A 57,671-nucleotide genomic window follows, 5' to 3' on the forward strand; every position below is an offset into this window, starting at 1 on the left:
CTAAGCGCTCCGCACCGGTTTCACCTGCAGGCATATCAAGCTGTACGTAGGTCGTTACGTCGCTGCCATCAAGAGACATTCCGGACACTCTGAACACCACCTCTTCATCTTTAGGCGCTGTTTCAACGTACTCCATGATCGCCGCACCCTGCCGCTCTTCATGGGGAGGGTAAACCATGTCCCAAAAGAACCCCGGCCGGAACAAAGCAAAGGTAATCAACAGTAACGCCAGAGTTTCCCACCAGCGAGTACGAGTGAACCAGTAGCCCTGAGTGGCCGCAGAGAACACCAGCATCGCCGTGACTGCGCTGGCGATGGTGACCAGCAGGTCAATCCATCCCGTAAGCCCAATCAACAGCAACTGTGTGTTGAAGATGAACATGAACGGCAAAATGGCCGTGCGGATATCGTAGGTAAAGCCCTGAATACCCGTTCGTATGGGATCTGCTCCGGAGATGGCCGCCGCCGCATAGGCGGCCAACCCCACGGGCGGCGTATCATCCGCCAGTATCCCGAAGTAAAACACGAACAGATGCACGGCAATCAGCGGAACCAACAGACCGTTTGCAGCCCCCAGTGTCACAATGACCGGCGCCATCAACGTAGATACAACAATGTAGTTTGCTGTGGTCGGCAGCCCCATGCCCAACACCAGACTGATCACTGCCGTGAAGATGAGCATCAACAACAGGTTGCCGCCGGACAAGAACTCTACGAATTGGGTCATTACCAACCCGATACCCGTTAGCGTAACCGTACCCACCACGATACCTGCTGTAGCCGTTGCTACACCGATGCCGACCATGTTCCGGCCGCCGGTGGCCAAGGAGTGGAAAAGGTCAGAAATACCGCCTACACACTCGCCCATCAGGCCTCCGTGCTTGCGGAAGAACGCTTTCAACGGGCGTTGCGTTATGACAATAAAAATCATAAACAAAGTTGCCCAAAAAGCGGATAGCTGCGGTGAAAAACGCTCAACCGTCAGACACCAAACCAGAACGACAACCGGTAGCAGATAATACAAGCCGGTCTTGACCGTTGGCCCCACCTCTGGAAGCTCACCCATTTCCTTCTCAGGGTCATCCACTTCCAGCTCAGGAAATTTGGTGGCGTATCCCACTAGGGCGATGTAAGAAAGCAGCAGCGCACTGCCGAGCACCCATATCGCCGCGGAGCCCAAATATTCCTTTGTCCAACCGATGCCATAGTAAACAATGGCTGTCAGTGCAAACAGCCCGATGATGATCACTACCCAGTTCAACATGCGCTGCGCCAGGGTTGGGCGATTCAATCGCTCAATGCCCTGCATGTTCAACTTGCAGGCCTCAAGATGAACGATGTAGACCAGCGCCACATAAGAAATAAGCGCTGGCAGAATAGCGTGCTTGATCACTTCCAGATAGGAAATGCCAACGTACTCGACCATCAGGAAGGCCGCAGCCCCCATAATAGGCGGCGTAAGCTGACCATTGGTTGACGCTGCAACCTCAACAGCACCGGCTTTAGTGGCCGGAAATCCAACACGCTTCATCAACGGGATAGTAAACGTGCCAGTCGTCACCACGTTAGCAATCGATGAACCGGAAATAACACCACTCAAACCACTGGACACCACGGCTGCTTTAGCCGGCCCGCCTTTCATATGGCCGAGCATGGCGTAGGCCACCTTGATGAAATAGTTACCTGCGCCGGCCCGTTCGAGTAGCGCCCCAAACAGTACAAACAGGAAAACGAAACTGGTGGAAACCCCCAAGGCGACACCGAACACACCTTCGGTACCCAGCCATTGGTGGGAAGCAAGTTTATTGAGGCTCACACCTTTGTGAGAGATCACGTCCGGCATATAGGGGCCGGCCAGTGAGTAACCGATAAAGACCGCCGCCACAACGGTTAACGGTAGCCCCAACGCTCGGCGGGTGGCTTCAAGCAAAAGCAACAAACCGCCCATCGCGACCCATAAGTCCTGGGTAATGGGAGCACCAGGGCGCTGAGCCAACTGATCGTAAAAGACATATAGGTAAGATGCCGCCGCCGCTGCAGCCGCCGCCAAAATCCAGTCGTAAATGGGCACTTTTGTCGAGTGCACACCTTTGAACATGGGAAACGCAGAAAAAGCCAAAAACACGGCAAACGCCAAGTGGATAGAGCGCGCTTCTGTAGAATTAAAAATACCAAAATTCAAAATGAACGGCAGAGGTGATGCAATCCAGAGCTGAAACAGAGACCAGCAAACTGGAATTATAAAGAGGATTGCAGCCGCAGGCCCGACAAGCGCTCGGCCCCCGGTTTCCGTCTGTAATACCTGTTCGACCTTGGCAGCATCCACACCCGCGCCGGTACCGGAGTCATTCTTTGTCATGGAATGTACCTGTGATGTGTAGATAACTTGATGGGAAAGTCAGGGCGAGCAAAGCTCGCCCTGACACTTGCATAACCGATCAGTCGATCAGACCGGCTTCACGATAGTACTTCGCCGCACCCGGGTGCAGAGGCGCACTCAGGGCATCAGCAACCATCTCTTCTTTCTTCAGGTTGCCGAACGCAGGGTGAAGACGCTTGAAGCTATCGAAGTTCTCGAACACCGCCTTCACGACCGCGTAAACAACGTCGTCAGGAACATCCGCAGAGGATACGAAGGTTGCAGCCACACCAAAGGTGGTTACGTCCTGATCGGTGCCACGGTACATACCGCCAGGGATGGTCGCTTGACGGTAATACGGGTAGTCTGCGATCAACTTCTGGCTGGCCTTGTTGTCAACGTTTACGACAACGCTGTCACAAGAGGTGGTCGCTTCTTTGATAGCACCGGATGGGTGACCAACCGTGTAGAAGAAAGCATCGATGTTGCCATCACAGAGAGCCTGAGACTGCTCTGCTGCCTTGATCTCAGCGGCCAAGGAGAACTTATCCATATCCCAACCCATGGCATCCATCAGCACTTCAGCTGTTGCACGCTGACCTGAACCCGGGTTGCCTACTGAGACCCGCTTACCTTTCAGGTCTTCAAAGTTTTTGATACCGGAGCCCTTGCTGGCGATCACGGTAAACGGCTCAGGGTGCAGAGAGAAGACCGCGCGCAACTTCTCGTTCTTGCCGGCATCCTCGAACTGACTTGTTCCGTTGTATGCATGGTATTGCCAGTCAGACTGGGCAACCGCCAGATCCAGCTCACCAGCGCGGATAGCGTTCAGGTTGTATACCGAACCACCGGTACTCTCGACCGAACAACGTATGCCGTGCTCCTTACGGTCCATATTAACCAGACGGCAGATAGCGCCGCCTGCCGGATAATAAACACCTGTTACACCACCGGTACCGATCGTCACAAAACGCTGGTCCTGGGCTGAAACAGAAGTGGATGCCGCTCCAAAGCTAATGGCCGCTGCGACGGCCATTGCGGACGCTTTAAGTTTCAGTGTCATGTGTGCTCTTCCCTTTCTAGGTCATTATTGTCACTCGCCCATTCAATCCCATGGGCAAATCTTTCGCTCAAATTAAAACATAGAACACTTATGTCGATAAAGAAAGAAACGAGTGTGTCGCTAAACAGCTGAACGGAAAACAAAAAAGCCCGCAAATGCGGGCTTTTTCATAGTTTCTGGTTGTTATCTGGACTTGGCAGCAGCTCTTGCCTTGGCCAGCATTTTATCAGGCCGCAACAGGAACCTCGCCAACGCTGGCAACAGCCAAATTGCACCTACCATGTTCCACAGGAACATGAAGAACAACAGGAAGCCCATATCGGCCTGGAACTTGATCGGTGAGAATATCCAGGTCACCACACCAAGCCCCAGCGTTACGCCCGTAAAGATAACCGCCTTACCCGTTGAGCGAAGAGTTTCATAGTACGCCTCTTGCAGGGTTTTCCCTTCCAGCAGGAAGTGCTCCAGCTTGCTGTAGATATAGATACCGTAATCCACACCGATACCAACACCCAGCGCAATCACCGGCAAGGTCGCCACTTTAATACCGATACCGGACATTGCCATGATGGCTTCGCACAAAATCGAGGTTAGCCCCAACGGAATCACGATACACGCTACCGCACGCAACGAGCGGAAGGTCAGGAAGCAAAGCAAGCTCACCACGCTGTAGACCAGCAACAACATGATGTCTTTGGCACCCGAAATAACTTCGTTCGTGGCAGCCTCAATACCTGCGTTACCCGCAGCCAGCAAGAACGTATGTTCTTCGTTGCTGTTGGCCTGAGCGAAGGCTTCAGTCCTTTCGATAACGGTCTGCAAGGTTTCTGCTTTGTGATCTTCCAGGAACACCAATACCGGAGTCAGGTCGCAACTTGTGTTAATTAGACCTGAAGGGGCATCACGAATAGACGCATTGATAATGGTCTGGTTACGAGAAATCTCGAACCATTTCCAGTTACCTTCGTTAAGTGCCTTGGTCACCAACTTAGACACGTCCGCTAGGGACACAGAACCCTGAACGCCCGGCGTGTTCTGCAGCTCCCACTGCAGGCTATCCATCGCCCGAAGCACATTGTACTGAGTACATTGCTCTTCTGGCGTCTTCACCATGACCACCAAAACATCCGCACTGGTGGAGTAGTTGTCGATGATAAAGGCGTTATCTTTGTTGTAACGGGAGTCGGCTCGCAGCTCTGGCGCACCTTGATCAAGGTCACCTACTTTCAAATCCTGCTTGTAGTACATGCCCAGACCAAGACCGATCACAGCAATCAGCAAAGAGATAGGCGCAACACCCGGGTGAGAGAAATAAGACATGATGCGCCACTTGCGATCCTCTTTCTCACCATGATTCTGAACGTGACGCACCCCACCCTTCGAAATGCCGATGTAAGACATGATAAGGACGTGCAGCACGAGGTTAGTCACGATAACAAAGGCAACACCCAAGCCTGCAGCCACAGCCAAGTCACGAATGACATCGATTTCGATGAACACCAATGTCAGGAAGCCCATCGCATCGGAAATCAAAGCCAGCATGCCCGGAATATAAAGCGCGCGGAAAGCCAAGCGGGCAGATGTAACGGCATCAAAACCTTTGGCCGACTCAACAGCCATCGCGTTAACAATTTGAACGCCGTGACTGATACCGATGGCAAACACCAGGAAGGGAACCAATACTGAGTACGGGTCCAAGCCATACCCAAGCAACTTCAACGCACCCAACTGCCAAAATACGGCAATGATCGAAGTGAACACTGGCACCAGCGTTCCAGCGATGCAGCGCGAGTACCAAAACAGTAGCAGCGTGGTCAGCAGAATCGTAATACCCGCAAACCAGGCAATGGAGCCAATGCCTTCGATCAGGTCACCCACTTTCTTGGCAAAGCCAACAATGTGAATGCTGATTTCAGGGTTCTGTCCCTCGTACTTGCTGCGAATTTTCTCTTCTAGCTGACGAGAGAACTCAGCGTAATCCAGTGCTTCGCCAGTTTCAGGATTTTTCTCATACAACGGAGCATATACCACCGTTGAGCGGAAGTTGTCCGAAATCAGGCGACCCACTTCGTTCGAACGCAGAACGTTTTGACGCAACTTCTCAAGGCTATCCCGCGACCCGTCGTAGTTGTCCGGGATCACCGTGCCACCCTGGAAGCCTTGCTCGGTCACTTCTACCCAGCGAACGTTTGAGGTCCAAAGTGACTTCAGCCCCGAACGATCCACACCGTTGAGATAAAACATCTCATCCGTGATCTGTTTCAGGGTTTCCATATACTCGGGGTTAAAAATATCACCGTCTTCAACCGCCACAGCGATACGGACAAAGTTACCCAGATTTTCCAGGTCATTCCGGTGGTCGAGCATGTTTACGATGTACGGATGCTCTAGCGGAATCATCCGCTCAAAACTGGCATCCGGCTGAATCTTGGCGGCGTTGTAGCCAAGGAACAGCGTGAGCACGAAGAATCCGATTAGGATCAGTGCCCGGTTATTAAACAACAAACGCTCAAGAAACGGTTCCGCTTTTGGCGTTGTCAGGTAATGTTCACCCCTGTCATGCATCGGGTCAGACATTAATAAGCCCTCTATCCTTTAATCCGTTGATGCCACACCAGGGCGTTATTTAAGGTTCTTGCCGCGAGAATCGGTGAATTTCACACCACCCTCACCGACCAGCAAAAGATTGGTCCCGGACAGCGGAACGGCACCCATCACACTTCCACGATCATTCCGGAAGTATGCACGGAAGCTTTCTCCACCATTGGCACTCATCAAAACAGCACCACCGTTACCCACCAGAGTAATGCGACCATCTTCTGTCACTACCGCATTATTCAAGGTTGTATTGCCTTCGTTCGGAACGATGGTCCAGCTGCGGCCCAAATCGCTTGAAAAAATTGTGGTTCCGCGCAGTCCGAACGCCAGTATTTCATTAACACTGCCGGTTCCGGTCACGCCAAACAGAGAACCGGGGTATGGGCTTTCGCGCATCTCCCATGTATCACCGTTATCGACCGAGACATGAATCTGCCCTGCCTCACCTACCAACACCAACGCACCACCGGCGATCTGATCAATCCCGTTGTAGTGAAAGTTTTGCGCATTATCGATGAACGGTGACCAGTCCTGCCATGATTCGCCACCATCCTGAGTGCGCAAAATCATGCCGTAAGCGCCAACGGCAAAACCGTGTTTGTCATTCTCGAACCAAACATCGAGCAATGGGTTAACAGGCCCGACATCCATATCGGCTTCTGCGTTTTCGAGCGCGAAAACCAAATCATCCAACGCCCACTCAAGATCGCCTTTCTGATCTTCGGGGGCCTGCTCGATGACCTCTTCCATTTCCGCAATCTGCTCTTTCTTGCTTTCGATGGTCAAAGCCGCAGCCTTGAGCCCATCAAACTGCAAGGTCCAATTCTCACCCGCATCTGACGAATGCAGCAAAACACCGCTATGCCCAACGGCCCAGCCATGATTTTCGGTGCCAAAATCCAGAGCCGTCAGTGTTACCGAAACCGGCACGTCGGCCTGAGTCCAGCTTTCACCTTCGTTGTCGGAATAAATAATGTGGCCACGCTCACCAACCGCAACAATACGATCACCAGCGCGGGTCACATCATTCAGCAACGACTCGGGGGCCAATTTTGTATCCCGTGCAGGAATATCAATGATATCTGGGAGCGCAGACGCCGAGGGAGTTGCCAATGCCATGGAGAAACCCAGACAGGCAGAACCCAGTGTCGCGCACTTGAACCTATTAGCCATTCAGATTGCCTTTACGTTGATTGAATCATGAAACGGTTGCCGCAGATGCCGCAAGCAAACCGGCAGCACTGTGCTGCCGGTGTTGTTAAAACTTCCTAAAACAACGACAGGCTCATGCCTGGCGCGATCGCTTTATCGCACACTGCGTCTACGCAGGGACGACGGCGAGAAATAGCGTTTGTTCGGTATATCGTCAGTAAATACGCGGGTATTCGGCTCTTCCGTATCCAAGCCAAGAACGTGATATCGACGAGCCTGAAGATCATGATAGGCGTCGAGCACCGTCCATACACCGGGCAACTCGTAATAGTTCTTCAGAATCCCCATAGTGACACGCCACAATTCGCCGCGGCCGTCGTATTGATCAAGCAGAGCCGTATTCCAGCTATCCGCATCGACGTAGAAGCGGCGTTTTCCGTAAATGTGACGCTCACCGTCTTTCAAGGTGGCCTCAACAACGTGCACACGATGCAGCTCCCAACGTGTAAGATCCGGGTTCAGGTGGGTCATACCCAGAATCTCCGAGTAAGGCGTACCCTTTTCACCAATCCGGTAGTTGTTGTACGGAATGTAAATCTCTTTCAAACCCTCGTAGTTCCAGTTATACCGATCCATTGCACCGTTAAAAATGTCGGTGTCATCGGCGGTACGCAGGTTATCGGCCGCAGCAATCGGTGAGTCGTACCCGAGGTTAGGGGCTCGGCGAACACGACGCTGTCCTGCGTTATAGCCCCAACCATTACGCGGGCTTACAATCTGGTTGAGAGTTTCATGAACGAGAATCGCACCACCCGCCAAACGAGGGGGAGACTGCGTGAACGACAGATAGTAGAAAATCACGTTATCGAGATCTTTCTCACTACCTTCAGGATTGTAGAAATTAACGAAAGCTTCTTGCTGCGACGTAACCAGACTGTAGTCACCATTGGTTTGCACAGCCACTTCGCTGCTACGGCGGGTCACATTAATACCGCGCCAGCGCACCAGGTGATTCCAGATTACCTGCCAGGCTTTTTCTTCATTCGATCCGTGCAAAATCGGGAAGGGGTAACCGCCGTAAGCGCCCTTCAGACCTTCCGCTTCGCCCACGATCCGGGCATTGGTAGCATTCTTCTTGATGTTCTTTTCAACCCAGTCTGGCACGGCGTGAGTACGGCGAGACTGGTAAACCGGAATTCTGAAAGTGGTCGGGTAGGTCTTGAACATGGCTTTAACGCCATCGGACAAATGTTCGCTGTATTGCTCCATATTGGAAGCATTAATCTCGAACAGGACTTTGTCGTCCGGGAATGGATCAATGTGATGCTGCCCACTGCCTTCATAACCGGCAGGTGGCTCTGTCAGCCCTCCGGTCCAAGCTGGAATCGTTCCAGCTTCGTTACCAGCCTTTATGGATCCGAACGGTGTGAGGTCATTACCAAGACGTGCAGCCTGGCTTGAAGAGACGGCGGCAAAAACCGGCGATGCAGCAAATGACAAAGCCAACAGCCCGCCGAGCCATATATTCTTCTTATATTTCATTGTGTAACCTTAAAGTCGTCTGAAAGCCTCTAGCGGGCCATCTTGTTATTGTCTGATACTACTCAAACTTTCTTTCAGGTTAGTCGATTGAGCAACAAAGTCTATCGACCAAAAGTGCGATTTTGTATCTACAGCTGTCCGCCACCGTTGGCTCCATCCTCTACACGGAGCCAACGGCATCTTGGTTCCATTACCTCTGCATCAATCAGCTAAACTTTTCAGAACGACCTCATAAACGTCGCGAGAAAGCTCATTTTTATTGCGCACAAGCTCTAACGCAGCCTTCATCTGCCGCCCATACTGAGGCGCAAACTTCTTCCACCGAGTTAGTGGTGAGATCAAACGCGCAGCAATCTGTGGATTGCTATCATCCAACCGGCACACCTGATCCGCCAGGAACTGATAACCGCTACCATCCGCCTTGTGGAACGCCGCCAGATTCTGACCGGCAAACGCCCCGACCACGGAACGAACCTTGTTCGGGTTCTTCCAATCGAACGCGGTGTGCTGAAGAAGCGCCTGAATCTGAGGCAACTGCCCAGCCTGATGGCTAGCGGCCTGCACCGAGAACCACATTTCAACGACCTGAGGATCATCGCTGAACTGGTCATAGAACTCAGCCAGTGCCTGCTCGCGTTCGTCGACGAAATCCGAATTCACCAAGGCGCGTAACGCACCCAAGCGATCCGTCATATTGTCCGCCGCACGAGATTGTTCAAGCGCGAAGGCCAAGCCCTGAGCATCTTTTATATGCAGAAGCCACGCCAGAGCGGTGTTTCGCAGACTACGAAGAGCAATGGCATCCGGTGTCAGTTGATAATCGGCTTGGGTCTTGCTTCGCTGATAACACGCAACCAATTCTTCCCGAAGCGACTCCGCCAGATGGGTCAGCACTCGCTGTCGCGCCTCATGGATAGCAGGCACATCAGCTTGGTCGGCCAGTTCCACCAAATAGGCTTCTGACGGTAACAGAAGCATTTTCGCCACCAGCGCCTGATCCAACGAGGCATCGTTCAACAGACTGCGGTAAGCCTCAACCAATCGCGGTTCAATCTCGGCATCATCTGCCGCCCCGACCAAAGACTGAATTACATCAACAGCCAGACGCTGGCCGGCATCCCAACGGTTAAATCCATCGGGGTCGTGGCTCATCAAGAACAGCAACTGCTCACGACTCCACGGGTACTGCACACGAACCGGCGCTGAAAAGTTTCGAAGCAGAGATGGCACCGGGCGCTCCGGCACGCCGTGGAATTCAAAACTGTGCTCGGTTTCGGTCAGCTCAAGCACACGCTCCACAGGCCCACCTTGCTCCTCAGCACTCAAATTCAACGGCACGGGCTCACCCGCTTTATCGAGCAACCCGAGGGAAAACGGTATGTGCTGAGGCTTTTTGCCAGATTGACCCGGCGTATCAGGAACACTCTGGCGGATATTCAGGCGATAAATACCACGCTGTTCATCATAATCATCAGAAACCGTGACAACTGGCGTACCAGCCTGCTCGTACCACAAACGGAACTGACCCAAATCACGCCCGGACGCATCTTCCATGGCGCGTACAAAGTCATCAGTGGTGACCGCCTGGCCGTCGTGCCGCTCGAAATACAGGTCGCTGCCTTTACGGAACAATTCATCACCCAACAGGTTGTGAATCATCCGCACCACTTCGGCACCCTTCTCATAAATGGTCAGGGTGTAGAAGTTGGAAATTTCCATATAGGAGGCGGGCCGCACCGGATGCGCCATAGGGCCGGCGTCTTCAGCAAACTGGGCTGTACGCAGCAGCGTTGCATCCTCAATGCGCTTAACCGTTGGTGAACCCATGTCCGCAGAGAACTGCGCATCCCGGAACACCGTAAAGCCTTCTTTCAGGCTCAACTGGAACCAGTCTCGACAGGTGACCCGGTTACCGGACCAGTTGTGGAAGTATTCGTGAGCCACGATCGCTTCAATCCGCTGGAACGACGCATCGGTTGCCGTTTCCTGACTGGCCAACACGCAAGACGAATTGAAGATATTCAGTCCCTTGTTCTCCATGGCGCCCATGTTGAAGTCGTCAACCGCCACGATCATGAAAATATCCAGATCGTATTCCCGCCCGTACACCTCTTCATCCCAACGCATGGAGCGCTTCAGAGCATCCATGGCGAAATCGCACTTAGCCGCGTTCCGGGGTTCCACATACATGCGCAAATCGATGGTCCGACCAGAACAGGTCGTAAAGGTGTCTTTCTTTTCAACCAAATCACCGGCAACCAGAGCAAACAAGTAAGCCGGTTTCGGGAATGGATCTTCCCAGGTCACAAAATGGCGACCGCCTTCAAGCTCACCTTGCTCGATCGGGTTGCCGTTAGAAAGCAGAATCGGGTAAGCCGCCTTGTCAGCCTCGACTCGGGTACGGAACACCGCCATCACGTCCGGGCGGTCCGGGTAATAAGTAATACAACGGAAACCCTCGGCTTCGCATTGGGTGCAGAACATCCCGGATGACTTGTACAAACCTTCCAGACGCGTATTGTTCTGAGGCTCTATCCAGGTCACCACATTCAATTCGAACTGAGCCGGCACGGTATGGACAACCAGCTTGTCGCCCTGCTCCTCGTAGGCATCGCCCGCCAGCTGGGAGCCATCCAACGACACAGACTCCAGCTTCAAGCTGTCGCCATTCAGCTCCAGAGGCGCTTCCGCCTGAGCGCTCTCGGGATTCCGGCGCACGGCCATCGTGCTGTGCACCCGGGCGCCGTCTTCAAACAATTCGAAGCGCAAATCCACATGATCAACCAAATACGCGGGAACTTGGTATTCGTTCAGGTAAATGGTTTGCGGCTGGTTGGTTCGCATTCATACTCTCCAAACAAAATACGTGGCAGGCTCAGTCGAGAACCCGGAACCGGACTTCATAACCGGTAAATTTTCGAATATTAATCACCCCAGTATCGAGCATCAGGTACTGGCCTTTAATGCCTTCCAGCAGCCCTTCTACTTCCGGCGTTTTATCCAGATTATGAGTTTTCACTTTCGCCGGCCAAACCTGAACGGGATACCCCAGCCCAAGTGAGGCCTCGTCCACAACTCGCAGGCTATCCTCACCGTGTTGGCGCTTTAACTCAGCGAGATCGTCTTCTACCAGAGCCAGTATTCGCTCGCGCTCTTGGACGAGGTCCAGCTCCGGCACGTCACCCTTCAACATCGCTCGCCAGTTAGTGCGGTCGGCAACATGACTCTTGCAGGCAACTTCCGCCAACCCTGCCAGATACCGGCTTGAAACTCGCAGCATGGGAATGGCATCGACCGCACCCTGATCAATCCAGCGCGTGGGCACTTGGGTACCTCGGGTAATGCCGACTTTCAGCCCGCTGGAATTGGCCAGATAAACCACATGTTCAACCATGCAGTTGGCTTCGCCCCATTCTGGCTCACGGCAGGTGCCCAGATGAAAATGACACTTTTCTGGGCTCATGATGCAGCTGTCGCAGGCGGCCAGCTTACGGAAACAGGGGTAACAAAAGCCCTGATTAAAACTCTTCTTAGTGGTGCGATCACAGTTGATACAACGAATAACACCCTCAAAATCCAACCGCAGTTTTTTCCCGATCAGATCGTTCATGGGAATTCGGGTGTCACCCACCGCCAAGGTGTACGCCACTAGATTACCTGCCTCAGCAGGCATTTTTCGCAGACGCCCGATCACATCAATGGAGTCAGTCAAACCTTAACCTCAACAAATTGATCCGGGTCTACTTCGTTATTCTGCTCTTGGCGATCCTTCCGAAACTGCACTGAGGGGTCGCAAGCCGTACCGGCCTTTTCGCCCCGGTCCAAATACCCCACCCGCTCTTGTTCAGGAACGTTGTGCTTGTTCTCATAGTAAATGACCGCTTCGAGACAAATCGCGCGCTGCTCACGAGAAATGGCTCGACCGTCTGGCCACTTACCCAACTCAATGGCCTGTTTGAGGTTGCGGTATATGGTCGGATCCAGCCGCTCAATCAGTTCGTCGTAGGTCATGACCCACCTCTTGAAAATAGGTTCGTAAAAAAATCGGCAAATCCATTTGACAGACGCAAATGATAACGATTATTATTTTCAAACCAAGTGACACTGGTCGTATCATTTGGTCTCTCTCATCAGGAGCTATTAGCTCTTTTTAGCCTCACCTTTCGGTGGGGCTTTTTTTTTGGGGAGGCATCACCAGCGCCATCGCCAGCCCCCCGAGAAAACCGCCTAAATGCGCCTCGTTCGCCATCCGCCCCAACCCGACCCATTCGGGGATCGGCGTAAAACCGATGACCATCCAAACTAGAGCGAAGGTCACCAACGCTGGCGGAAACTGAAATCGCGGGCGCCTTTGCTGACTCAGCCAGCAATACCCCATAATCCCATAGACAACCCCGGATAAGCCGCCAAATAAGGGGCCGGACACCAGGTACTGAAGTACATTGGATGCAAGACTGGTGGTAACAAACAAAGCGATCAGGCGCGCTTTACCGTCTATCCATTCAATCTGGCTACCGAGAAACCAAAGCATCACGGCATTAAAAATTAGATGAGTCCAACTGAAATGCAGAAAGTCCGGCGTGATCAAACGCCAGACTTCGCCTGCTGCCATGGTTGCCAACAACGCGTCCAGTCGGCCTTGCAGTGTATCGAAAACGTGCCAAGGCACCATTCGGGGATCTACAGCGGTCATTTTTACCGCCAAAGCATTTTGGCCCATGCCCGTCAGCCAAACCATGATTAACGCAAACACAAGCACCGCAATAACTAACGGAGCATGTCTGGGCCCCGGCTGCCAGCGGCCATCAGGGGTCACAGGGGAAGAAATTTGGTTATCCAAACTCACCTCACTGAGGATTATCTCGCGACACTGTCTTCGCTGATGGGGTAATCCGTTTCATCCGGCCGACTGACGTCCACCCAAACGAACTTATCTTTAGACAGGACTTTTTCATCGTCCATGCGGTACGCCACCATCCTGCCATACTTCACGGCACTGTAATCAATACAGGCCACGTTGTGCTTCAGGGGCGCCGGTTCACTGTCCATCCAGTAATGGCCAACGAAAACCGGGGGCGCATCCTGGGGATAGGTGATCAGCTGAGCCCGTTCCTCCGGAGCCAACTTCATCCTTGCCACTTCCGGCGGCAACGGATCAGGCTGAAACACGACATCAGCGTATGTTTGAGGGCTATCGGCCCAGAACTTGGTTCGGAAGAACTCTCGGGTATAGCCGTCGCGCCCGGTAATTTTTACCCCTTCGGGTAAGCGAAGATCCGTCCCCCTCAGGAGGGTATCCATGACCTGACCGGCAAACGACTCAATCGCAGCAGAAGCATGAAGGAAATCTTCGTCAATGCACGCCCCGCCCTGACTCTCGCGGAACTGGTCAATCAAGGCTTGATCCCAGCAAGCGTGAACGGCACGAAAGCCCTCTTCCTCGATGAACAGAGGAATGGTGTAAAACCACTCCAGAAACTCATTCCACTCATGGGGATAGGCATCAAACTGCTCGAGGGTTTCCTTGATCAACCGATCATGGCGAGGGTTGTGCTCACGCAGAAACTGCTTGCCGCTGCCCGGGCGGGCACGGGTGCAATAACCCAAGGCATTGTATTCATGATTGCCCATAACAATACGGGCGGAGCCTCGCTCGACCATATCCCGAACCAAATGCAGCGATTCGCGAATTCTTGGGCCGCGGTCGATGATGTCACCGATAAAAATAGCCTGCCGGCGCGAGTGCTGGTAAACGCCGTTCAGCTTGCGATACCCCATTTGCTCCAGCAATTGTTCAAGGGTGTTCGCACACCCGTGCACATCACCAATTATGTCGTAACCGCGACTTGCAACTTCGTTTGCTCGCACCATGATCAACTCGCTGCTATCTCGCTTGCCCACCCAAGCTTGTCACGGCAGGTGGCGTAGAAATTGTGATCGGTCGGGTGAATAAGACGGATCTTGAATGGCTTTTTGGTGATTCGAATAATATCGCCAGGGGCACACGCAATGTTCATCTGGCCATCAAAACTGACTTGCGGATAGGTTTCATTCGTTTCACCGATCACCAGCTTGATCTCGCTTTTGCCATCGACCACGATCGGGCGACTGCTCAAGGTATGCGGAAACATGGGAACCAGCACGACTGCATCCAGTTTCGGGTGCATGATTGGGCCGCCAGCAGACAGCGAGTAGGCCGTGGACCCCGTTGGCGTTGCAACGATCAACCCGTCAGAACGCTGGCTATAGACAAAATGGCCATCAATATACAAATCAAAGCCGATCATCCGGGTCGATTTACCAGGATGGAGTACGACATCGTTCAACGCCGAACCGAAACCCAGTGGTTGACCGTTGCGTTCAACGTGGCCATCCAGTAGGAAGCGTGATTCTTCCATATAGTCGCCGGCCAAAACCTGCGCCAAGCGTTCCTCAAGATCCGCTGGGGAAATATCGGTGAGAAACCCTAGTCGACCGCGGTTAACGCCTAGAATAGGCACTTTAGATTTCGCCAACTCTCGTGCCGCACCTAACAAGCTACCATCACCGCCGACCACGATGACAAGGTCACAGATCTCCCCCAGCAGTTTTTTACTGGCCACCTGAAGACTGTGGCCTGGAATCATGGTCGCCGTGTCTTCTTCAATAATGACCTGATAGTTGTTGGCCGTCAGGTATTGCTTGAGCTGACGCAGCGATTCAACCACTTTTACGCTGCCCATGCGGCCGATGATGCCGATATTCCTGAATTGATCCATGAAGTATCCCGTGGTGCCTATATGAGACAGGCGCAGCAATCCGCCGCCCTGATCTTTAACTAAGTCAGAGACAGTTTAACGAAACTCGTGCAGATACTAAAAAAAGTTCGATATCAGGGTTTATGGGCGTCGCAGCGATCATCGACACCCGCCTTGAATTCCGACGGTTGCGTTATACGCACGATAGGCTCACCGCAGCTCTGCCCTGCCCCATTCTTGTGGGCACAAAGCGGGCTCTCATAGTGCTCCAACCATTCTTTATACGCCGGCTCATCCAAGCCACAACGTTCAGCGGCGTACGCCACCGGATTCTTGAAGTAAACGCCAATGTCGGCTGTTGGCAACGTGATATGGCCAACCCCGTGATGATAGGCCACCAAAAACACCGAATGATCATGCAATTTTTCCAGCAACGAATCTTCTAGGGGCTTTCGGTTCTTGAGCTCGTCATTCTCATGTTCCAGAGCATCGATGGCCTCATCGCGCAGCTGTAACTCTCGTTCCTTACGCTCCAACTGTTCACGCAACAACACCAATTCAGCGCTGGCCTTATCATCAGATTCTGATTCCGCCGCCGCCATACTTTGCTGCATTGAAAGATACTGTTCGTTGCGCTCCGACAACCGTCGCTTCAGCTGCTCGTTGGTATGCCGCATGCGCTCATGCTGCTGTTCAAGTTCAGAAAACTCTGACCGAAGGGTTTGCATTTCAAGACGATGCTCACGCTGAAGATCGCCTAAAACATCCCGGTGCACACTTTGAAGGGTTTTAATACGCAAACGATGTTCGCGAAGCAATTGGGCGATGCGGGCCCGTTCTTGAGACTCGTCGTCACCTTGATCTTCGGAGGGCATGTTCAGGACCGGAATCTCTTGCTCCAGTGTTTCAACTTTCTGAAACCGAAGCGAGTTGTCCTGTACCGACTTGCGAATGGCGTGGAAATGGCTGTTTCCCGGCGTCATATCCGGGTCCCAAAGGAAGTCTTTAATGGTGGTATCAGGAGTCTGGCTTCGGCACACCAAACGAATCGCACCACCACCCAAATCCGGGCCTTTTGAACCCTGTTCAGCCAATGCCTCAATCGGCACGTTCCAGGTCCTATCGGCCTGACCTTCCTCATCAAACCAAATTTTAAAGAAGACAAGCGCCGCAACCGTCAGGTCCGGATTCAGATTGACCAGTACCGCACGCACATCGGTCTCGGCGAGATCTGACAGGCCCACATAACCATCCAGAAACGCGCCGAATTCCGACAAACGCATTTGACGCGCAACCCGTACTCCATCCATGAAAAACACTGCCGAGTGGGCCTCGGCAGTTTGGCTGGCAATAACCATTCATCTTCTCCGTGCTTCGGGAACTCTATCACAAGGCGCTTTCAGACACGCCAAGACTCCAAATCGAGCCGCTCTTGATACAGTCTAGCTAGACCTATACCGAAACACAGAGAAAAACTGCAACGTTTTGTGATCAGATTTCAGCGGCCAACCGGCTACCTTGATCGATCGCACGCTTGGCATCCAGTTCCGCTGCCACATCCGCACCACCGATCAAATGTACCGGCAAGCCCGCAGCTTCCAGCCCAGCCTGCAGCTCGCGCAGAGGGTCTTGGCCTGCGCAGATGATCACGGTATCAACCGGCAACACTTTGTCTTCACCTTGCTCAGCGCCCTTCGGGGTCACTGTAATGTGCAGACCTTCGTCGTCGATCTTGCGGTAGCTCACACCCGGAATCATCTGAACATCCCGATTCTTCAGAGAGGTACGGTGAATCCAGCCTGTTGTTTTACCCAGATTTTTACCTACTTTGGAGACTTTCCGCTGCAACAGATAAACCTCTCGGGCCGGCGCTGGAACTTCAGCCTGCACGCCTTTAATTCCGCCGCGATGCTCAACGCTCAGATCCACGCCCCACTCTTTCATAAAGTGCTCGGTATTCAAGGACGGCGATTCGCCTTCGTGGACAATAAACTCGGATACGTCGAAGCCAATGCCACCGGCACCGATCACGGCTACTTTCTGTCCAACCGGCTTACGTTTCAGAATGGCATCCAGGTAGCCAATCACTTTCGGGTGGTCGATACCTTCGATTTGAGGTGTACGCGGTTTAACACCGGTCGCCAGAACCACCTCATCAAATCCCCCGGCTTTCAAATCAGCTTCTGAAACACGGGTATTCAGACGCACATCAACTCCATGCTTATCAAGCATGACACGGAAATAGCGCAGCGTTTCGTAGAATTCTTCCTTGCCCGGTATCCGCTTGGCCACGTTGAACTGGCCGCCAATTTCACTTGCGTCGTCAAATACCGTCACCTTATGGCCTCGCTCGGCTGCAACCGTGGCAAAAGCCAGCCCAGCAGGACCGGCACCGACCACTGCAATCGATTTCGGTTTCATAGTTTTAACATAGGCCAATTCTGTTTCATTACAGGCACGCGGGTTAACCAGACAGGTCGTCAGCTTGCCACTGAAAGTATGATCCAGGCAGGCTTGGTTACATCCGATGCAGGTATTGATCTCGTCCGCACGATCTTCTGCGGCCTTCAGCACCAAATCGGCATCTGCCAAGAAAGGACGAGCCATGGACACCATGTCTGCATCGCCTTCCGCCAGCACCTTTTCGGCCACATCCGGCATATTAATCCGGTTCGTGGTCACCAGAGGAATACTCACCTCACCCTTCAGGCGCGCGGTGACTTTCGTGAAGGCACCACGAGGCACTGACGTAGCAATCGTAGGAACACGGGCTTCGTGCCAGCCGATACCGGTATTGATGATGGTGGCTCCGGCTTTTTCGATTTCTTTCGCCAGATGAACCACTTCCTCCCAAGTGCTGCCGTCCTCGATCAGATCCAACATCGACAAACGGTAAATAATGATGAAATTCTCACCGACCCGCTCACGAACGCGACGCACAATCTCGATAGGAAGTCGAATGCGATTCTCATAACTGCCACCCCACTGGTCGGTACGGTGATTGGTATGAGAAACAATAAACTGGTTGATGAAGTAACCTTCGGAGCCCATGATTTCGACACCGTCATAGCCGGCACGCTGAGCCAACGCAGAACAGTTAACGTAGTCATCGATCTGCTTCTGGATACCCGCTTCATCAAGTTCTTTGGGCTTGAACGGGTTGATAGGCGCTTGAATCGCGGATGGCGCAACCAACTCTGGCGAGTAGGCATAACGTCCTGCATGCAGGATCTGCATGCAGATCTTCCCATCAGCCTCGTGCACGGCCTGCGTGATCACCTTGTGTTTATCCGACTCTTCTTCGGTAGTCATCTTCGCGGCGTGCTGAAACACCGAACCTTCACTGTTGGGCCCGATCCCGCCAGTCACGATGAGACCAGCACCGCCACGAGCACGCTCCGCATAAAATGCAGCCAAGCGCTCGAAGCCTTGCTTCACTTCTTCCAAACCGGTGTGCATAGAGCCCATCAGCGTGCGGTTACGCAGTGTCGTAAAGCCAAGGTCCAGAGGTTCCAGCAGGTGCGGATATTTGCTTGCGCCAGGCGTTGCGGTCATCGGTATTCTCCTCATCAGATTCAAGCAGGGCAAACTAAGCCCCCGTTGTTATAGCGCTAACATTACTCAGCCACACCCAAGACAACAATATCCAAAAACAACATTTGATTATCTTAAAACAACACCGATAATAACCTAATGACTAAAAACTCAACCTCACCCCAGAACGCTCTTGGCGACATCAGCTTGCTGTACGTCTCCGTACTGATGCGCGCCGTAGAAGCAGAAGGTGGCGACAGCAACGCACTTAAAAAGCAGTTTCGCCTCAACGATCCAGGGCTCGCGTCTCCAGAAGCGCGAATCAGCATCCCTAGATTCATGCGCCTTGGGCACGCTGCCATCACCTCTACGGGCAACCCCGCGCTAGGGCTTCGAATGGGAGCTTTGACACGCCCTGTCGATGCCGGCTTGGCCGGGCTTGCCGCCGAGACAGCAAGCACCGCCGGCCAAGCCCTGACAACACTTATACGCTATTCACTTTTAACCAGCCAAAACTCCAGGGGAGAGCCTTCGATCATCGGGCAGAAGCGACAGGCCCGGTTTTATTCCATTCAGCCTTACAACTCTTACAACTACTTTGTTGTGGACTCTGTGCTCGCCACCTGGACCCAAATGATCCGACACATAACCGGTCGTTATGACGTTCTCGAATCGGTTCGAATTGAATACCCGTCAATCGGACAGGAAGAAATGTTTGAAAGCTGGTTTCGCTGTCCGGTCGAATTCAGTGCCACCGAAAACTCCATTCAACTGAAAGACAGCGCTTGGCATCACGCGCCCACGCAAGCCCACGCCGCCATGCACAGCAAACTGACAAACTGGTGTGAAGAAGAACTGACAGAATTGCGCCAAGGCTGGCGAGTTGCCGATCGCGTTCGGCGTTTGATGACCCCCTTGCTACGAGGGGAAGCACCAACACTGGAGACATTAGCCACCAAGCTCGGCACAACCCCCTGGACGTTGCAGCGGCAGCTCAGCGCTGAAGGCACAGGATTTAGGCAATTACTGGATGAGACAAGGAAACAACTGGCCGAGGATTATCTTCAGGAAACAAACGCGTCTTTGGCTGAAATTGCGTGGTTGCTAGGCTTTGCTAACCCACCGGCGTTTCATAAGGCCTATCAGCGCTGGCACGGAATCAGCCCGGGCGAGAAACGAAAGCTAAAGAGCTTAGAAAAATAAAAAGGAAAATCACGAAGAAACAAAGAGAGGAAAAATGGCGGAGCGGACGGGACTCGAACCCGCGACCCCCGGCGTGACAGGCCGGTATTCTAACCAACTGAACTACCGCTCCGCGCGGGCTGTCTAATCAAGCTGTAGATTGCTTGCTGACAACGAGGGCGAATTATATAGACCCCCATTCTTATGTCAACGCTTTCTCAAAACTTTTTTCATTTTTTTCTAAATCGGCGATTAATCAGCCACTTCGGCAACATCTTTGCTCTGTGCCGTCTTGCGATACTCAATGGGCGTCATGTTTGACCAACGCTTAAATGCTCGATAAAAAGTGCTGGGCTCCGAAAACCCGGTCAAATACACAATCTCATCGATTGACTCATCGGTTGTGGCCAGCAGCTGCCGAGCCAAGCGGTAGCGGAAATCCGCCAGCACTTGGTTGAAGCTCGTCTCAGCCTCGGTCAATCGGGTTCGAAGGGTGCGTGGCTTGATATCCAATCGCTCAGCGACCGAATCCAAAGTGACTTCTCCGCTATCCAGCAACTCGGCAACAATGCGCTCCACAGAGCCAACGATATCTTTCTTTTCAAGCCTTGCCACCTGCTCACTGGCAAAGCGTTCGTGCAACGCCAACAACTCAGGCTCTGCGTGTGGTGACGAATAAGACAGCACCTCCAGAGGAAAATACAGACGATTTTCCTCAGCACCAAACACCACATCACAACCCAGAACTTCTTTTACATGCTCAACGCCACGGTCGCGCTCGTGCTCGAATTCGATACGGGAAGGAAAAAACTTGTCGCCGGTAATAGACTTGAAAAAAGTAATCACACCTTGCACGAAACATTCATTGAAATGCTTGAGCCTGCGCACTTCGTCCGAAGCCGCATCCAGCACCATACAGGCTTCATCGCCCTCAACCAGAAACGCGGTATTTGCCGCATCACTGAGCAAACGCTGATAGTTTTGAGCCCGGCGAAGGCCTTCACCGAAGGTAGGGCTACTTAAAAACAAATACTCCAGCACCTGCCCTTTATACGGAGGCAGCGCGGCACCCAGATGCAAACCGATGTCCGGGTCGCCCGATGCGTCCTCTACCGCCTGCCAGAAATAAAGCTGCGCACTATGGGGTGTTCGAAGCTGCTCGGTGTATACGTAACTTTCATCAACGCCCAAGCGACTAAAGACGGCATCGGTATCAACACCTTTCTTTTTCATCGCTTCGTAGATCAAACGCAACATCACACCAGCATCACGTAATTCCTGCATAGTATCCCTTGTATCCCGTATTCTTATTTAACAGCTACCGCTTTGACCCGCCGGACGACATCCGGAGATTACTTGGTCAATGTCCGTTGCAGTTGGGTTTGACAGACTTCTTGCAGCCGCGACTGAAGTCATACCTTTGTATCATATCAGGCCACAGTCGCACAGTTGTACTTGCACCCGAAAAAAACTTCAACAGTGCAACGAACGCCGATACCACTTCCCGGCTCCAAAGCCGGCAACGGAGACAGCCTTGATGCCAGCACCGATCATTTATCGCAACACCACCCCCAACCTGCTGCCCCTCTTCGGCAGAGCATTGCTCCCCAAGCAGCAAAAACCGAACGACACCACACGCATACCGGAGCTTCAAGCTGAGGTGGTGGGCATAGCCACTGAAACCGGCTCACTGTCTAGTTACCGCAAAGTATGCGGTTTCCAAGCGAGTTCAGAGCTGCCGACCACTTGGCCACACATTCTGGCTTTTCCGCTACACCTGAAGCTACTGACCGACCCGAACTTCCCTCTCCCTCTGTTAGGCCTGGTGCATATTCGCAACAGCATTACCCAGCACCGCCCGATCATGACAGGAGAAAACCTAGACATTCGAGTAACGCTTGGAAACCAGCACCGGACAGACAAAGGCATTGAGTTTGATCTGGTGACCGAAGCACGCTCAGCGGGCACTTTAATTTGGGAAGAGACCAGCACGAACCTGTTCCGCATGTCGCGCCCAAGCTCAGGCGAGCCTAAGCCCAAAACTGCGCGCACGAAGCCGGAATCCCTTCCGTTTAGCGACTTGATCAGCGCGCCGGAAAACATCGGCAGGCAGTACGCCAAGGTGGCAGGCGACCAAAATCCGATTCACCTTTACGCACTGACTGCGAAAGCCTTTGGATTCCCCAGAGCCATCGCTCACGGCATGTGGAGTAAAGCGCATGCGCTGGCCAAGCTGCAGCAGCGGGATGATTGGAAAGACGGTGCCTTCACCATCACTTGCCAGTTCAAAACGCCGCTCCTACTACCAGGAACGGCACAGCTTAACTGGCAAGAAGGTCGTGACAGCTGGGATTACCAAGTACTTAACGCGAAAGGCACGGCACCGCACTTAAACGGGCGTGTAGACTGGCTCTAAGCGAGCCAGTTCAGGAAAGAAGACTGCCTGAGAAATCAGGCAGTGAATTTATTCAGCGGCGCAGGCATTGGTGCCTGCACCAGCCAAAGGTAGCGTGAAGTAAAAACAGGCCCCCTCACCGTCAGGGCGCTCGTAGCCAATCTCTCCGCCCTGAGCCTGAATCAGGGAACGGCAAGTAGCCAAACCAATACCCATGCCATCTTCTTTGGTGGTAAAGAACGGGTGAAACAGCTTATCTTCGGCCTCTTCAGAAACTCCCACGCCGTGATCTCGAACCTGCACACGAACACACTGCTGCCCGCAGCGACGAGCCGTCACTTCAACGGGCTCCGAGGATCCCGCGGCTCTAGTGGACTCCAAGGCATTGCGAATAAAATTCAGGGCGACCTGCTGAACCTGCACGGGATCCGCTAGCACGTCCGGCAAGCCTTCCTCGACATGAACTTCAATTCCGCCTTCGTTGTTGCGCATATCCACTTCAGCAAATTGACGAGTATCCTCAAGCAACGCGGGTACGGACAGTATCTCTTTTCCAGTCGCCGGCTTTTTCATAAACCGGCGAATACGGCGAATGATTTCACTGGCTCGGTGAGACTGAGCCTCAATCTTTTCCATGGTTTCATGAAGCAAGGAAAGATCCGGTTTTTCCTTCGTCATCACTCGGCCTGAAACACGTGCGTAATTGGCAATTGCCGTCAAAGGCTGATTAACCTCATGGGCGAAACCAGCGGCCATCTCTCCCATGGTGGTCAGCCGTGAAGTATGGGCAAGCTGGTCACGCTGCTCCTGAACAAGGGCCCGCGCTTCTTCCAGTGCTTGCTCATTGTTGAGTTCGACCGTGATATCGCGAAACACGACAACCGCCCCGTGCAACTCATCATTATCCAGCTTGGGCGTTGCTCGATACTCTGCAGGGAAAGCCCCACCACCAACACGCTGCAACTGAATATTCCGCTGATGCTCGGCCACCCCCTGGCGACACGTCCCCATAACGGGGAGGCATATATCGCTTTCAGACGCGGTGGCGAAATGCAGATCAAAGAAGTTTTTCCCGATGAGCTCTTCCACGGGACAGTTCACGATCAGCGCAGCCGCCTGATTCGCAAACTCGATAACCCCGTTCTCGTCCAGCCCGTAGATGCCTTCACTGATGGAGTTAAGAATACGGGCCTGGTCACTGACCAACTCACGGTTACGCGCCTGCAACTCCCGTTCAAGACGAATGACTTTCGCATGCGTATCCACGCGCGCAATCACTTCCTGAGACTGGAAAGGCTTGGAAATATAATCGGCACCACCCAACGAAAACCCCTTCACCTTGGAAGGCAAGTCGTCGAGGGCTGACAGAAAGACCACGGCGCAGTCGGATGTGACCGGATCAGCTTTAAGGCGCTCACACACCTCATAGCCATCCATCTCCGGCATCATGATATCCAGCAAAATAACTTCAGGGCGGTGACGGTGCGCGAGGTCCAGAGCTTTCGCGCCTTCATTGGCAATCAGCAACCGATACCCTTTGTCTTTCAAGGTCTCGTAAAGGACCTTCAGGTTCTGCGGATTATCATCCACCAACAGAACCGTCACCTCTGAGTTTTCACTGGCAATTGCAGTCATAGTCAACCTAATCGGTTATAAAGATTCTGGCATGATGACCATACCAGCCCGATCAGTCGATAAGGTCCTTTACGGACAGCACCATACGTACAAGGTGTGCGAGGGAATGAGTTCCCATCTTGTGCATCACCCGCGAACGGTGGATTTCAACGGTACGCTGGCTGATTTCCAGCTCGATGGCGATCACTTTGTTCGCCTGCCCCGCGATCATCCGATCCATGATCTCGGTCTCCCGAGGGGTCAGGCTTTTTACACGACGAACAATCTCGAGCCGCTCGCCCAACGTCTTACGTTGTTCTCTATCCTGCTCAAGCGCAGCTTCAATCTTTTCCAGAAGCGCTTCTTCCCGGTAGGGCTTTTGGATGAAGTCCACAGCACCTTCTTTCATGGCGTCAACCGCCATCGGTACATCACCATGTCCTGTTACGAAGATGATCGGCAAGATGGAATGTTTTTCGTTGAGCTTTTTCTGCAACTCCATGCCATCCATACCAGGCATCCGGATATCCAGCACGATGCAGCCGGCCATCTCTTCCGAATAGTCTTTCAGGAAAGCGCCTGCATTTTCGTAGGTTTTCACCGGCTTGCTATCTGATTTAAGCAGCAGCGCCAATGAATCACGGACGGCTTCATCGTCCTCTACTACGTACACAGTCTGCGGGGTATCAGTCATGAAAGTTCACTCTCCTGTCCGTTTTGTTATAGGCCCAATCAGTGAATGGACGGATCTTTCTGATCGTCCCGAGCGTGCTCCTGGCGCTCATGTTCACGCATTTTTTCTAATCGTTGCTGGATAATGCCAAAAACGCTTTGCTTAGGGTACCTGCCTTTGCTGTCGGCTTTGCCTGCCGGCTTACCCAACAACAGTGTAATCGCGTCTTCTACGCGAGCAACCGGGTACACCGAAAACTTACCCGCTTTGGCTGCTTGCAGTACTTCACTATCCAACATCAGGTTCTGCACATTGGTGTGAGGAATAATAACGCCCTGCGTACCGGTTAGGCCGCTTTTGAGCTCACACGTGGCAAAGAAGCCTTCAATCTTTTCATTAACCCCACCAATGGGCTGTACCTCGCCAAACTGGTTCACCGAGCCGGTAATCGCCAGATCCTGACGGACAGCAACGCCGGATAACGTTGATATCAAAGCGACCAACTCAGCCAACGATGCGCTGTCACCGTCCACCTCACCATAGTTCTGCTCAAAGGTCAGACTGGCAGACAAATGCATCGGATCGTTCATGGCAAAATGCGACGACAGCCAGGAACTGAGAATCATCACACCTTTGGAGTGAATGTTTCCGCCCAACTTCACGTCACGTTCAATGTCGATGATCTCACCGTCACCATAGTAACAAGAAGCGGTTACCCGGTTAGACAAACCAAACTCGAAACCGCCAGTTGATAAAACAGATAGCGCATTCACCTGCCCTACACAGGTACCGGTAGTGCTCACCAGCGTTGAACCGTCCCGTATGGAATCGTAAAAATGATCACGAATCCGGCTGTCACGATAGCGGGCGCTTTCCAGCGCACGGTTGACATGCGCATCGGTAATCAACCGAGCACCGGCTTGCCGGGCCCAGAAGTCCGATTCCCGGAGCAGATTGGCGATGTCGGCTGCATGCAACGACAGGCGATCTTGGTGCTCTGCTCGGCGCGCGCTGTATTCGATGATTCGGGCGACCGCTTTGGCGTTGCAGTGCAACAGTTTTTTCTCAACCACCAAGCTGGCTATAAATTTGGCGTACTGCACCTGACTGTCGACGGTTCGATACATCTCATTCTCAAAGTCCGCCGTCACCCGAAACAGCTCTGCGAACTCAGGGTCGTATTCTTGAAGCAACATCCAGGTTTCGCGATCGCCGAAGAGCACAATTTTCACATCCAGCGGCACAGCTTCAGGCTCTACAGAGATCGTGCCTGACAGAGTCAATTCCCGTTCGAGAGAATTAATTTCAATTACATGCGACCGAAGTGCGCGTTTTAACGCATCCCAAACGAACGGCTGCTCAAGTACCTTCTCCGCATCCATCAGCAGATAACCACCATTGGCTCGGTGCAAGCTGCCCGGACGAATCAGAGAGAAGTCGGTAAACACCGTGCCTTTGTACGTGACGTTCTCCACATAGCCGAACAGACTGTGGTAAGTGGGATTTTCTTCTACCACCACGGGTACTTCGCTATTGCTTTGATGCACTAGAAGGTTGATCAAATATCGTCGCGGCGCCTTTCTATCCAACGAGGCATAGGCCATCGCAGCCTGCTCTTCGCCGTCTTCCAGAAAGATATCCAGATTTTCAGCCAAATCTTTGCGAACGGCTTTCAGGTAGGTGACGACATCCGAATACTTCTCATACTTGGCTTCCAGCTCATCAAGCTGATGCCCGGATATGCCTTCGAGTGTTTCCTGATTTAACGCCTGCTGCTTTTCGGCGTACTCCAGTTCCCAGTCGGCCAACTTGCGAAGTGCTTGCCGGAGCTTTTTCTCCAACTTGTTAATGACTTCTTCAAATTTGTCACGCTGAGCATCGGTCAACTCTTTAAAGCTGTCCGGCGTGTGCGGCTGGTCTCCGTTCATGGCCACCAACCTGTATCCGCCGGGCGTACTCACCGTCAGGCTGACCTTCTTGCGTCGAGCCTGCGCTGCCACCTTTTCCAGCTCGTCTTCCTGCATTTTTACGTAATCATTTTTCAGGCTTTCGGCTCTTTCAAGGAAGCCGTCACCTTCAAATGTCTGCGGAATCATTTTGACCAAGCGGGACATCAGTTTTTCCATGTCCAGCTTCAACTGATTGCCCATGCCTGCAGGAAGTTTTAGAAGCGTCGGGTTCCGGGGCTCTTCGAAATTGGCGACATAACACCAGTCGTGGATTTGCTGTTTGGTGTCAGTGTGATGCTCAAGATAGCGCAGCATCATCGTACGCTTGCCCAGCCCGTTTCGGCCAACCGCGTACACGTTATAACCGCCATGGGGCATAGCCAACGCAAAGCGAACGGCCTCTTCAGCGCGATTTTGGCCCACAATTTCAGCCAAGGGCTCCAATTGCCGGGTCGTTTTGAATGGCAGGTCTTTCAGAACACAAGCTTTGTACAACTGTTGCAAGGGCAATGACTTCAAGTTCGGTACCCGTCGAGGTCGATTTCAAATGGTAAAAACAACCTTGCATTGTAGTGCCTGCGTTCCTGACTGTCGCGCATCACTTCCGCTTTTATCCAATTAGGCCCTAATCACCGGGCAATATCGAGAATCGAAGGACTTTACAACCGAATTGCTAGATAATCAGACCAAACCCGCATCCAGGCTGGCAGCCACATACATACCAAGCTCTTCGCACTGCGACACAAACTCTTCTTTGTAATCACCCCGACAAATCAACGGTTCGTTAACCAATTTCCAACGCAATCCGGTGGTGATACTTTCAATAGCTCGTCGCGTACCAGTGCCATCGTGCCCAGCACGAATATAAAATGCGAATGGGAGACCTTGGGCCTCTTCAAGACAGGGGTAGTAACTTCGGTCGAAAAAATCTTTGAGGGCCCCGGACATATAACCGAGATTTTCAGTGGTACCGAGGATGATGGCATCACAGGCCAGGACATCCTCGGGGCCGGCGTCCAGCGGTGCTTTCACAACCACTTCAACCGCTTCAATATCCGGGTGACGGGCGCCGTTTTCAACGGCTTCCCGCAACCGCAAGGTATTCGGAGATGGGGCATGAGCCACAATAAGCAGTCGCTTCATAATCCACCTCCACTACCTGTTGTTAAAGAAGCTCTCCGCTCACTTCAGCCGGTGCCGCCGCAGCTTCTGCCTCTGCTTTTGACACGGGCTTAGGCATTAGCTTCTCACGGACTTTGGCCTCGATTTCTTGAGCCACGTCCAAATGCTCTTCCAGGTACTTGCAAGCGTTAGCCTTACCCTGGCCAATCTTGTCGCCATTATACGCGTACCAAGCACCCGCCTTATCAACAAAGCCTTCTTTGACACCCATATCGAGCACTTCGGCCATGTGGTAAATGCCCTTACCGTACATGATCTGGAATTCAGCCTGTCTGAACGGCGGAGACACCTTGTTTTTCACAACCTTCACACGGGTTTCGTTACCAACCACTTCGTCACCGTCTTTGACCGCACCAATACGGCGGATATCCAGACGCACAGACGAATAAAATTTCAGAGCATTACCACCGGTGGTTGTTTCCGGGCTACCGAACATTACACCGATCTTCATACGAATCTGGTTAATGAACACCATCAAGCAATTGGCGTGCTTGACGTTACCGGTCAGCTTACGCAAAGCTTGAGACATCAAACGGGCCTGAAGACCTACGTGACTGTCACCCATCTCGCCTTCAATTTCCGCCTTCGGTGTCAGTGCGGCTACCGAGTCAACGATGATGACGTCAACGGCGTTGGAACGCACCAGCATGTCGGCAATTTCCAAAGCCTGCTCACCGGTGTCAGGCTGCGATACCAGCAAGTCGTCTACGTTGACGCCCAGCTTCTCAGCGTAGATAGGGTCAAGCGCATGCTCGGCATCGATAAAGGCACAGGTTTTACCCTGCTTCTGGGCTTCGGCGATCACCTGAAGGGTCAAGGTGGTTTTACCAGAACTTTCAGGACCGTAAATTTCAACAATCCGGCCGTATGGCAAGCCGCCTATACCCAGAGCAACATCCAGCCCAAGAGAGCCGGTAGATACCGCAGGAATGGCTTCGCGGGGCTGATCACCCATTTTCATCACGGCGCCTTTACCGAATTGGCGTTCAATCTGGCCAAGTGCTGCGCTAAGTGCTTTCTTGCGGTTGTCTTCCATTATTGCCCTACCTTGTTTACCTGAACGACTGAACCTCAAAATCTTTGCGGTCAGCAGCGACATTCAAAAGAATACACCGAAGGCTATTCAGTGTTTTCCTGTATATTTGAACAGTATTAAAACATAAGCGTTCGCAGAGACCAACCCCCGGTAAAGCGAAAAACATCACAGCGTTCTCAGAAACTCTGCAACCCCTTGCAGAACATACAAAACCGCCTGACGCCGCACCTCATTACGGTCACCATCAAAGCGCTTTACACTAGCCTCGGTACGCTCACCCTCCACCCCCCAGGCAAACCAGACGGTGCCCACAGGCTTGCCCTCACTACCGCCGCCCGGACCGGCGATGCCGCTGATCGCCACAGCCACATCGACGTTTGCCGCTTTTATCGCTCCTGCGACCATCTGTCGAACCACCGCCTCGCTCACAGCGCCATGTTCTATAAGCGCGGACTCTTCCACGCCCAAAATGGCCCGCTTGGCTTCGTTGCTGTAGGTCACCAGCCCAGCCATCATGAACTCCGACGACCCGGCCTTATCGGTCAGCACTTTGGCCACCCAGCCTCCGGTGCAACTTTCTGCTGTCGCAATGGTTCGGCTCTGTTGCTTTAGAACCGCGGCCAACTGATCTCCAGCCTGTTCAAGTGCCTGTTCTGATACCTGCACCATTTGATCTCCCGTTAGAAACCACCCACAAACCCACGATCAATTTTGTCTTTCAAACGCCAAACCCACTTCCCGGAAAAAGCGAACGGGCCGTAACTCCCTACCGCGACTTTGTCGCCACAGGCAATAAGGTACAACGTATTGGCTCGCGGCTGAAAGGCAGTGAATTCACCCGATTCTGTCGCTGCACGCAGATTGGCCGCCAGCACGGGCGCCGCACGAACCGCATGCACACCGGACCGGTTTAACGCTTGGTCCAATCGACTACAGGCATCGCCCGCCGCGAAAACCTCCGGATGAGACACGCTTTGATGACACTCATTCACCAACACAAAGCCTTGGGTATCCACAGCCAGCCCACTGGCTGCCAGAAAAGAAAATGACTCGGCACCGGTTACGGCCACAACCAGATCCGGGCGTAGGGACGCGCCATTCGTGAGGATCAGATAACGGCCCGCCGCCTCAGCTCGCTGCTCAACAATCTCCACACCTAATTTTGTCAGCTTCCGCTGGGTTAACTTACGTAAGCGATGACTAAAGTCAGGCAGGAGCCCCTGATTGCCTGTTATCAAAGTTACCCGGGCATCCGTTTCAGCGCCCTCTCGGCGGGCATGGGCTATCGCCATGGCCAGCTCTGCACCTGCTGCACCTCCACCTATTACAACCAAATCCCGGGCCTTAGCCTTAGAACCATCAATGTGGCGCAACCACTGCTGGTGAAACTGCTCCAATGGCTTAATGCTCAGCAGCGGCCCGGTGTACCCACGCAGACTCTCGAGATTGGTTTTCGCGCCAATATCGATTGAAAGCCAGTCGTAAGCCAGCAAACTCCCTTCCGCCAGCTGAATCTGCTTAGCGTCCGCCGATATTTCCACCACACGACTGAGTACAAGCGTGGCTCCGGCAGCTTTGGCCAACGGTTCAGCGTCGATTCGACATTGGTCCACGGTGTAATGCCCGGCAATCCAGCCGGGAATCATGCCTGAGTAGTATTGCCATCTCGAGGGCGTCACCAAAACCAACTCAACGTCTTTCAGGGGCGCTTTCACCCATTGTTCGAGAGCAATCAGGTGCGCATGGCCAGCCCCCATCAGAACCAGTCGTTTCATAACGCACGCGATGAGTGGCGGCGGCACAACACAAACAAAGGTATTCTCAAGTGCAACTCCATCTGGTTAGATAACAAGGTTATCGCTTCTGACCCGCTAATCCCCGAAATGTTACGGAGTACCTTGTTTACGTGCCACGCACTTCCCCGGTTCAACCTGAACTCTCCATCATCGTACCGGTGCTGAACGAGGCGGCAGCATTACCGAATTTATTGGCGCATTTGTCACATTGGCAACAACGAGGCGCCGAAGTCGTCTTAGTCGATGGCGGCAGCATAGACCAAACCGTAGATATTGCCCGCGGCGCAGGCTTTGAGATCATCACCACTTCAGCCGGCCGTGCCAGTCAGATGAACGCCGGAGCGCTAGCCTGCCACTCAGAACATTTGCTCTTTCTTCACGCCGACACACGGCTACCCGACAATGCAGACTATATTCTGGTCCGCACATTCACCTCCAGCTCTCTGGTGTGGGGCCGATTTGATGTAGCCATTGAAGGGCGCTCAAAGATGCTGCCGGTGGTCGCGACACTGATGAACTGGCGCTCGCGCCTCACCGGCATTGCTACCGGAGACCAGGCGTTGTTTATGACTCGAGAGCTGTTCAACAAGGTCGGCGGCTTTCCCGAACAACCGCTGATGGAAGACATTGAAATCAGTAAGCGCCTAAAAACAATCAGCCCGCCAGTGTGCCTGAAACAAAAAGTGATCACCGCCGGCCGCCGGTGGGACGCTCGCGGCAGTTGGCCAACCATCCTACTCATGTGGCAACTCCGATGGGCTTACTGGCGGGGCGTGCCCGCCCAACTACTGGCAGAGCGTTACCGATGAAGCCTATCCGAATCATCATCATGGCTAAGGAACCACAACCCGGCCGGGCCAAAACCCGCCTGATACCGGCCTTGGGGGCGCAAGATGCAGCGGCACTGGCCGACCGACTGTTCCGCCGGGCGGTGCAACAAGCGTTGGCCGCCAAGCTGGGGCCCGTTGAACTGCACATCACACCGGCCCCATCGTCGCCCTATTGGCGCAAACTGCCAGAGGCCAAACGCTGCGAACTGTTCTCACAGGTGCCGGGTGATCTGGGTGCCCGCATGTCGGCTGCAGCGCGGAATGGTCTTAGTCAGGGGTCAGCCGTACTCATCATGGGCACAGACTGCCCAGACCTTGATGCCAAACAGCTGCAAAGCATGGCGCAATCACTTCAGACTCACGACAGTTGCCTATGCCCGGTCACCGATGGTGGCTATGCACTTATCGGCTTACAACAGTTTTCCGAAACGCTTTTCACTGAAATTCCCTGGAGCACCGCACAGGTTGCCCCGATCACAAGAGATCGTCTGAACGCTCTCGACTGGTCGTGCCACGAAAGCGAATTCCTGAACGATGTAGACGAGCCTGAAGATCTGGCACGACTTGCTAAATACTATCCCGAGCTGATTTCTCCCAAAGGCTAAACCACGTTTAATCGGAATCGCCAAGAAAGGCTCTTCGAGCCCATCGCAGCTCGTGGTAACATCCCACCCTTTTATACGATTGCCCCCAGTTACCGAGGACATATGACGGCATCCGCGAAGAACCCGGCCAAACAGGACGCACCCAAGCACACACCAATGATGCAGCAGTACCTCAAGATCAAAGGTGAACACCCGAATGAAATGGTGTTCTACCGCATGGGGGACTTTTACGAGCTGTTTTACGACGATGCCAAGAAAGCCGCCGAGCTTCTGGACATCACCCTGACGGCCCGCGGCCAATCCGGCGGCAACCCCATCCCGATGGCTGGCGTGCCGTTTCACGCAGCGGAAGGCTACATCGCGCGCATGGTCCGCGCAGGCCAATCCATTGCCATTGCCGAACAAATCGGTGACCCAGCCACCAGCAAAGGCCCCGTTGAGCGCCAGGTTGTCCGCATTGTTACCCCGGGCACACTGAGCGACGAAGCCTTTCTGGAAGATCGCAGAGACAACTTGCTAGCGGCTATCTACAGCCACAAAGAGCAGTTCGGCTTTGCCTCACTCGACATTTCCAGCGGGCGCTTTGCCGTATCTGAGTTTGATAGCCTCGAGGCCCTGCAAGGTGAACTTCAGCGCCTACGCCCCGCGGAAATCCTGATCAGCGAAGATTTCCCCTACGGCGAAATTCTTGAAGGCTTTACCGGCGTGCGCCGCCAAGGCCCATGGCTGTTCGAAATGGATACCGCACACCGGATCATCACCCAGCAGTTGCAGGTAAAAGATCTGACCGGGTTTGGCTGTGAAGACCTGCACCTCGCCGTCTGCGCCGCGGGCTGCCTGTTGCAGTACGCACGGGAAACTCAGCGTACCGCCCTGCCCCACATTCGCAAGCTGACTCGGGAACGTCGGGAAGAAGCGGTGATTCTGGATGCGGCCAGCCGCCGGAATCTGGAAATCGACACCAACTTGATGGGTGGCCATCAGTACACGCTAGCATGGGTGATGGACCGTACCGCCACCCCTATGGGTGCCCGGGAGCTTCGTCGCTGGCTGAACCGCCCCCTGCGGGATATTCATGTGGTCCGCCAGCGCCAACAAGCAGTCACCGCTCTACTGGACGGGTTCCACTACGAACCGACACACGACCTGCTCAAGCGTGTAGGCGACATTGAACGCATTCTCGCCCGGGTTGCCTTACGGTCCGCACGCCCCCGGGATTTGGCCCGTCTTCGTGACGCCTTCCAGACTCTGCCCGATCTTCAGGAAACCCTGAAAGCCGTTCAATCGGAGCATGTCGCCCACCTGGCGAACACGATCAGCGAGTACCCAGAACTGGCCTACCTGCTTGAACACTCCATTATCGATAATCCTCCCGTGGTTATCCGTGATGGCGGCGTGATTCGCGAAGGCTTCGATGCCGAGCTGGACGAGCTGCGCAACATCAGCGAAAACGCTGGCCAGTACCTGCTTGATGTGGAAACCCGGGAACGCGAACGCACGGGCATCAGCACCCTGAAAGTCGGTTACAACCGGGTACACGGGTACTACATTGAAATCAGCCGCGCCCAGTCGGACCAAGCCCCGGTGGATTACATCCGCCGTCAAACCCTGAAAAATGCCGAGCGTTTCATCACGCCCGAACTGAAAGAGTTCGAAGACAAAGCTTTGAGCGCCAAGAGCCGCGCACTGGCTCGGGAAAAGGGTTTGTACGACGAAGTACTGGAAGCGGTAGCCGAACAGCTGGCCCCACTACAAGACGCAGCTCAAGCGTTGGCCGAACTGGACGTGCTCAGCAACTTTGCAGAACGCGCCACCAGTCTGCGCTTCACGGCACCGGAATTTACCGAAGAGCCCGGCTTTACCGTTGAAGAAGGTCGCCACCCTGTAGTTGAACAACTGCTGGACGAGCCCTTCGTACCGAACAACCTTCTAATCGACGACAAGCGCCGCATGCTGGTCATCACCGGCCCGAACATGGGCGGTAAGTCGACCTACATGCGCCAAGCCGCGCTGATTGCCTTACTTGCCTATACCGGAAGCTTCGTACCGGCAGACCGCGCAGTATTAGGGCCGGTGGATCGAATTTTCACCCGCATGGGCTCATCCGATGACATCGCCGGTGGCCGCTCTACCTTCATGGTGGAGATGACCGAAACCGCCAACATCCTGCACAACGCCACCGAGCACAGTTTGGTGCTGATGGACGAAGTGGGCCGGGGTACCAGTACCTTTGACGGCCTATCCTTGGCTTGGGCAACCGCTGAGCATTTGGCGAAAGAAATTCGATGCTACACGCTGTTTGCCACGCATTACTTTGAACTCACTCAGCTAGCGGAAGATTTGGAGCACGCCGTCAACGTGCACCTGACCGCGACCGAGCACGATGACAGCATTGTGTTCCTCCACAACGTACACGATGGCCCGGCGAGCCAGAGCTACGGCCTCCAAGTGGCTCAACTCGCAGGCGTTCCCCAGGACGTTATTCAACACGCGAAAGCTCAGTTGGCGCATTTGGAAGGCAGTGCCGGCCCGGTGGCTGAGCCGCAAAAAGCCGAGCCTGCGGCTATCCAAACGCCTGCACCTGCAGCAAACGTTGCCGACCACAGCGCGTTCCAAAGCGACATGTTTGCCAGCATGGAACCGAGTGACGTCGAACGCGCTTTGCAGAAGCTGGATGTTGACGGCTTGAGCCCAAGAGACGCTTTAAATCAGCTTTACGAACTCAAAGCATTGTTGAGAAATTAGCAGGTATAAGCGTTAACTTGACCTAAGTAATAAGGTTATAGCGGTCTGAGGCTTGCGGCTGCGAAGGGCGCTCCCTACAATATCGCGCATTAATTAAGAATGGGGCCGATTTTTCAGAGCTCCTGATGAGACTGTTTGTTCTACGAACCAGGGATCCGACTATGGCGTTTATCGTTACTGATAACTGCATCAAGTGCAAATACACCGACTGTGTAGAAGTCTGTCCGGTAGACTGCTTCTACGAAGGCCCCAATTTTCTGGTTATCGACCCGGACGAGTGCATTGACTGTGCTCTGTGCGAACCAGAATGCCCGGCAGAAGCCATCTTCTCGGAAGACGAGCTGCCTGCTGGCCAGGAAGCATTCGTAGAGATCAACGCCGATCTCGCGGGCAAGTGGCCCAACATCACTGAAAAGAAAGATCCGCTGCCAGACGCAGCAGAATGGGATGGAAAAACAGACAAACTTCAGTATCTGGAGCGCTGATTCCAGCCGATACCCAACACAAAAAAGGCCGGAAGATTTACGTTTTCCGGCCTTTTTTGTGTTCTACAGTCACCCGATGCCTGCAAACGGTTACTCAGCCAACAATTTCTTGGCCGCCGCAGAGCGGTAAAACGCCCCCAATCGTCGGCGCAACAACGCTTCCAGGTAGCCCTCTTCGCGCAGGACATCAACCACCGGCAAGGCCAGCTCTTTGAGCTCGGTCACGATCACTTCGCGGGTGACACCCAAGTCTTGCAGCAGATCGATAACCGGCACACTGCCATACTTCTCATAAAGGTGGTCAACCACGGCTCTTGCACACCCCTCGAAATAAGGCGTTTTCCGGAAGTTTAGCCAAAACTCATAACCCAGCACGACAAACTCCTGAAGCCGAACATCCCCCATCCCTTCGTTCAGCTCGGCGATGGTAGTTCCTTCCAGCGAAACCCACGCCGCCATCACGCTATCCCGAAGTTCATCGTCGGTCAGGGCTTTCTGCAGAAATTGCTCACTCCGGGTAATCAGCCCCGGCAGGCTGTCAGACAACCAAGCTTTGATGCGCCGCTCAAAGGTTTCATCCAAGCCCGGCACCGCCTTGTTGGCCACCTTCTTGCCGAACTTCATCATCGAACCCACACCTGGCACTGAACGGGCCAGCAAGTTGTCCTCGTACAGATAATTGACCAAACCGTGGTACACCACATTAGAGACCAGCTCTTGGTAAACCGGGTGCGCCATAATTTCAGCAATGAAGCGTTCGCGCTGCTGCCGCAGCTCCAGAGTTTCCTCAACAAAGGCTGCAGCCTGTTCCCGCGACAATATTTCACCCAGAGTGGTCTCGGCCTGCACCGGTGCACTCGTCACTTTCGCCGCCATTTCGCCCGCCAGCTCGGGGATGCCGGCATCCAGCTCCATGTTCACCACGATGCGACGAATCACCCCCATCACCTGTTCTGCGCTGACGAGTTGCTCCAGCGTAATGGTGTCAGCGTGATGGAGCAGCTCATCCACTTCGGTTTCCAGGAACTTGGTCAGCTTTGCGCCTTTCAGAGCGGACAACTCATGTTTAACGTGTGCTTCAAAAAGCGCGTCGGCCACGCTTGGCGTAGATTGGGTCATAAAAATGCCATCCTTTCGGGAGGTTCCGGAAAATTAAGAAAGGAGGCTAACACGTATGCTAGCCGTCAGCGTTTGCCAAAATTACCAAACACCCAGTCAAACAGAGCCAGTCGGATCAACTGGCTCGAGATTACTACTGAAATGCCTGAAACGTATGAGGCTCAGCCGCCAGACACAGGCATATGCTTCCGGGGCCAACATAAATAGAACTGGTAATTCCCATTTGCGACAACAGCAGCTCAACCCCATTACGCTCACAACTCTCACGCAAGCGATCAAGTCCGGGCAACGCTTCAATTTCTTCCCAACTCAGCCCGCAAGACATACTCACATACGGCGTCAGTAGTCCTGCCTCAATACGACCGATGGCATAATTCATTACCCTCTCAACGGCCACATCGAAGTTAAGGGTTTTCGCCACCGGCTTACCTTCCACCCCTTGCCCAAAAATCACCGGCGTAAGATTTAGCGCTTTACCCAAAAACGCGGCAATGGCCGAAACACTTTTATCGCCTCGGCGTCGAGCACGTTCGCGAATGTAATGGAGATCCCGCGGAATAACGCAGGTGAAAATGTTATCGGCAAAATTTTCGACTTCGTATTTCAAGGCATTCTTTGAGACTTTTTGCTCAATCAGCTTTAGCGTATGAGCCGCCAGTAACCCTTGCCCGGCAAAGATCTGTTTGCTATCGATTACCCTCATGGAAAACTTGCCCGCACGACCGGACGCCTTCCGGGCAACTTCGTAGTTCGCCATTACTGAGTGCATTGCGTCACTGGCATTCTGGTAAATCAAACTGCGGCTGCGTGTAACCGTCTCACAGATCGCAATATCGAATTCGGTGACGATCTTTTCCATAAACAGATCGTGTATCTGTTTAACAGAAAAAGCCTCTGTTTCGGCATGATGCCCTTTTTCCAGCAAGCCACTCCGATAGAACTGCTGAGTCAGCACCGGGTCATGAGTATCTATGTAGGTTTCACCATTAATAATGGCGGTTACGGGCAGAATAAACAGACCGTGTTTCGAGGCAAACTCGTGGGGTAAATCACATGCAGAATCAACTATTAAGCCTACTCGCATATTGCACTTCTCCGGAATCAGGCGGCCCTATGCCGACACGCCCTTTTTTATCATTATTGTTTGAGTGCATTAGTGTCACATATGTATAGAAGCATTACAGCCGCCAGAATAGGCCAAAAAAAAGGGAGGCACTAAGGCCTCCCAAGGACACACAGGGGTTGATGCCGCCGTTGCTACCAACGGCGTCAGATTTAGTGTTCTTCGGCTATTTCGGCTCCCGGCGCTTCCGGGTCTGAAGTGAAGCCAAGAAGCCGCGTACGCTCAATCAGGAAATACAGAACGGCACCGGTTGCCAGCCCCCAACCCGCACCGTAAACCGCGAGTACCACGCCCATGGTGCCTGCAATACCGCGCTCAGTGTTGTTCTCCAGTTGCTCAAGGCCCACCATCAAACAGATGTAACCAGTCAGCAGCAGGGTCAACGACAACGCAATTGGCAGCACAGGCTGAAAGAAACTCACCAACGGAAGCACAAACAGAGCAATAAAACCGGTGATCCAGAAGGTTCCGCCGCCGCTGTAAATGGAATCCATCGCGTTACGTCCATACTTATAACGCTCAGCCATAGTCGCCGTAACCGCCGTCCAGATCGGGCCCGCCAGACCGGGATAAGGCGCAAAGAAAGCATGGCCACCGTTACGCAGTGCCGTTACGAGATGGGCCCGGTCGATACTGTTATCGATGTCTTCGTCTTTACGCAGATGGTCCACCCGGCTCATCAGCGACTGCCCTACCACTATGTCGCCAAAAGCAATGACGTAGGCGATCACCGCGGTCGGAATGGCATACAAAAAGACGTTCATGTCAGGAAAGCCAACGGTAAACGGCAAGTAGTTCCAAAGCTGGTCAAACGCCGGTTTGGTAATACCCCACTGCACGTCGGGTACGGCGTACTCACCGGTGGCAAAGCCAACCAAAATCGCTACAACCATGCCCGGCACCATGCCGTAGTTGGCAATCTTTCGGGCCAACGCACTCTTATCGACAAAACCTTTGAACGACACCGAAAACATCAGATACAAGCACACCAGACCGCCAACAATTAGCGAGATCGGCGTATTCGCCAGTCGACCGCCTGCTTCGATTTCACCCATCAGAGCCGCGATACCGGCGCCAATGATGATGCCGCCTTTCATGGAACGGGGAATCCATTCAACCAGTTTGCTGCCTAAGCGGGTTACGCCCAGAATCAAGAAGATCAAAAACACCAGGAACTGCAATGCAAATAGCGCCTGAATGGCTTCGGGGCCTGGTTCGTAATCCGACAGGAACAATAACACCACGGGAATACCCGGGGTAATCCAGCCCGGAACCAGCGGAACACCCAACAACGCAGGCAACATAAAGCCGATGCCACAGATGACCACGTAGGCCAGCGCAACGTCGTAAGGGACGCCCAGATATTTTTCAAGAAGAGGAATCATGGCAAGGCTGACCACGAACATGATCAAAGCCTGCACCATCTCCGCGAATTCCCAGCGATAGTGAACAAATGGCAGGCGAACTTTGAAGGGGCCGGCCGGCCAGTACGGCTGTTCATCACCATTTTTTCTATGGAATAGCTGCATTACAGTACCTCCAGACACTCCGGTACGGGTGCCAGTCAATGTTGTTTTTGTATTGAGGTTCGGCTGCGCCTAGGCGCAGCCTTTAGCCTAATTAGCTCAGCTCTTTGGCCTGATCCCGAAGCACAAACTTCTGGATTTTGCCGGTCGAGGTCTTGGGGAGATCCGTGAAGACTACGGTTTTGGGGACTTTAAACCGAGCCAAGTGCTCGCGGCAGAAGGCGATGATGTCTTCCTCGGAAACATCACCCGCTTCTGGCTTCAGGGTGACGAAGGCACAAGGCGTTTCGCCCCATTTTTCGTCTGGCCGAGCAACAACGGCCGCTTCCATAATCGCAGGGTGGCGGTACAGAGTGTCTTCCACCTCAATGGTAGAAATATTCTCACCACCGGAAATGATGATGTCTTTCAGACGATCCTTGATTTCCAGATAACCGTCTTCGTGCCATACCGCCAAGTCGCCGGTATGGAACCATCCGCCACGGAACGCCTCTTCCGTCGCTGTCGGGTTCTTCAGGTAGCCTTTCATCACGGTGTTACCGCGCAGGAAGATTTCACCGATGGTTTTGCCGTCTTTGGGTACCGGCTCCATCGTATTGGGATCTCCCACCATAGTTCCGCCCATGGTGTGGTAACGCACACCTTGGCGAGCTTTCAGCTTGGCGCGCTCATCAAGCGGCAGCTCATCCCATTCGGATTTCCAGGCACAGACGGTGACCGGGCCGTACACTTCAGTCAGGCCGTATACGTGCGTGACCTTGATACCGAGCTCTTCGATGGCACCGATAACCTGAGCGGGGGGCGCCGCACCGGCGGTCATGGACTTCACCTCGTGATCGATACCAGCCTTGGCTTCGGGTGAGGCATTCAGCAGCGCGTTCAACACAATCGGTGCACCACACATGTGGGTAACCTGGTGATCGCGAATCAACTGAAGGATTTTTTCCGGGTCAACCCGGCGCAAGCATACATGCGTGCCGGCCATCGCAGTAATGGTCCAAGGGAAGCACCAACCATTACAGTGGAACATTGGCAGAGTCCAAAGATACACAGGGTGCATACCCATGGACCAAACCGCCTGATTGCCCAACGCGTTAACGTAGGCGCCACGGTGATGATACACAACGCCTTTGGGATTACCGGTGGTGCCGGAGGTGTAATTCAGGGAAATCGCTTCCCACTCATCTGCCGGGAAACTCCACTGAAACTCGGGATCCCCTTCCTGCAAGAAGGCTTCGTAATCGAGATCACTAACCTGGACACCTTCACCGTATTCGGGATCATCGACATCGATCACCAACGGCTTGTTTTTCAGACCACTTACGGCATCTTTGATCACCTCGCCGAACTCACGGTCCGCAATCACCACTTTCGCTTCGCCGTGCTCCAGCATAAAACCGATAGCTTCAGCGTCCAGACGCACATTCAGGGTGTTCAAAACCGCACCGATCATAGGCACTGCAAAATGACACTCCACCATCGCCGGAATATTCGGCAACATAACCGCGACCGTATCGCCCCGATGAATGCCACGACCTTTCAGGGCCGACGCTAAACGGCGACACCGATCGTAGGTTTCTGCCCAATTCCGGCGGATAGCACCGTGAATGATTGCCGGATAATTCGGGTAAACGCTGGCAGTGCGTTCGATGAAATCAACGGGGGATTGGACAGCGTAATTCGCGTCCCGAGGCGCAAGGCCTTCATCAAAGATCGAAGTCATGTGTGTGGTCCTCATATTCTGGTGTTATTTTTATGTCGTCTACGGTGGAAAGGTTAGACTGGTTATTCTTTCTATTGATCAAATGGTAGATGACAGAATTATTGCTAGAAATTACACCATAGTATTATAGGGTATATTCTATAACCATGAGTAGCTCCACAACCCCAAAGGGCTTCGTGCATTTGCTCCCTCAAGACCCAAGCCCATCTTTTATTGTAGATGCTCAGGCAAAAGTGTTAGCAGCAAATCCAGCAGCTCAAGCCCTCCGGCCCAAAAACACGGCAGAGTACGCGGGAGTCCTGCCCGTCAATGCTGGTGCTCTTATCAAATCAGCACTAGGCCAGAACCGGGTAATCGATCAGGTTGAATCCAGAATCGGTGCCACCATTTTGCTGTGGTGCTTCATTCCGGACGATGGCACTCAACAGGTATTGATCCGCGGCCGGGATGCCACTGCAGACATCCGGACCCACGAAGAAGCAACCCGCTCAAGCCGCCTTTATCGACTGATTACAGAAAACACCACCGACTTGATTTCACGGCATGCGCCGGACGGTCGCTTTATCGACGCGACACCCGCGTCATGGCGTTTGTTGGGATATTGGCCCGAAGAATTGCGCGGGCAACGTCTGGAAGATATTTTTACCGGGCACCAAACGGACACCTTGTTTACCGAAACCCGGCAAAAACTTCGCGACGATGGCTACGCCACCATGACTCTCGAGATCACACATAAAAATGGTGCCCGCCGATGGCTGGAAATTGCCAGCCGAGCCATTCGCGAAACCTACACGGGCGCCGTGGTGGAAGTCATCAGCGTGTCGCGGGACATCACCGGCCGAATAGAATCGGAAGAACAGAACCGCTTACTGGCCGACGAACTGGCCCACACTGCCCGGTTGGCCACGCTTGGCGAACTGGCCTCCAGCATTGCCCATGAGATGAACCAACCACTGGCATCCATCGTGAACTTCGCCAGCGCGAGCCAACGCTTTCTAAAAAAACGCGACCAACAACCGGAACAATTGTCAAAAGTGGATGACGGCCTCCAAAAGATCATTCACCACGCCAATCGCGCCTCCGAGGTCATCAAACGGCTGCGCGCCTTTTTACGAAAAGGCAAAAAGAGCATGGGCCCGGTGGCTCTCAACACCGTTATTACCGAGGTCACCCGCCTATGCCAATGGGAGGCCGACAAACATGGCGTGAGAGTATCTAAACAGCTCGCCCAAGAAGGCCCGGTGATCACCGCTGATCCCATACTGCTGGAGCAAGTACTGATTAACCTGATTCGAAATGGCATTGAAGCGAACGTTGACGCTAGCCGCAGCAGGCAAGGTACCGAACCGTCAAAAATTCTGGTCAGCACTCTCATCAATGATCAAAATGAAACCCTGATTGTGGTAACTGACGAAGGCCCTGGTCTCGATGAAGAAGGGGTACGGCAGATGTTCCAGCCGTTTTATACCAGCAAACCCAAAGGGCTTGGCTTGGGGCTTTCCATGAGCCGTTCTATTATTGAGGGCTTTGGCGGATTTCTGGATGCCTCGCCCGCAGAGACTGGCGGCCTGTCACTGATCTGCCGTTTCCCGAACACTCACAGCACCAACGCAACACACAACCCGGAGCCTTTAGATGCCTGATATCGCTTCTTCTACAACCAACACCGTGTACGTCGTAGACGATGATGCAGGCATGCTGGAATCAACTCAGTGGCTGCTCGAATCCGTAGGGCTTCAGGTGAAAGCATACAGTGATGGCCGACAGTTCCTGAACGACGTGCACGATAGCCGCCCCGACTGCGTTGTGCTGGACATCCGTATGCCCGGGCTCGGCGGCTTGAATGTTCAGGAAGAGCTGCAAAAACGGGACATTGATGTACCCATCATCTTTGTTTCCGGCCACGCTGACGTTCCCATTGTTGTCCGGGCCTTCAAGTCCGGTGCGTTCGACTTTATCGAAAAGCCTTTCAATGAACAGCTGCTGCTGGACAGCATCCAGCAGGCGATGCAGACCCCGAACGCTCCCGAGAGCCAAGTCACGGTCAGCCGCGACGCGGAAGCGCTCATCAGGACCCTCACCCGCCGCGAGCGTGACGTTTTTCTTCCTTTGGCGCAGGGCTACACCAGTCGGGAAATTGCCGAACAGCTTGGGGTCAGCGTGAAAACGATTGATCTTTACCGCGCCCGGGTAATGAAACGCCTTGGTGCCGACCGGCTTCCGGACGTCACGGGCATCGGGATTGCGGCTGGCTTGTTGAATCCGGAGGGTTTACGGTCTGGCTAACCTGTTTGTTCCGAAACTTCATGGGCGAGCACGCCTAATTGCATAACTGCTGTTTCAATACGCTCAGTCCATGGGTTAGCACCATTCAACCGAAGGCAATTCTCGAACTTATTCGTCGTCGAAAACATCAATCCAGGGGCGACGTTTATGCCTTCAAGGCGGGCACGCTGATAAACCTCAGTGCCCGAAATGCCTTCCGGCAACTGAACCCAGAGCACAAAGCCTCCGGATGGCCGGCTAACGGCTGTACCTGCCGGAAACGACCGGGCCACCGCAGAACGCAACCTCTCCACCCCTTCCCGATAGTTCTGGCGCGCATGGCGCAGATAACGATCGTAGCCGCCCTGCTCAAGAAAGTGCGCCATCGCTAATTGCGGTAATGTAGAGGTCGCTAAATTGACAAAATATTTGTGCTGCCGGGCACCAGCCATGTGGCGCCCGGGAATCATCCATCCCAAGCGAAGGCCCGGAGACACCGTCTTGGAAAATGAACTGCAATAAATAACATTACCTGAACGGTCAAAGGCTTTTGCAGGGCGCGGTCGTTCTCCGGTGTGGTAGAGGTCCCCGTAGATGTCGTCCTCAATCAAGGGCACACCAGCTGCATCGAGCATCGAGACAAGCTGTAGCTTGCGTTCGTCGCTCATTCTGGCCCCCATCGGATTGCTGTGGTTTGGTACTACTACACAGGCTTTCAGAGGCCACTGTTCAAGCGCTAACTGCAATCCTTCGAGACTCATACCTTCTGAGGGGTGGGAAGGGATTTCGATGACACGCAATCCCACCACATCCAAAGCCTGCAGGATGCCCGGGAACGATGGAGACTCCACTGCGACTATATCTCCAGCCTGTGTCACCGCTCGAAGAGCCAGGATAATTGCCTCCTGAGCGCCGTTTGTTGCCAACACATCATCCGGGGACACTGGCACCCCGATTGTTGCCATGCGCTGAGCAATCTGACGCCGGAAGCACGCTTTTCCCGGGAACGCGTAATCCAGAGTTTCCAGCCCCCTACGGGCTGCCCAAATCGTACTTTGCTGTATTTGCCGGACAGGCAGGAAATCCGGGTGCGGAATAGCCGATGCCAACGGCACCATCTGTTTCTTTTCATCGGCGCATAAATCCAAAGCCATTTCCCGCGCTGAAACAGGAACCGGCCGCGCTCGCTGATCAGGCATGCTGGGCTCGGGCACATCGTGGCTTGGCGGGCGAACAAAGTAGCCACTTCGTTCCCGCGCCTGAAGAAAACCTCGAGCTTCCAATGTTTGGTGGGCTTGCAGCACGGTCGAAATACTCACGCCAAACTGACGGCTAAGCACTCTGACCCCGGGCAAGCGATCGCCCGCCCGATAAACACCGTCGTTGATCAGCGCCTGTAATTGATCGGCTACTTGGTTATAAAGCGCACCCATGACTGCCCCCTGCTCGATAGATTACTGCGTTATATCGTTTATTGGATCAGAACACCTGATAAAAACGACAGTACAGATCCACCACTTTGATGCAGCACAGATAACGCTCATCGAAAACTGTACCGGTTCAATAACAACTTATCTGAATCTGTTCTGCAAACCCATCCCAACAGACAATAAAAGTCGATTCACAGAAGAAGGAGTTTCAGGATGAGCAGCACAGGTACACGACAACCTCGACCGATCGAGGCGGGCTATCCCCGGATTCGCCGAAACCGCAAGGACGTACTAGGACTATCGGAAACCAGCAGCGTTGACGGTATCAACCTACTACAGGATTACCAAAGACTTGCCCGCAAAGGCTTTAGCGTTACCCAAAATGAACCGGCACACTGGATCATTCGGGGCAAAACACCACTACCCGAAATCCATTGCTACAGTGAATCAGAGGTACATCAGTTCACGGTAAACAACGGGTGAAAGAATCCAATTCCAATATGACAGGGCAAACCATGCAAACCCCGATCTACCAGATTGACGCCTTTACCAACAAACTGTTCGCGGGCAACCCAGCTGCGGTCATGCCTCTTGAGCGCTGGCTGCCAGATGCGGTTTTGCAGGCCCTTGCTGCAGAAAACAACCTTTCGGAAACAGCATTTTTGGTACCAACTCCGGAACGGGAAGGCTCCGACTTTCACATTCGGTGGTTCACGCCCATAGCGGAAGTACCTTTGTGCGGCCATGCAACCCAAGCGGCCGCCTGGGTGGTATTTAATAAGCAGGAATGGCCCCAGGACAAAGTGTGTTTTCAGTCAAAGTCAGGGCTATTGTCTGTTTCCCGGAGGCCGGACGACTCTCTCGAGTTAGACTTTCCAAACCTGGAATACGAGCCCTGCTCCACCCCAGAATTGATTAAAGCCGCAATGCCAGAAGCACCCAGCGAAGCTTTCTTTGTTCCCAACGACACCAATTACATGGTTGTGATGGCTTCAGAGGCGGAGGTTCGGGCGGCAGCCCCGGATCTTCAGTCACTCACGCGGCTAGGCAATCAAGGGTTGATCGTGACAGCTGCGGGTGATCAATGTGATTTTGTCAGCCGATATTTTGCTCCTGGTGTCGGCATCGACGAAGACCCTGTTACCGGCTCCATTCACAGCGTGCTAACCCCCTATTGGGCCCAGCAAACGGGCAAAAGCTCCTTAACCGCCCGACAACTCTCTAAACGTGAGGGCAATCTGCACTGCGAGCTTCGCGGCGACCGTGTGGCAATCTCCGGGCACGCCGTCTTCTTCATGGAAGGTTCCATACAGCTGCCCTGAGACTGATATACTGCCCGCCGGTTTTTTTTAGCAGTGGCGGGCAGGCAATGGCAGCATCTTCATCACACTACGACGTTATCATCATCGGCGCAGGCGCAGCCGGGTTGATGTGTGCGTCCACCGCCGGCTATCGCGACCGCAAGGTGTTGGTGGTGGACCATGCCAATAAGCCCGGGAAGAAGATTCTAATGTCGGGCGGCGGCCGCTGTAATTTCACCAATCTGAACAGCACACCGGCAAACTTTCTTTCCGACAACCCGCATTACTGTATTTCTGCGCTGAAGCGCTACACCCCGCAGGATTTTTTGGAGCTGGTGGATCGCCATGGCGTGGAGCATGAAGAAAAAGCGCCGGGACAACTATTCTGCAAGACCAGCGCGAAAGACATTCTTAACGTGCTGCTGACCGAATGCGAATGGGCGGGAGCAGAAATCCGCATGGCCACGTCAATCACGCAGGTTCAGCCCTCCGGCACCGGCTACAAACTTAAAACCAGTTCGGGTACTCTGAGTTGCGAATCGCTGGTGATTGCCTGCGGCGGCCTCTCCATTCCCACTATGGGCGCGACCGGGTTTGGTTACGAGCTGGCCAAGCAGTTTGGCCTGAGCGTTCTGCCCACCCGTGCCGGCTTGGTGCCCTTCACCTTGCATCCGGAGCTTAAGCAGCAGCTGGCGCCCTTATCGGGGGTTAGCTGCCCGGTAGAAGCTCATTGTCACAATCAGCGTTTCAAGGAGCCTATGCTGGTCACCCATCGAGGCCTCAGCGGGCCGTCGATGCTACAGGTCTCCAGTTACTGGCACCCCGGCGATGAGGTTCACATCAATCTGCTGCCTGCACAAAAAGTTCAGGAAGACCTGTTTACTTTACGAAAGAGCAAACCTCAATCAACCATAGCCCAGTACCTGAACCAACACCTGCCGAAGCGCTTTGCCCAAGCGTTCAACGAGCTTCAAGGCTGGAGCCGACCGCTGCAGGAATACCGAAACGTAGAACTCGAACAGGCTGCTGACAAGTTGGGGAACTGGACGGTAAAACCCGCCGGCACAGAGGGATACAGAACGGCCGAAGTCACTTTAGGCGGTGTAGATACCCGACAGTTATCTTCAAAGACCATGGCGGCGCTGGAGCAGCCCAATCTGTACTTTATTGGAGAAGTCGTGGACGTGACTGGACACTTGGGCGGCCATAACTTCCAATGGGCCTGGGCATCCGGCGTGGCCGCAGGTAACACCGCCTAAACCGTGGCCTAGAATAATTCGAATTTAGACAATCGTAATTGTTTTCATACAAACAAAATTCATTAATAAGTAGCTTTTGACATTTCCGATGGGTCAGTTTTTCAGGCGGGTCCGTGTTAGGAGTGCATCCGAAATGCAACGAAGTCCTGCCTTGATGTAACTTCTCGATCCTGTCTCGATAACAACCCCTGACCTGTCTCTACGCGCCCCAAGGCAACATGAATGGAGTTAAGTCCACGATTGGGTCTCAAGCATCGCAAGAACTCATCGTGCAATTTTGAGAGTCGCCTCAGCTCCACCACGTCATCACATTCATCATGACATCGGCCAGTTTTACTGGTTTGGCAACCTACATTGACCCGCGGTACACTAACCGCTTTCTATAGATTGGCTCAGACGTACTTGCTTGTCATGCATAACGTCTCCGGTGTTCGATGTCCGTTACCATGCGCAAGTCTGTGGTTGAGCCGGCTATTGATTTCTTGCCCCTTAATGCGTGTTGCCCTATCCCCAGATGAAATACCAATCCCGCTTTCGTCAGCTGTCATTTTTTTTATTCAAGTGCTTTCTCTTTTCCTTCAGCATACTGTTGGTTTCACGCTACCTGTTTTTTATGCATATACAGGATGTGTTGCCAGAAACAGGGGTTGATGATGACATCTGGAGGGCTTTCTTTGTTGGCGGGCGTTTTGATGCCAAGGTAACTGCGATTGTCTATTCCCCCCTTTTGTTGAGTGGCCTTGTCGCCGCCGCGTTTCATGTTGCTCACCAGGGCTGGTTAAGGTTTGCGATCGGCTACCATACGGTAGTAGCAGCACTCTATGTGCTCGGGTGTCTATGCAATTTCTATTACTACACGACCTATGGCACCTATATTGACCTGTTTGTTTTTGGGCTATGGGAAGACGACTCCGCCGCCGTCCTTGTCAATATCTGGGAAGACTACCCCGTGGTGCGTGGTTTTCTGGTGGCGTTCATAGTTGGTGCGCTGGCCTACCTTACTTCCCGGTGGTTCCTCCACAGTCCGTTGGGCCGATTAAATCCGCAAACCTATTGGCACTGGAGCGTTACTTCACTGGCGGTAGTCGCTATTTTCCTGTCCACCTTTGTGACAGCGCGAGGAACACTCGATAGCCATCCCCTTAAGCGCTATCACGCCAAGGTTTCCCAGTACAAACCGCTGAATATGATCACCCCGAATGTATTCATGGCACTGGACTGGGCGACTTCTGATTACCAGGAACAGCGGCGCTTTGAGCCGGTTTCTGAGACCGCACTGAGCGCCCAGATGGAGAAAGTCCTTGGCCAGCCAAATCCGGTATACCGCACGCCGGAAAACAAATACCTCCAACAGAACCCGGCCCATGTAGTTGTGGCTATGATGGAGGGAATGGGCATGAATATTTTGGTGGAAGACAACCCCCCAGGTAACGACCTGCTAGGAAGCCTTCGCCCCCATTTCGCAGACGGCTTTCTTTTCCAGCGCTTTTTGGCGGGCACTTCCGGGACGATCGACAGCATTGTAATGACACTGTTTCATAGTCCCGTGGCGACCATCAGTCATTCCTCCGCCCAGTATACCGCCTTGCCAGGTTCTGCTGTTCTCCCCTACAAGCAGGCAGGCTATCAAGTGGCGTTCCTGTACGGTGGAAATGGCATGTGGCGTAACCTGGCTAACTACCTGCCTGTGCAGGGGTTTGACCGTGTCTATGATGAAAATGACATTATTGAAGCGATTCCAGAGGCGGCTGAATATTCAGGTACCTGGGGCGTGCCTGATAGCTTTCTGTTCCAGTTTGCCAACAAGGTAATGGAAGAGGCGAATAAGCCCACCCTGCTCTTTATTATGACCACCACCAATCATTCGCCGTACAAGGTGCCGGAAAACTATGAGCCCGGGCCGACTGAGATCAGCGATCGCTTTGCCGCCAGGACCGAGTATGAGGGCGAGCAGGCCAGGGTGCTTCTTGAGACGTTTCAGTACGCCTCTGATGCGCTGGGTCAGTTCATCAAACGTATCAAGCAGTCATCGACTCTGCGCGACAAGACTATTATTGCGGTAACCGGCGATCACCGCGTGCGGAACCTGAGTACAGATGAGCCCACGGAATATGGTCTTAGCTATGCGGTGCCATTCTTCCTGCACGTGCCGGACCGGATCCTTGAAAACACGCCACATAGGTATGATCCGATGCGCATCGGGTCGCACCGGGATATTTTTCCGACGCTGTATCATTTCAGCCTGTCAGACCGTGACTATATTACCCTCGGTGGCGAAAACCTGCTGGACCCGGACGGGGTAAGTAACGTGGGATTCAACGTGAAGCGCAGTATCAATGAGCATGGCGCGTTCAGCAATGACAAGTCCGGACTGTTTTATCCTTGGCAGGAAGATACCCCCCTGTTCAACCAGCAGCAGCCGGAAGAGAGCCGGCCGTTCGATGCTGGATGGGCAGAGGAATATCATCGATTGATGGATTATTACCTTCGCTCCCAGTTACTACCCACGAGTAACCCTAGTGGTTCATAGAGCTACCCTGCAAATGTCGAAGACAGGGCGGATTACCGCCCAGCACCCCATTGCGCCGGGCCTAAGCCTCTTACAGATACTTTTCCAGCGGCAGCCAGGACAAGAACCGGGATTTCGCGCGGCGCCAGAACCCCACATCCGGTTCATGATCAACCTGTTGATCTGACGACTGCCACGTTAAATCACCGCTATCATCCAAGGTCACATGCCAGCTGTTTTCCGGCGTCATGGAATGACGGATATCATCACCAACGGCTTTGGCAAGCTCCGGGCTCTGAATGATCAGCACCGTTTCACCGTTCAGGTAGATGGAGCGAAGATTCACATTGAGCGAGCCAATGAACAAGGTATCGCGATCAAACACAACGGCTTTTGAGTGCAGGCTGACTGCTCCGTTTTCGCAGGCCGCTTCATTACCCACCCAAATTTTACAAGCTCTAGCATCAGGCCTAAGTTCGTAGAGCTCGATGCCGTTCTGAAGCATCTCTTCACGCCATCGGGCATAAGCAGAATGGTTGCTCACAAGATCATTGGAGGCCAGTGAGTTGGTAATCGCCAATACCGAAAGCCCCGGCTTTACCACCTCGCGCAAATTCTCGAGCTGCTCGTCGGCCAATACGAAATAAGCCGACTCCACCAAAATTTGCGATTCGGCTTCCGCGACCAAGCGGTACAAGGCTTGCGCAGTTTGCTTCGGTGAATCTGCCGGGCCTGACGGGTCTTCCGGCGGCACGTCATACACCAATTTGGCCGGTGCTTGAATCAGGTCGGCGAAGCGAGCCTCCAGAAGTGCGTCCGCCGTCTCATGCCCTTGGGGCGGAGTCGCTTTAAATGCTTGAGCCTGAGCCGTTTCGTTGATCAAGCGCGAGCGGGTACTGGCTGCCAGTTCAGGGTTCTGTGGCTGGTAAATCTTTTCTAGCGGATACGACCACTGGCTGTTCCAGTAGGCTTCAAAGTTATCAGTCATCTCGCCAACGAGAGGCCCCAGAGCCATCACGTCCCGATCCCGAAAGTTCAGCGTATGATGCGCGTCAAAATACTCGTCACCGATATTCCGGCCCCCCGCTATGCCGGCGTAGCCATCCGCCACAAAGGTTTTGTTGTGCATCCGCCGGTTGATGCGGTCAAAGTCCAGAATCAGCGACAAAAAGCGGCCAACACCACTGCGCGAACGAGCCGGATTAAAGATGCGCACACGAATATTGGGATGGCCATTCAATACTGCGAATAAAGATTCGTTACCCGCGACATTGATATCGTCCAGCAATAGCCGAACCGTAACACCTCGTTCTGCCGCTGCAACCAAACGGCCTGCTAAATACCGTCCAGAGGTATCGTCATTCCAGATGTAGTATTGGGCATCGATAGACCGACTGGCCGACTCAATCAGCGCCGCACGCACGGTGAACGCATCGCGCCCAGTATTGAGCAGCAGAAAACCTGTATCCGGCAGATCAGCGGATAAATGCTTTTCCGCCTGCTCAGTAAAGAAAGAGTCAGGAGCCAGCCCTTTTGCCAGGGCCGGATCATGCTTAACCGGCTTTAACGCAGAGGCACACCCCGCCAACAATCCGAACAGCAGCCACAGACCCAGTGACTTAATGATTGAAGTCTGCAGCTTGCTGGGCATGGCGAAGTTCCCTGATTAGCGAAGAACAACCAAAGGCTTGGTTGCGGATTTCAGCATGGTCGTTGTGGTGCTGCCCACCAGGAACTGGCGAATGCGAGAATGACCGTAAGCACCCATAACCAGCATATCGATACTCTGCTCTTCCTGGTAGGCATTCAAAGTGGGCTCGACATCGCCCTGACGAATGGCCAGAGTAATGTCCACTTCCAGCCCAGACAGCATGGTTTCAGCTTTCTTCAGCTGTTCCCAGTTGTCAGCCGTATCAGCACCTACCATCACCAAGTGCAGCGGTATGCCGCGCAAGACCGGGCTAGCCGCCAGCATTTCCACACCTTTGAACGCAGTTGCGCTGCCGTCAAACGCCAGCATGGCGGTTTTCGGCTCGGAGAACTCGTCAGGCACCAGCAGAATCGGGCGCTGCACGCTGCGGATAACGGTTTCCAACTGGCTACCGATGTGCAGGTTACTGTCCGAGCTGCTCTCACCGTGCAAGCCCATCACAAACAACCGGGTGTCTTTCTCCAGGGCAACCAAAGATTCCGTCAGATTGCCGTGACGCTGACGTTTAATGACTTCACTCGTGCCCGAATCTGTGACTCGGGTTTCAGCTTCGTCCAGCAAGTGGTGGCCATGTTCTAGCGCCAGCTTGGAGCGCTTACGATCCAGCTCTGCCAACTCAGTAAGCAGCTGCTCACGGCTGCCCAAGCCAATATTGCCGGCCAGATCCGGCTCGGACGGATAACGCTCGTCATCCAGAACGTGCAACAGCATCAGGGGTGCTTCCATGTGCCGGCTGGCCCAGGCTGAGTAATCGCATACAGCGTGCACTGCTCTGGAACCGTCGATACAGGCTACTACTCTCAACATGTCTGCCTCGCCTTGGTCAAAATTCTGTTTGTTATTATGGCATTGCCCATCCGCGTTTGCGTTGACATCGGCCATTGTCAGTGCCCCATCAGCTGATCTACAGCTTCGGGCTTATCGTGTACACCGAACCGGTCGACAATCGTAGCGCTGGCTTCGTTGAGGCCAATCACCTCTACATCGGCACCTTCCCGGCGGAATTTGATCACAGCCTTATCCAAAGCACCCACTGCGGTGATGTCCCAAAAGTGGGCGCGGCTGAGGTCGATCACGACATTGTCGACCGCTTCTTTGAAATCAAAGGAGGCTGTGAACTTTTCAGACGAACTGAAGAACACCTGCCCAGTTACCGTGTAGCGACGGGTATTGGTTATTTCGTCCAATTCAGAAGTCACCGCCATGTAATGGCCGACTTTGTTGGCGAAGAACAAGGATGCCAACAACACACCCGCCAACACACCGAACGCCAGGTTGTGGGTTGCAACCACGACCACAACCGTCACCACCATAACGATGTTAGTCGAAAGCGGATGGTCCCGCAGGTCCTTGATGGAGGTCCAGCTAAAGGTACCGATAGATACCATGATCATAACGGCCACCAGCGCGGCCATTGGAATCTGTACCAACCATTCATCCAGCACCAACACCATCACCAGCAAAAACACACCCGCTGTCAGTGTGGACAAACGGCCACGACCGCCCGATTTAATGTTGATAACAGACTGGCCAATCATGGCACAACCAGCCATACCGCCCAACAGGCCAGAGCCGATGTTGGCAATACCCTGCCCCTTACATTCGCGGTTACGATCACTGGTGGTATCGGTCAGGTCATCTACGATGGTTGCGGTCATCATGGATTCCAGCAAACCAACGACAGCCAGACCGGCCGAATACGGCAGAATGATCATCAGCGTTTCGAGGTTGAACGGCACGTCTGGCCACAAGAAAATTGGCAGGGTATCCGGCAGTTCACCCATATCACCAACCGTACGGATGTCCAGGTTCAACAACATCGCCACAGCGGTCATGGAGATGATGCACACCAGAGGAGACGGGATCAGCTTGCCCACTTTGGGCACGTACGGGAACAGATAAATAATACCCAGCCCGGTCGCTGTCATGGCGTATACGTGCCAGGTCACATTGGTCAGTTCCGGCAACTGAGCCATGAAGATCAGAATCGCCAGCGCATTCACAAAGCCGGTCACCACCGAGCGCGACACAAAGCGCATCAAACTGCCGAGCTTGAGGTAACCGGCCGCTATCTGAAACACACCCGTTAAAAGTGTGGCTGCCAACAGGTACTGCAGGCCATGATCTTTTACCAAGGTCACCATCAGCAACGCCATAGCGCCGGTCGCGGCCGAAATCATACCGGGGCGACCACCCACGAAAGCGATAATAACGGCAATACAGAACGACGCGTAAAGCCCGATTTTCGGGTCCACACCGGCAATAATCGAGAAGGCAATGGCTTCGGGGATCAAGGCCAAAGCCACAACAATGCCGGACAGCAAGTCGCCTCGAATGTTCGAGAACCAATCTTGTTTTAGAGAGTTCACCATGGTTGGGGATATCCAGTTACACAGAGAGAAAAGAAACAGTTACTTTGCGCAGACATAACAGCGCACAGAAAACCTCGGGAAGCCGTTGAGCAATCCTGGCCAGGCCCTGCGAAAAACACATGAAGCACTAAAATGGAAGTGGCGCCGCATCAGGCGAACTTCGCTTCATTTCACGTCAGGTTACTACAATTTTTGGGGCGCGAAGCTTACCAGAAACCGCCAAAAAAAGTAACAAACCCCACAACCATGCAGGCCAAAGGTGCCCTCACCCGCGGTAATTGCCTAGAATGGAATACAACGACTTATATTGACCGGAAAACCTGCATGGATGATTTAGCAAGCCAGTTTATTGCCTCTAACCAGACTGCCATCCGCCTCGCGTTAGCGTTGCTGCTTGGAGCCATCATTGGCCTGGAACGAGGCTGGGACGCCAGAGAACAAAAAGCCGGAGAGCGCATTGCCGGCATCCGAACCTTCTCACTGGTGGGCTTCCTTGGTGGCCTATCCGCGCTACTGGCCACCGAAATTACCGTTTGGGCGTTTCCGGCGCTCCTTTTATGCGTCGCTGCCATCGGGCTGGTCGCTTACCGCGAACGACTGACCCACGTTCGCAACTTTAGCATTACGGGCCTGATTGGCATGCTACTGACCTTTTGCTTTGGTGCAGTGGCCGTTGCCATTGATCCGGTGATCGCGACAGCCGCGGCGGTCATCACCGCCCTCATTCTGGATAACAAAAAAGAAATTCACGGCTGGGTCAAAAAGCTGCAAGCCCATGAACTGGACGCGGCGCTCAAGCTGCTGCTGATTTCCGTGGTCATGCTGCCACTGCTGCCGAACGAGAGAATGGGGCCTGGGGGCGTACTAAACCCCCGGGAAATCTGGTGGATGGTGGTGATGATTGCTTCTATTTCCTTTGTCGGCTATTTCGCTATCCGCGTTGCCGGCACCCACAAAGGCATTTTATTCACCAGCCTGTTCGCCGGCCTCAGCTCCTCGACTGCACTCACCTTACATTTTGCCCGCCAGTCTAAACAGAACCCCATACTCAACCCCCAGTTCGCAGCGGGCATTCTGATCGCCTGCGGCACCATGTTTCCACGCATTCTGGTTTACTGCTTGATCATCAATCCCGCGTTGCTGCCTACGTTAGTCGCCCCGGTACTCGTGATGACCGTTTTTCTGTACGTTCCTGCTCTGTTCATCTGGCGAACAAGCTCCAAGGAACAACAAGTCAGTCAGCCCACATTGTCACAAAATCCCCTAGACGTGGCTTCAGCATTGCTCTTTGGCTTCTTGCTCACCGCCATATTGCTGCTTGGCGAGTTTCTGAAGGGCGCTTTCGGCGATGCGGGTGTCTATGCCTTGGCGGCCACCTCGGGTATCGCCGACGTCGATGCCATCACCCTCTCTCTAACCCGCATGTCCAATAACGGGCTCGGCATGGAAGCCGCGGTTCTCGGTATTGTCGTTGCGGCAGCCGTCAACAATTTGGTGAAGTCTGGCATTGCCTGGGCCATTGGTAACCGGCACGTAGGCATTCTGGTCGCAGGGCCGATGACGCTTTCGCTAGCGGCGGGCTTACTCACTGCCTGGATGCAGTAGCATGTTGGTGTACGGCCCGGACGTTTTAACCTCGGATATGTAACAAACCAACCAAGGATGAAAGCCTGTTCATGAAGCCGTGACAAAAAACCCGTATATTTCAGGGATTGATGATTACTTAAAGGAACTCTGAATGCTGTTCGCAATAATCTTTGGTGGCCTGATCGGTTACACCTTCGGTCGCTTCCCCGGCTTTTTGATCGGCGCAGCCATCGGTGCCTTTCTGTATCAGCGTTTGAAAAGCAAGCTGGTCGGCGGCCTGCAAAACATCCAACAGAACTTCATAGAATCGGCATTCTCTGTCATGGGTGCCCTGTGCAAGGCCGATGGTGTTGTCAGCCGCGATGAAATTCAAATGGCTGAAACCATGTTTGTGCGCTTTCGCCTTAACGAAGAGCAAAAGGCCATCGCCAAAGCAGCGTTTAACCGCGGTAAGCAGCCGGATTTTGATTTGGACGCAGCGCTGCAGCAATTTTTAGCGGCCTCTGGCCGACAGCCGGCCCTGCTTCAGATGTTCCTTCAGATTCAGGTATCGGCAGTGGCAGCTGACGGTCAGGTTCACCCGGCCGAACATGAAATGCTGCTGCGAATTGCTAGAGGGCTAGGCCTACCAGAAAGTCAGGTTGATCAACTTGAGGCCATGTTGCGCGGAGCCCATGCGGGCCAGACCGGCAGCAGCTCTAACTATTCCACCGGACAGCAGCTGGACGATGCCTACAAAGCGCTTGGGGTTTCGCCATCGGCATCTGACGCCGAGATCAAACGGGCTTACCGCAAACTGATGAGCGAGAACCACCCGGATAAACTCGCGGGCAAGGGGCTGCCTGAAAGCATGCGTGAAATGGCCGAGGAGCGCACACGGGAAATCAGCCACGCCTACGATGTCATCAAGGAAGCCCGCAAAAAAGCGTCTTAAACACCGAGATGTTGCACGTTCCACAAAATTCACCGGTCATGCAATGCACCGTGACGACATACCTGAAATGACATGTCGTCACGTTTCAAGCTGAGTTATGGTCTAGGTCCAATAAAAACATCTGGAGTACTGAATGGACCACAAGCAACCTGCCCCCTTTCACTGCTTTAGGGACGATGCGCTTGGCTCGTCGGACGCGACAGAGCTTGCCGAAAGAATTCGCCGACGCGAAGTATCAGCGGTAGAGGTTGCTGAAGCGGCGATCGCAAGGTCCATGCAGGCCCAAGCCGCGCTCAATGGTGTCGCTACCGACAACTACGAGCAAGCACTGAAACACGCAGCTACTGTGGACGCCTCACAAGCTCCATTCGCGGGTGTACCCACTTTTATTAAAGATAACCTAGATGTAAAAGGTCTACCCAGTGGCCACGGCTCTGAGGCGGTGCCACTCAGGCCCGCCAAGTCGACCAGCCCGTTTGTTAAGCAGATGCTCGCCCAAGGTTACATCTGTCTAGGCAAGAGCACCCTGCCGGAATTTGGCTTTAACGCCTCCACCGAGTTCGCCAATGGCGAACCTACACGGAATCCATGGAACCTTAAATATTCCTGCGGCGCATCTTCCGGCGGTTCGGCGGCCATGGTAGCGGCCGGTGTGGTGCCGATTGCACACGCTAACGATGGCGGCGGCTCCATTCGCATCCCGGCCGCCTGCTGCGGCCTTATCGGCTTGAAACCGACCCGCGGCCGTGTAGTACTTAACGATTCCGCGAAAAGTATGCCGGTGGACATTGTCAGCGACGGCGTGGTGACTCGCTCGGTGCGCGATAGCGCCGGTTTTTTCGCGCACGCGGAGCAGTACTTCTATAACCAGAAGCTACCCAAAGTGGGGCATGTTCAGGGCCCCGGAAAAAAGCGCTTGCGGATAGGTTTGGTACTGGACTCCATTAACGGCCACCCGACAGACGAAGACACCCGCAAGACCGTTGAGGAAACCGCGAAATTGCTGGAAAAGGCCGGCCACATTGTCGAGCCCATGATGGTTCCCGTGGCGGACTCCTTCCCCAACGATTTCGCATTGTATTGGGGCATGTTGGCCTTTGGCATGAAGCTTAAAGGCCACAAGATCCTTCACCCCGATTTTGATAAGCGAAAGGTAAACGGTTTAACCGATGGCCTGGATCGCAGAACACGGAAACAACTCTGGAAGTTGCCCGGTGCTATCTGGCGCCTGAAGCGTTCCTGGCATGATTACGCCCGCGAGATGGCCGATTACAATGCGGTACTAACGCCGGTACTCGCACACACAACTCCGCTGCTCGGCCACCTGAGCCCCAC

At 53.6% G+C, this 57,671-nt stretch carries 44 protein-coding genes and 1 tRNA gene (2 of these 45 only partly in view); 15 read left to right on the top strand and 30 right to left on the bottom strand.

The window, feature by feature from the left end; all coding sequences use genetic code 11:
* The 13 genes from ACNQ6O_RS09760 to ACNQ6O_RS09820 all read right to left on the bottom strand — a co-directional run.
* Nucleotides 1–2,359, bottom strand: the 5' portion of a protein-coding gene (locus ACNQ6O_RS09760; protein WP_418053024.1) for a TRAP transporter permease. Its footprint begins 242 nt before the window's first position; the window shows 2,359 of its 2,601 coding nt (coding positions 1–2,359); its start codon is at nucleotides 2,357–2,359; the stop codon falls past the left edge of the window.
* 79 nt (nucleotides 2,360–2,438) lie between these two features.
* The gene (locus ACNQ6O_RS09765) at nucleotides 2,439–3,422 is read right to left on the bottom strand and encodes a TAXI family TRAP transporter solute-binding subunit (RefSeq protein WP_418053025.1); all 984 of its coding nucleotides are present in this window, start codon (nucleotides 3,420–3,422) and stop codon (nucleotides 2,439–2,441) included.
* A 183-nt stretch (nucleotides 3,423–3,605) separates the two neighbouring features.
* Nucleotides 3,606–5,999 carry an efflux RND transporter permease subunit gene (locus tag ACNQ6O_RS09770; protein WP_418053026.1) on the bottom strand — a complete coding sequence of 798 codons (2,394 nt, stop codon included), beginning with the start codon at nucleotides 5,997–5,999 and terminating at the stop codon, nucleotides 3,606–3,608.
* Nucleotides 6,000–6,044: 45 nt separating this feature from the next.
* Complete coding sequence (locus ACNQ6O_RS09775) at nucleotides 6,045–7,193, bottom strand: WD40/YVTN/BNR-like repeat-containing protein (RefSeq protein WP_418053027.1); 1,149 nt, start codon at nucleotides 7,191–7,193, stop codon at nucleotides 6,045–6,047.
* Nucleotides 7,194–7,325: 132 nt separating this feature from the next.
* Complete coding sequence (locus ACNQ6O_RS09780; RefSeq protein WP_418053028.1) at nucleotides 7,326–8,714, bottom strand: DUF1329 domain-containing protein; 1,389 nt, start codon at nucleotides 8,712–8,714, stop codon at nucleotides 7,326–7,328.
* Nucleotides 8,715–8,915: 201 nt separating this feature from the next.
* Nucleotides 8,916–11,558, bottom strand: coding sequence for an aminopeptidase N (gene pepN, locus ACNQ6O_RS09785; RefSeq protein WP_418053029.1), 2,643 nt, complete (start codon nucleotides 11,556–11,558; stop codon nucleotides 8,916–8,918).
* Nucleotides 11,559–11,589: 31 nt separating this feature from the next.
* Nucleotides 11,590–12,426: a DUF2797 domain-containing protein gene (locus tag ACNQ6O_RS09790; protein ID WP_418053030.1), complete on the bottom strand. Its 837-nt coding sequence runs from the start codon at nucleotides 12,424–12,426 to the stop codon at nucleotides 11,590–11,592.
* Entirely contained in the window at nucleotides 12,423–12,725 is a 303-nt protein-coding gene (locus ACNQ6O_RS09795) for a YeaC family protein (RefSeq protein ID WP_418053031.1), read from the bottom strand. Before ACNQ6O_RS09795 ends, ACNQ6O_RS09790 begins: the two co-directional genes overlap by 4 nt.
* Nucleotides 12,726–12,870: 145 nt before the next feature.
* Nucleotides 12,871–13,575: a rhomboid family intramembrane serine protease gene (locus tag ACNQ6O_RS09800; RefSeq protein WP_418053376.1), complete on the bottom strand. Its 705-nt coding sequence runs from the start codon at nucleotides 13,573–13,575 to the stop codon at nucleotides 12,871–12,873.
* Nucleotides 13,572–14,585, bottom strand: coding sequence for a metallophosphoesterase (locus tag ACNQ6O_RS09805; protein ID WP_418053032.1), 1,014 nt, complete (start codon nucleotides 14,583–14,585; stop codon nucleotides 13,572–13,574). The genes ACNQ6O_RS09800 and ACNQ6O_RS09805 overlap by 4 nt, the downstream gene beginning before the upstream one ends.
* Nucleotides 14,586–14,587: 2 nt before the next feature.
* A complete protein-coding gene (locus ACNQ6O_RS09810; protein WP_418053033.1) occupies nucleotides 14,588–15,472 on the bottom strand; it encodes an NAD(+) kinase in 885 nt (294 codons plus the stop codon).
* A 113-nt stretch (nucleotides 15,473–15,585) separates the two neighbouring features.
* Nucleotides 15,586–16,809: a DNA repair protein gene (locus ACNQ6O_RS09815; RefSeq protein WP_418053034.1), complete on the bottom strand. Its 1,224-nt coding sequence runs from the start codon at nucleotides 16,807–16,809 to the stop codon at nucleotides 15,586–15,588.
* Nucleotides 16,810–16,942: 133 nt separating this feature from the next.
* The gene (locus ACNQ6O_RS09820; RefSeq protein WP_418053035.1) at nucleotides 16,943–19,006 is read right to left on the bottom strand and encodes an FAD-dependent oxidoreductase; all 2,064 of its coding nucleotides are present in this window, start codon (nucleotides 19,004–19,006) and stop codon (nucleotides 16,943–16,945) included.
* Between the two features lie 138 nt (nucleotides 19,007–19,144).
* Here ACNQ6O_RS09820 and ACNQ6O_RS09825 point away from each other — a divergent pair, with 138 nt between their 5' ends.
* A complete protein-coding gene (locus ACNQ6O_RS09825; RefSeq protein WP_418053036.1) occupies nucleotides 19,145–20,188 on the top strand; it encodes an AraC family transcriptional regulator in 1,044 nt (347 codons plus the stop codon).
* A 35-nt stretch (nucleotides 20,189–20,223) separates the two neighbouring features.
* Here ACNQ6O_RS09825 and ACNQ6O_RS09830 read toward each other — a convergent pair.
* Nucleotides 20,224–20,300 (bottom strand) — tRNA-Asp (locus tag ACNQ6O_RS09830).
* A 119-nt stretch (nucleotides 20,301–20,419) separates the two neighbouring features.
* Nucleotides 20,420–21,451 carry an AraC family transcriptional regulator gene (locus ACNQ6O_RS09835; RefSeq protein WP_418053037.1) on the bottom strand — a complete coding sequence of 344 codons (1,032 nt, stop codon included), beginning with the start codon at nucleotides 21,449–21,451 and terminating at the stop codon, nucleotides 20,420–20,422.
* Nucleotides 21,452–21,704: 253 nt separating this feature from the next.
* Between ACNQ6O_RS09835 and ACNQ6O_RS09840 the strand changes: the two genes are divergently transcribed.
* The gene (locus tag ACNQ6O_RS09840; RefSeq protein ID WP_418053038.1) at nucleotides 21,705–22,583 is read left to right on the top strand and encodes a MaoC/PaaZ C-terminal domain-containing protein; all 879 of its coding nucleotides are present in this window, start codon (nucleotides 21,705–21,707) and stop codon (nucleotides 22,581–22,583) included.
* A gap of 48 nt (nucleotides 22,584–22,631) precedes the next feature.
* On the opposite strand, the gene ACNQ6O_RS09845 is transcribed toward ACNQ6O_RS09840, so the two are convergent.
* From ACNQ6O_RS09845 to ACNQ6O_RS09875, 7 genes are all read right to left on the bottom strand, one after another.
* Nucleotides 22,632–24,197: a response regulator gene (locus ACNQ6O_RS09845; RefSeq protein ID WP_418053039.1), complete on the bottom strand. Its 1,566-nt coding sequence runs from the start codon at nucleotides 24,195–24,197 to the stop codon at nucleotides 22,632–22,634.
* Nucleotides 24,198–24,249: 52 nt separating this feature from the next.
* Nucleotides 24,250–24,870 carry a response regulator FixJ gene (gene fixJ / locus ACNQ6O_RS09850; protein ID WP_114333194.1) on the bottom strand — a complete coding sequence of 207 codons (621 nt, stop codon included), beginning with the start codon at nucleotides 24,868–24,870 and terminating at the stop codon, nucleotides 24,250–24,252.
* Nucleotides 24,871–24,908: 38 nt separating this feature from the next.
* Nucleotides 24,909–27,317, bottom strand: coding sequence for a Lon protease family protein (locus tag ACNQ6O_RS09855; RefSeq protein WP_418053040.1), 2,409 nt, complete (start codon nucleotides 27,315–27,317; stop codon nucleotides 24,909–24,911).
* 162 nt (nucleotides 27,318–27,479) lie between these two features.
* Nucleotides 27,480–27,941: a flavodoxin family protein gene (locus ACNQ6O_RS09860; RefSeq protein ID WP_418053041.1), complete on the bottom strand. Its 462-nt coding sequence runs from the start codon at nucleotides 27,939–27,941 to the stop codon at nucleotides 27,480–27,482.
* 22 nt (nucleotides 27,942–27,963) lie between these two features.
* On the bottom strand, nucleotides 27,964–29,016 hold the full coding sequence (recA, locus tag ACNQ6O_RS09865) for a recombinase RecA (RefSeq protein WP_418053042.1): 1,053 nt from the start codon (nucleotides 29,014–29,016) through the stop codon (nucleotides 27,964–27,966).
* Nucleotides 29,017–29,181: 165 nt separating this feature from the next.
* Complete coding sequence (locus ACNQ6O_RS09870) at nucleotides 29,182–29,685, bottom strand: nicotinamide-nucleotide amidohydrolase family protein (protein WP_418053043.1); 504 nt, start codon at nucleotides 29,683–29,685, stop codon at nucleotides 29,182–29,184.
* An 11-nt stretch (nucleotides 29,686–29,696) separates the two neighbouring features.
* Entirely contained in the window at nucleotides 29,697–30,791 is a 1,095-nt protein-coding gene (locus tag ACNQ6O_RS09875; RefSeq protein WP_418053044.1) for an FAD-dependent oxidoreductase, read from the bottom strand.
* A 131-nt stretch (nucleotides 30,792–30,922) separates the two neighbouring features.
* Here ACNQ6O_RS09875 and ACNQ6O_RS09880 point away from each other — a divergent pair, with 131 nt between their 5' ends.
* The 4 genes from ACNQ6O_RS09880 (at nucleotide 30,923) to fdxA (ending at nucleotide 35,477) form a co-directional block, all read left to right on the top strand.
* Entirely contained in the window at nucleotides 30,923–31,621 is a 699-nt protein-coding gene (locus ACNQ6O_RS09880; RefSeq protein WP_418053045.1) for a TIGR04283 family arsenosugar biosynthesis glycosyltransferase, read from the top strand.
* A complete protein-coding gene (locus tag ACNQ6O_RS09885; RefSeq protein WP_418053046.1) occupies nucleotides 31,618–32,247 on the top strand; it encodes a TIGR04282 family arsenosugar biosynthesis glycosyltransferase in 630 nt (209 codons plus the stop codon). Before ACNQ6O_RS09880 ends, ACNQ6O_RS09885 begins: the two co-directional genes overlap by 4 nt.
* 102 nt (nucleotides 32,248–32,349) lie before the next feature.
* Nucleotides 32,350–34,992 (top strand): DNA mismatch repair protein MutS, encoded by a 2,643-nt coding sequence (mutS, locus tag ACNQ6O_RS09890; RefSeq protein ID WP_418053047.1) that lies wholly within the window; start codon nucleotides 32,350–32,352, stop codon nucleotides 34,990–34,992.
* Between the two features lie 161 nt (nucleotides 34,993–35,153).
* On the top strand, nucleotides 35,154–35,477 hold the full coding sequence (gene fdxA / locus ACNQ6O_RS09895; RefSeq protein ID WP_133006102.1) for a ferredoxin FdxA: 324 nt from the start codon (nucleotides 35,154–35,156) through the stop codon (nucleotides 35,475–35,477).
* 90 nt (nucleotides 35,478–35,567) lie between these two features.
* Here fdxA and ACNQ6O_RS09900 read toward each other — a convergent pair whose 3' ends face one another.
* From ACNQ6O_RS09900 to ACNQ6O_RS09915, 4 genes are all read right to left on the bottom strand, one after another.
* Nucleotides 35,568–36,596: a hypothetical protein gene (locus tag ACNQ6O_RS09900; RefSeq protein ID WP_418053048.1), complete on the bottom strand. Its 1,029-nt coding sequence runs from the start codon at nucleotides 36,594–36,596 to the stop codon at nucleotides 35,568–35,570.
* 133 nt (nucleotides 36,597–36,729) lie between these two features.
* Nucleotides 36,730–37,680: a DegV family protein gene (locus tag ACNQ6O_RS09905; RefSeq protein WP_418053049.1), complete on the bottom strand. Its 951-nt coding sequence runs from the start codon at nucleotides 37,678–37,680 to the stop codon at nucleotides 36,730–36,732.
* Between the two features lie 191 nt (nucleotides 37,681–37,871).
* Nucleotides 37,872–39,248, bottom strand: a complete 1,377-nt coding sequence (locus ACNQ6O_RS09910) for a solute carrier family 23 protein (RefSeq protein WP_418053050.1) — start codon at nucleotides 39,246–39,248, stop codon at nucleotides 37,872–37,874.
* A 91-nt stretch (nucleotides 39,249–39,339) separates the two neighbouring features.
* Entirely contained in the window at nucleotides 39,340–40,968 is a 1,629-nt protein-coding gene (locus tag ACNQ6O_RS09915; protein WP_418053051.1) for an acyl-CoA synthetase, read from the bottom strand.
* 146 nt (nucleotides 40,969–41,114) lie between these two features.
* On the opposite strand from ACNQ6O_RS09915, the gene ACNQ6O_RS09920 reads away from it, so the two are divergent.
* Nucleotides 41,115–42,611, top strand: coding sequence for a sensor histidine kinase (locus tag ACNQ6O_RS09920; protein ID WP_418053052.1), 1,497 nt, complete (start codon nucleotides 41,115–41,117; stop codon nucleotides 42,609–42,611).
* Nucleotides 42,604–43,254: a response regulator transcription factor gene (locus ACNQ6O_RS09925; RefSeq protein WP_418053053.1), complete on the top strand. Its 651-nt coding sequence runs from the start codon at nucleotides 42,604–42,606 to the stop codon at nucleotides 43,252–43,254. Before ACNQ6O_RS09920 ends, ACNQ6O_RS09925 begins: the two co-directional genes overlap by 8 nt.
* On the opposite strand, the gene ACNQ6O_RS09930 is transcribed toward ACNQ6O_RS09925, so the two are convergent.
* Nucleotides 43,251–44,666 carry a PLP-dependent aminotransferase family protein gene (locus tag ACNQ6O_RS09930; protein WP_418053054.1) on the bottom strand — a complete coding sequence of 472 codons (1,416 nt, stop codon included), beginning with the start codon at nucleotides 44,664–44,666 and terminating at the stop codon, nucleotides 43,251–43,253. The genes ACNQ6O_RS09925 and ACNQ6O_RS09930 overlap by 4 nt on opposite strands.
* A 210-nt stretch (nucleotides 44,667–44,876) precedes the next feature.
* Here ACNQ6O_RS09930 and ACNQ6O_RS09935 point away from each other — a divergent pair, with 210 nt between their 5' ends.
* The 4 genes from ACNQ6O_RS09935 to ACNQ6O_RS09950 all read left to right on the top strand — a co-directional run bounded on the left by ACNQ6O_RS09935 (nucleotide 44,877) and on the right by ACNQ6O_RS09950 (nucleotide 49,753).
* Nucleotides 44,877–45,146 (top strand): hypothetical protein, encoded by a 270-nt coding sequence (locus ACNQ6O_RS09935; protein ID WP_418053055.1) that lies wholly within the window; start codon nucleotides 44,877–44,879, stop codon nucleotides 45,144–45,146.
* Between the two features lie 32 nt (nucleotides 45,147–45,178).
* Nucleotides 45,179–45,985, top strand: coding sequence for a PhzF family phenazine biosynthesis protein (locus ACNQ6O_RS09940; protein ID WP_418053377.1), 807 nt, complete (start codon nucleotides 45,179–45,181; stop codon nucleotides 45,983–45,985).
* 47 nt (nucleotides 45,986–46,032) lie between these two features.
* Complete coding sequence (locus ACNQ6O_RS09945; protein WP_418053056.1) at nucleotides 46,033–47,223, top strand: NAD(P)/FAD-dependent oxidoreductase; 1,191 nt, start codon at nucleotides 46,033–46,035, stop codon at nucleotides 47,221–47,223.
* A 514-nt stretch (nucleotides 47,224–47,737) separates the two neighbouring features.
* Nucleotides 47,738–49,753, top strand: a complete 2,016-nt coding sequence (locus ACNQ6O_RS09950) for an LTA synthase family protein (protein ID WP_418053057.1) — start codon at nucleotides 47,738–47,740, stop codon at nucleotides 49,751–49,753.
* Nucleotides 49,754–49,823: 70 nt separating this feature from the next.
* Here ACNQ6O_RS09950 and ACNQ6O_RS09955 read toward each other — a convergent pair whose 3' ends face one another.
* The 3 genes from ACNQ6O_RS09955 to ACNQ6O_RS09965 form a co-directional block, all read right to left on the bottom strand.
* Nucleotides 49,824–51,383 carry a phospholipase D family protein gene (locus ACNQ6O_RS09955; RefSeq protein ID WP_418053058.1) on the bottom strand — a complete coding sequence of 520 codons (1,560 nt, stop codon included), beginning with the start codon at nucleotides 51,381–51,383 and terminating at the stop codon, nucleotides 49,824–49,826.
* 15 nt (nucleotides 51,384–51,398) lie between these two features.
* Nucleotides 51,399–52,250, bottom strand: a complete 852-nt coding sequence (locus ACNQ6O_RS09960; RefSeq protein WP_418053059.1) for a universal stress protein — start codon at nucleotides 52,248–52,250, stop codon at nucleotides 51,399–51,401.
* A gap of 77 nt (nucleotides 52,251–52,327) precedes the next feature.
* Complete coding sequence (locus ACNQ6O_RS09965) at nucleotides 52,328–53,815, bottom strand: SulP family inorganic anion transporter (RefSeq protein ID WP_418053060.1); 1,488 nt, start codon at nucleotides 53,813–53,815, stop codon at nucleotides 52,328–52,330.
* A 324-nt stretch (nucleotides 53,816–54,139) separates the two neighbouring features.
* Here ACNQ6O_RS09965 and ACNQ6O_RS09970 point away from each other — a divergent pair, with 324 nt between their 5' ends.
* The 3 genes from ACNQ6O_RS09970 to ACNQ6O_RS09980 all read left to right on the top strand — a co-directional run.
* Nucleotides 54,140–55,420, top strand: coding sequence for an MgtC/SapB family protein (locus tag ACNQ6O_RS09970; RefSeq protein ID WP_418053061.1), 1,281 nt, complete (start codon nucleotides 54,140–54,142; stop codon nucleotides 55,418–55,420).
* A gap of 133 nt (nucleotides 55,421–55,553) precedes the next feature.
* Entirely contained in the window at nucleotides 55,554–56,336 is a 783-nt protein-coding gene (djlA, locus tag ACNQ6O_RS09975) for a co-chaperone DjlA (protein WP_418053062.1), read from the top strand.
* Nucleotides 56,337–56,469: 133 nt separating this feature from the next.
* A protein-coding gene (locus tag ACNQ6O_RS09980; protein WP_418053063.1) for an amidase crosses the window boundary here: on the top strand, nucleotides 56,470–57,671 show its 5' portion. Its footprint extends 220 nt past the window's final position; only the first 1,202 of its 1,422 coding nucleotides appear in the window; its start codon is at nucleotides 56,470–56,472; its stop codon lies beyond the right edge, outside the window.

Source organism: Marinobacter sp. SBS5 (assembly GCF_048285575.1).
Classification (GTDB): Bacteria; Pseudomonadota; Gammaproteobacteria; order Pseudomonadales; family Oleiphilaceae; genus Marinobacter.

Excerpts from the sequence above, each read along its gene's own strand:
- ACNQ6O_RS09765 (WP_418053025.1), bottom strand. The coding sequence starts at position 3,422 with ATGACACTGAAACTTAAAGCGTCCGCAATGGCCGTCGCAGCGGCCATT.
- ACNQ6O_RS09770 (WP_418053026.1), bottom strand. The coding sequence starts at position 5,999 with ATGTCTGACCCGATGCATGACAGGGGTGAACATTACCTGACAACGCCA.
- ACNQ6O_RS09775 (WP_418053027.1), bottom strand. The coding sequence starts at position 7,193 with ATGGCTAATAGGTTCAAGTGCGCGACACTGGGTTCTGCCTGTCTGGGT.
- ACNQ6O_RS09780 (WP_418053028.1), bottom strand. The coding sequence starts at position 8,714 with ATGAAATATAAGAAGAATATATGGCTCGGCGGGCTGTTGGCTTTGTCA.
- pepN (WP_418053029.1), bottom strand. The coding sequence starts at position 11,558 with ATGCGAACCAACCAGCCGCAAACCATTTACCTGAACGAATACCAAGTT.
- ACNQ6O_RS09795 (WP_418053031.1), bottom strand. The coding sequence starts at position 12,725 with ATGACCTACGACGAACTGATTGAGCGGCTGGATCCGACCATATACCGC.
- ACNQ6O_RS09805 (WP_418053032.1), bottom strand. The coding sequence starts at position 14,585 with ATGGTGCGAGCAAACGAAGTTGCAAGTCGCGGTTACGACATAATTGGT.
- ACNQ6O_RS09810 (WP_418053033.1), bottom strand. The coding sequence starts at position 15,472 with ATGGATCAATTCAGGAATATCGGCATCATCGGCCGCATGGGCAGCGTA.
- ACNQ6O_RS09815 (WP_418053034.1), bottom strand. The coding sequence starts at position 16,809 with ATGGTTATTGCCAGCCAAACTGCCGAGGCCCACTCGGCAGTGTTTTTC.
- ACNQ6O_RS09820 (WP_418053035.1), bottom strand. The coding sequence starts at position 19,006 with ATGACCGCAACGCCTGGCGCAAGCAAATATCCGCACCTGCTGGAACCT.
- ACNQ6O_RS09825 (WP_418053036.1), top strand. The coding sequence starts at position 19,145 with ATGACTAAAAACTCAACCTCACCCCAGAACGCTCTTGGCGACATCAGC.
- ACNQ6O_RS09835 (WP_418053037.1), bottom strand. The coding sequence starts at position 21,451 with ATGCAGGAATTACGTGATGCTGGTGTGATGTTGCGTTTGATCTACGAA.
- ACNQ6O_RS09840 (WP_418053038.1), top strand. The coding sequence starts at position 21,705 with ATGCCAGCACCGATCATTTATCGCAACACCACCCCCAACCTGCTGCCC.
- ACNQ6O_RS09845 (WP_418053039.1), bottom strand. The coding sequence starts at position 24,197 with ATGACTGCAATTGCCAGTGAAAACTCAGAGGTGACGGTTCTGTTGGTG.
- fixJ (WP_114333194.1), bottom strand. The coding sequence starts at position 24,870 with ATGACTGATACCCCGCAGACTGTGTACGTAGTAGAGGACGATGAAGCC.
- ACNQ6O_RS09860 (WP_418053041.1), bottom strand. The coding sequence starts at position 27,941 with ATGAAGCGACTGCTTATTGTGGCTCATGCCCCATCTCCGAATACCTTG.
- recA (WP_418053042.1), bottom strand. The coding sequence starts at position 29,016 with ATGGAAGACAACCGCAAGAAAGCACTTAGCGCAGCACTTGGCCAGATT.
- ACNQ6O_RS09870 (WP_418053043.1), bottom strand. The coding sequence starts at position 29,685 with ATGGTGCAGGTATCAGAACAGGCACTTGAACAGGCTGGAGATCAGTTG.
- ACNQ6O_RS09875 (WP_418053044.1), bottom strand. The coding sequence starts at position 30,791 with ATGAAACGACTGGTTCTGATGGGGGCTGGCCATGCGCACCTGATTGCT.
- ACNQ6O_RS09885 (WP_418053046.1), top strand. The coding sequence starts at position 31,618 with ATGAAGCCTATCCGAATCATCATCATGGCTAAGGAACCACAACCCGGC.
- mutS (WP_418053047.1), top strand. The coding sequence starts at position 32,350 with ATGACGGCATCCGCGAAGAACCCGGCCAAACAGGACGCACCCAAGCAC.
- fdxA (WP_133006102.1), top strand. The coding sequence starts at position 35,154 with ATGGCGTTTATCGTTACTGATAACTGCATCAAGTGCAAATACACCGAC.
- ACNQ6O_RS09900 (WP_418053048.1), bottom strand. The coding sequence starts at position 36,596 with ATGACCCAATCTACGCCAAGCGTGGCCGACGCGCTTTTTGAAGCACAC.
- ACNQ6O_RS09905 (WP_418053049.1), bottom strand. The coding sequence starts at position 37,680 with ATGCGAGTAGGCTTAATAGTTGATTCTGCATGTGATTTACCCCACGAG.
- ACNQ6O_RS09910 (WP_418053050.1), bottom strand. The coding sequence starts at position 39,248 with ATGCAGCTATTCCATAGAAAAAATGGTGATGAACAGCCGTACTGGCCG.
- ACNQ6O_RS09915 (WP_418053051.1), bottom strand. The coding sequence starts at position 40,968 with ATGACTTCGATCTTTGATGAAGGCCTTGCGCCTCGGGACGCGAATTAC.
- ACNQ6O_RS09920 (WP_418053052.1), top strand. The coding sequence starts at position 41,115 with ATGAGTAGCTCCACAACCCCAAAGGGCTTCGTGCATTTGCTCCCTCAA.
- ACNQ6O_RS09925 (WP_418053053.1), top strand. The coding sequence starts at position 42,604 with ATGCCTGATATCGCTTCTTCTACAACCAACACCGTGTACGTCGTAGAC.
- ACNQ6O_RS09930 (WP_418053054.1), bottom strand. The coding sequence starts at position 44,666 with ATGGGTGCGCTTTATAACCAAGTAGCCGATCAATTACAGGCGCTGATC.
- ACNQ6O_RS09935 (WP_418053055.1), top strand. The coding sequence starts at position 44,877 with ATGAGCAGCACAGGTACACGACAACCTCGACCGATCGAGGCGGGCTAT.
- ACNQ6O_RS09940 (WP_418053377.1), top strand. The coding sequence starts at position 45,179 with ATGCAAACCCCGATCTACCAGATTGACGCCTTTACCAACAAACTGTTC.
- ACNQ6O_RS09945 (WP_418053056.1), top strand. The coding sequence starts at position 46,033 with ATGGCAGCATCTTCATCACACTACGACGTTATCATCATCGGCGCAGGC.
- ACNQ6O_RS09950 (WP_418053057.1), top strand. The coding sequence starts at position 47,738 with ATGAAATACCAATCCCGCTTTCGTCAGCTGTCATTTTTTTTATTCAAG.
- ACNQ6O_RS09955 (WP_418053058.1), bottom strand. The coding sequence starts at position 51,383 with ATGCCCAGCAAGCTGCAGACTTCAATCATTAAGTCACTGGGTCTGTGG.
- ACNQ6O_RS09960 (WP_418053059.1), bottom strand. The coding sequence starts at position 52,250 with ATGTTGAGAGTAGTAGCCTGTATCGACGGTTCCAGAGCAGTGCACGCT.
- ACNQ6O_RS09965 (WP_418053060.1), bottom strand. The coding sequence starts at position 53,815 with ATGGTGAACTCTCTAAAACAAGATTGGTTCTCGAACATTCGAGGCGAC.
- ACNQ6O_RS09970 (WP_418053061.1), top strand. The coding sequence starts at position 54,140 with ATGGATGATTTAGCAAGCCAGTTTATTGCCTCTAACCAGACTGCCATC.
- djlA (WP_418053062.1), top strand. The coding sequence starts at position 55,554 with ATGCTGTTCGCAATAATCTTTGGTGGCCTGATCGGTTACACCTTCGGT.